At 67.0% G+C, this 49,831-nt stretch carries 46 protein-coding genes and 1 pseudogene; 26 read left to right on the top strand and 21 right to left on the bottom strand.

Translation table 11 applies throughout. The annotated features are described in order from the left end of the window. The 8 genes and pseudogenes from QAR72_RS10000 to QAR72_RS09965 all read right to left on the bottom strand — a co-directional run. Positions 1 to 485: pseudogene (locus tag QAR72_RS10000) on the bottom strand (mannitol dehydrogenase family protein); the annotation flags it as partial. Positions 486 to 556: 71 nt separating this feature from the next. Continuing rightward, on the bottom strand, positions 557 to 1,561 hold the full coding sequence (locus QAR72_RS09995; protein ID WP_304617230.1) for an ABC transporter ATP-binding protein: 1,005 nt from the start codon (positions 1,559 to 1,561) through the stop codon (positions 557 to 559). Positions 1,562 to 1,570: 9 nt separating this feature from the next. Then, positions 1,571 to 2,401, bottom strand: a complete 831-nt coding sequence (locus QAR72_RS09990; RefSeq protein ID WP_304617229.1) for a carbohydrate ABC transporter permease — start codon at positions 2,399 to 2,401, stop codon at positions 1,571 to 1,573. A gap of 12 nt (positions 2,402 to 2,413) precedes the next feature. Then, on the bottom strand, positions 2,414 to 3,286 hold the full coding sequence (locus QAR72_RS09985; protein WP_304617228.1) for a carbohydrate ABC transporter permease: 873 nt from the start codon (positions 3,284 to 3,286) through the stop codon (positions 2,414 to 2,416). Positions 3,287 to 3,415: 129 nt separating this feature from the next. Next, a complete protein-coding gene (locus QAR72_RS09980) occupies positions 3,416 to 4,732 on the bottom strand; it encodes an ABC transporter substrate-binding protein (protein ID WP_304617227.1) in 1,317 nt (438 codons plus the stop codon). 108 nt (positions 4,733 to 4,840) lie between these two features. Continuing rightward, positions 4,841 to 5,812 carry a sugar-binding transcriptional regulator gene (locus QAR72_RS09975; protein ID WP_304617226.1) on the bottom strand — a complete coding sequence of 324 codons (972 nt, stop codon included), beginning with the start codon at positions 5,810 to 5,812 and terminating at the stop codon, positions 4,841 to 4,843. Then, positions 5,809 to 6,462: an HAD family hydrolase gene (locus QAR72_RS09970; RefSeq protein WP_304617225.1), complete on the bottom strand. Its 654-nt coding sequence runs from the start codon at positions 6,460 to 6,462 to the stop codon at positions 5,809 to 5,811. The genes QAR72_RS09975 and QAR72_RS09970 overlap by 4 nt, the downstream gene beginning before the upstream one ends. Positions 6,463 to 6,502: 40 nt before the next feature. Next, entirely contained in the window at positions 6,503 to 7,195 is a 693-nt protein-coding gene (locus tag QAR72_RS09965) for a hypothetical protein (protein WP_304617224.1), read from the bottom strand. A gap of 447 nt (positions 7,196 to 7,642) precedes the next feature. On the opposite strand from QAR72_RS09965, the gene QAR72_RS09960 reads away from it, so the two are divergent. Both QAR72_RS09960 and QAR72_RS09955 read left to right on the top strand, forming a co-directional pair. Further along, positions 7,643 to 8,947 (top strand): AAA family ATPase, encoded by a 1,305-nt coding sequence (locus tag QAR72_RS09960; protein ID WP_304617223.1) that lies wholly within the window; start codon positions 7,643 to 7,645, stop codon positions 8,945 to 8,947. Then, positions 8,944 to 10,053, top strand: a complete 1,110-nt coding sequence (locus QAR72_RS09955) for a ParB/RepB/Spo0J family partition protein (RefSeq protein WP_304617222.1) — start codon at positions 8,944 to 8,946, stop codon at positions 10,051 to 10,053. Before QAR72_RS09960 ends, QAR72_RS09955 begins: the two co-directional genes overlap by 4 nt. Positions 10,054 to 10,179: 126 nt before the next feature. Here the strand turns inward: QAR72_RS09955 and QAR72_RS09950 are convergent, their stop codons facing one another. Then, the gene (locus QAR72_RS09950; protein ID WP_304617221.1) at positions 10,180 to 10,791 is read right to left on the bottom strand and encodes a LysE/ArgO family amino acid transporter; all 612 of its coding nucleotides are present in this window, start codon (positions 10,789 to 10,791) and stop codon (positions 10,180 to 10,182) included. A 90-nt stretch (positions 10,792 to 10,881) separates the two neighbouring features. Between QAR72_RS09950 and QAR72_RS09945 the strand changes: the two genes are divergently transcribed. The 11 genes from QAR72_RS09945 (at position 10,882) to QAR72_RS09895 (ending at position 21,307) form a co-directional block, all read left to right on the top strand. Beyond that, a complete protein-coding gene (locus QAR72_RS09945) occupies positions 10,882 to 11,796 on the top strand; it encodes a LysR family transcriptional regulator ArgP (protein ID WP_304617220.1) in 915 nt (304 codons plus the stop codon). Positions 11,797 to 11,869: 73 nt separating this feature from the next. Then, positions 11,870 to 12,715: a PaaX family transcriptional regulator C-terminal domain-containing protein gene (locus tag QAR72_RS09940; protein ID WP_304617219.1), complete on the top strand. Its 846-nt coding sequence runs from the start codon at positions 11,870 to 11,872 to the stop codon at positions 12,713 to 12,715. A 146-nt stretch (positions 12,716 to 12,861) separates the two neighbouring features. Beyond that, positions 12,862 to 14,067, top strand: a complete 1,206-nt coding sequence (gene pcaF, locus QAR72_RS09935; protein ID WP_304617218.1) for a 3-oxoadipyl-CoA thiolase — start codon at positions 12,862 to 12,864, stop codon at positions 14,065 to 14,067. Positions 14,068 to 14,081: 14 nt separating this feature from the next. Further along, on the top strand, positions 14,082 to 15,068 hold the full coding sequence (gene paaA / locus QAR72_RS09930; protein ID WP_304617217.1) for a 1,2-phenylacetyl-CoA epoxidase subunit PaaA: 987 nt from the start codon (positions 14,082 to 14,084) through the stop codon (positions 15,066 to 15,068). A 49-nt stretch (positions 15,069 to 15,117) separates the two neighbouring features. Beyond that, a complete protein-coding gene (gene paaB / locus QAR72_RS09925; protein WP_304617216.1) occupies positions 15,118 to 15,402 on the top strand; it encodes a 1,2-phenylacetyl-CoA epoxidase subunit PaaB in 285 nt (94 codons plus the stop codon). Then, positions 15,402 to 16,259 carry a 1,2-phenylacetyl-CoA epoxidase subunit PaaC gene (gene paaC / locus QAR72_RS09920; RefSeq protein WP_304617215.1) on the top strand — a complete coding sequence of 286 codons (858 nt, stop codon included), beginning with the start codon at positions 15,402 to 15,404 and terminating at the stop codon, positions 16,257 to 16,259. The genes paaB and paaC overlap by 1 nt, the downstream gene beginning before the upstream one ends. A gap of 4 nt (positions 16,260 to 16,263) precedes the next feature. Next, entirely contained in the window at positions 16,264 to 16,782 is a 519-nt protein-coding gene (gene paaD, locus QAR72_RS09915) for a 1,2-phenylacetyl-CoA epoxidase subunit PaaD (protein ID WP_304617214.1), read from the top strand. A 12-nt stretch (positions 16,783 to 16,794) separates the two neighbouring features. Further along, complete coding sequence (paaE, locus tag QAR72_RS09910) at positions 16,795 to 17,871, top strand: 1,2-phenylacetyl-CoA epoxidase subunit PaaE (protein ID WP_304617213.1); 1,077 nt, start codon at positions 16,795 to 16,797, stop codon at positions 17,869 to 17,871. Further along, positions 17,861 to 18,610, top strand: coding sequence for a Phenylacetic acid catabolic protein (locus tag QAR72_RS09905; RefSeq protein WP_304617212.1), 750 nt, complete (start codon positions 17,861 to 17,863; stop codon positions 18,608 to 18,610). The genes paaE and QAR72_RS09905 overlap by 11 nt, the downstream gene beginning before the upstream one ends. Positions 18,611 to 18,641: 31 nt before the next feature. After that, positions 18,642 to 20,696, top strand: coding sequence for a phenylacetic acid degradation bifunctional protein PaaZ (gene paaZ / locus QAR72_RS09900; RefSeq protein WP_304617231.1), 2,055 nt, complete (start codon positions 18,642 to 18,644; stop codon positions 20,694 to 20,696). Then, positions 20,693 to 21,307, top strand: a complete 615-nt coding sequence (locus QAR72_RS09895) for an acyltransferase (protein WP_304617211.1) — start codon at positions 20,693 to 20,695, stop codon at positions 21,305 to 21,307. The genes paaZ and QAR72_RS09895 overlap by 4 nt, the downstream gene beginning before the upstream one ends. On the opposite strand, the gene QAR72_RS09890 is transcribed toward QAR72_RS09895, so the two are convergent. The 4 genes from QAR72_RS09890 to paaG all read right to left on the bottom strand — a co-directional run bounded on the left by QAR72_RS09890 (position 21,291) and on the right by paaG (position 24,558). Further along, the gene (locus QAR72_RS09890) at positions 21,291 to 21,890 is read right to left on the bottom strand and encodes a TetR/AcrR family transcriptional regulator (RefSeq protein ID WP_304617210.1); all 600 of its coding nucleotides are present in this window, start codon (positions 21,888 to 21,890) and stop codon (positions 21,291 to 21,293) included. The genes QAR72_RS09895 and QAR72_RS09890 overlap by 17 nt on opposite strands. Before the next feature lie 108 nt (positions 21,891 to 21,998). Next, positions 21,999 to 23,309, bottom strand: coding sequence for a phenylacetate--CoA ligase PaaK (gene paaK, locus QAR72_RS09885; protein ID WP_304617209.1), 1,311 nt, complete (start codon positions 23,307 to 23,309; stop codon positions 21,999 to 22,001). Between the two features lie 33 nt (positions 23,310 to 23,342). After that, positions 23,343 to 23,768 carry a hydroxyphenylacetyl-CoA thioesterase PaaI gene (gene paaI, locus QAR72_RS09880; RefSeq protein WP_304617208.1) on the bottom strand — a complete coding sequence of 142 codons (426 nt, stop codon included), beginning with the start codon at positions 23,766 to 23,768 and terminating at the stop codon, positions 23,343 to 23,345. A 1-nt stretch (position 23,769) separates the two neighbouring features. Next, on the bottom strand, positions 23,770 to 24,558 hold the full coding sequence (gene paaG / locus QAR72_RS09875; protein ID WP_304617207.1) for a 2-(1,2-epoxy-1,2-dihydrophenyl)acetyl-CoA isomerase PaaG: 789 nt from the start codon (positions 24,556 to 24,558) through the stop codon (positions 23,770 to 23,772). Between the two features lie 150 nt (positions 24,559 to 24,708). On the opposite strand from paaG, the gene paaN reads away from it, so the two are divergent. Genes paaN through QAR72_RS09840 form a run of 7 tightly spaced genes read left to right on the top strand, consistent with a single transcriptional unit; the run spans position 24,709 to position 32,773 of the window. Next, positions 24,709 to 26,322, top strand: a complete 1,614-nt coding sequence (gene paaN, locus QAR72_RS09870; protein WP_304617206.1) for a phenylacetic acid degradation protein PaaN — start codon at positions 24,709 to 24,711, stop codon at positions 26,320 to 26,322. Between the two features lie 24 nt (positions 26,323 to 26,346). Further along, the gene (locus QAR72_RS09865) at positions 26,347 to 27,483 is read left to right on the top strand and encodes an ABC transporter substrate-binding protein (protein ID WP_304617205.1); all 1,137 of its coding nucleotides are present in this window, start codon (positions 26,347 to 26,349) and stop codon (positions 27,481 to 27,483) included. Between the two features lie 52 nt (positions 27,484 to 27,535). Continuing rightward, positions 27,536 to 28,408, top strand: a complete 873-nt coding sequence (locus QAR72_RS09860) for a branched-chain amino acid ABC transporter permease (RefSeq protein ID WP_304617204.1) — start codon at positions 27,536 to 27,538, stop codon at positions 28,406 to 28,408. 2 nt (positions 28,409 to 28,410) lie between these two features. Next, positions 28,411 to 29,367, top strand: coding sequence for a branched-chain amino acid ABC transporter permease (locus QAR72_RS09855; protein ID WP_304617203.1), 957 nt, complete (start codon positions 28,411 to 28,413; stop codon positions 29,365 to 29,367). After that, the gene (locus QAR72_RS09850) at positions 29,364 to 30,146 is read left to right on the top strand and encodes an ABC transporter ATP-binding protein (protein ID WP_304617202.1); all 783 of its coding nucleotides are present in this window, start codon (positions 29,364 to 29,366) and stop codon (positions 30,144 to 30,146) included. Before QAR72_RS09855 ends, QAR72_RS09850 begins: the two co-directional genes overlap by 4 nt. Continuing rightward, on the top strand, positions 30,133 to 30,834 hold the full coding sequence (locus QAR72_RS09845) for an ABC transporter ATP-binding protein (RefSeq protein ID WP_304617201.1): 702 nt from the start codon (positions 30,133 to 30,135) through the stop codon (positions 30,832 to 30,834). The genes QAR72_RS09850 and QAR72_RS09845 overlap by 14 nt, the downstream gene beginning before the upstream one ends. A 1-nt stretch (position 30,835) precedes the next feature. After that, a complete protein-coding gene (locus tag QAR72_RS09840) occupies positions 30,836 to 32,773 on the top strand; it encodes a 3-hydroxyacyl-CoA dehydrogenase NAD-binding domain-containing protein (RefSeq protein WP_304617200.1) in 1,938 nt (645 codons plus the stop codon). Here the strand turns inward: QAR72_RS09840 and QAR72_RS09835 are convergent. Then, on the bottom strand, positions 32,770 to 33,207 hold the full coding sequence (locus tag QAR72_RS09835; RefSeq protein ID WP_304617199.1) for an Lrp/AsnC family transcriptional regulator: 438 nt from the start codon (positions 33,205 to 33,207) through the stop codon (positions 32,770 to 32,772). The two genes, QAR72_RS09840 and QAR72_RS09835, sit on opposite strands and share 4 nt — an antisense overlap. 125 nt (positions 33,208 to 33,332) lie before the next feature. Here QAR72_RS09835 and QAR72_RS09830 point away from each other — a divergent pair, with 125 nt between their 5' ends. The 4 genes from QAR72_RS09830 to QAR72_RS09815 all read left to right on the top strand — a co-directional run bounded on the left by QAR72_RS09830 (position 33,333) and on the right by QAR72_RS09815 (position 40,906). Beyond that, entirely contained in the window at positions 33,333 to 36,752 is a 3,420-nt protein-coding gene (locus QAR72_RS09830) for an indolepyruvate ferredoxin oxidoreductase family protein (protein ID WP_304617198.1), read from the top strand. Positions 36,753 to 37,057: 305 nt separating this feature from the next. Further along, positions 37,058 to 37,972 carry a sodium:calcium antiporter gene (locus QAR72_RS09825; RefSeq protein WP_304617197.1) on the top strand — a complete coding sequence of 305 codons (915 nt, stop codon included), beginning with the start codon at positions 37,058 to 37,060 and terminating at the stop codon, positions 37,970 to 37,972. 117 nt (positions 37,973 to 38,089) lie between these two features. Beyond that, complete coding sequence (locus tag QAR72_RS09820) at positions 38,090 to 38,692, top strand: TetR/AcrR family transcriptional regulator (protein ID WP_304617196.1); 603 nt, start codon at positions 38,090 to 38,092, stop codon at positions 38,690 to 38,692. Positions 38,693 to 39,202: 510 nt separating this feature from the next. Continuing rightward, entirely contained in the window at positions 39,203 to 40,906 is a 1,704-nt protein-coding gene (locus tag QAR72_RS09815; RefSeq protein ID WP_304617195.1) for a cation:proton antiporter, read from the top strand. A 225-nt stretch (positions 40,907 to 41,131) separates the two neighbouring features. Here QAR72_RS09815 and maiA read toward each other — a convergent pair whose 3' ends face one another. From maiA to hppD, 4 genes are all read right to left on the bottom strand, one after another. Then, complete coding sequence (maiA, locus tag QAR72_RS09810) at positions 41,132 to 41,779, bottom strand: maleylacetoacetate isomerase (protein ID WP_304617194.1); 648 nt, start codon at positions 41,777 to 41,779, stop codon at positions 41,132 to 41,134. Between the two features lie 5 nt (positions 41,780 to 41,784). After that, complete coding sequence (gene fahA, locus QAR72_RS09805) at positions 41,785 to 43,005, bottom strand: fumarylacetoacetase (protein ID WP_304617193.1); 1,221 nt, start codon at positions 43,003 to 43,005, stop codon at positions 41,785 to 41,787. A 13-nt stretch (positions 43,006 to 43,018) separates the two neighbouring features. Beyond that, a complete protein-coding gene (hmgA, locus tag QAR72_RS09800) occupies positions 43,019 to 44,380 on the bottom strand; it encodes a homogentisate 1,2-dioxygenase (protein ID WP_304617192.1) in 1,362 nt (453 codons plus the stop codon). A gap of 91 nt (positions 44,381 to 44,471) precedes the next feature. Then, positions 44,472 to 45,569 carry a 4-hydroxyphenylpyruvate dioxygenase gene (gene hppD / locus QAR72_RS09795; protein WP_304617191.1) on the bottom strand — a complete coding sequence of 366 codons (1,098 nt, stop codon included), beginning with the start codon at positions 45,567 to 45,569 and terminating at the stop codon, positions 44,472 to 44,474. 136 nt (positions 45,570 to 45,705) lie between these two features. Between hppD and QAR72_RS09790 the strand changes: the two genes are divergently transcribed. After that, entirely contained in the window at positions 45,706 to 46,167 is a 462-nt protein-coding gene (locus QAR72_RS09790) for an Lrp/AsnC family transcriptional regulator (RefSeq protein WP_304617190.1), read from the top strand. 28 nt (positions 46,168 to 46,195) lie between these two features. Here the strand turns inward: QAR72_RS09790 and QAR72_RS09785 are convergent, their stop codons facing one another. Beyond that, positions 46,196 to 47,470 (bottom strand): phospholipase D-like domain-containing protein, encoded by a 1,275-nt coding sequence (locus QAR72_RS09785; protein ID WP_304617189.1) that lies wholly within the window; start codon positions 47,468 to 47,470, stop codon positions 46,196 to 46,198. 194 nt (positions 47,471 to 47,664) lie between these two features. On the opposite strand from QAR72_RS09785, the gene QAR72_RS09780 reads away from it, so the two are divergent. Beyond that, on the top strand, positions 47,665 to 48,351 hold the full coding sequence (locus tag QAR72_RS09780; protein WP_304617188.1) for a superoxide dismutase: 687 nt from the start codon (positions 47,665 to 47,667) through the stop codon (positions 48,349 to 48,351). Between the two features lie 269 nt (positions 48,352 to 48,620). Here QAR72_RS09780 and QAR72_RS09775 read toward each other — a convergent pair whose 3' ends face one another. Both QAR72_RS09775 and QAR72_RS09770 read right to left on the bottom strand, forming a co-directional pair. Next, a complete protein-coding gene (locus QAR72_RS09775; protein WP_304617187.1) occupies positions 48,621 to 49,649 on the bottom strand; it encodes a trans-3-hydroxy-L-proline dehydratase in 1,029 nt (342 codons plus the stop codon). After that, a partial coding sequence (locus QAR72_RS09770) for an aconitase X (RefSeq protein ID WP_304617186.1) occupies positions 49,650 to 49,831 on the bottom strand: 182 nt, incomplete at its 5' end.

The raw sequence follows: 49,831 nt of genomic DNA, 5'->3' as shown, positions 1-49,831 counted from the left end.
CGCGGCGCATCGGGATGGGCCGCGTCATGGCGGATCTCGGGATGCGCGGCGTCGAAGCCGTCGGTCAGTGCATCGACGAAATAGCCGCCCTCGGTGATGGTCAGCGAGACGATGCGGATTCGCGGGTCCGACATGGCCGCGATCACGGCCTCCGGTTCGACAGCAGCGAAGTCGATCATCGGCCCCAGGATGCGCGCAGACAGACCCGCCGGGTCCAGATCGACCAGCGTGCTCAGCCAGTCCTGCCGCGCCAGCCGATCCCGCATCGCCTGATCGCCCGCGCGAACGCCCGCGCCGACCAGCGCCCAATCATGCCCCTCGCCCAGGGCGAAAAGGCGGTCCAGATACCAGGCCAGATGGGCGCGGTGGAAGTTGCCGACACCCAGATGCAGGATGCCGGGCGACAGGCGGGCGCGGTCATAGCCGGGGCGCGCGACTTCGGGGGGCAATTGGGCCAGAGCGGCCTCGGTCAGAGAGATGGCCATGGTCGGACCTTTCGTCATGCGGCACCGGGCCGCCGCGGCGGCCGGGCCAAGGTTTGCGGGAAGCGGCGCGGTCAGGGCAGCCGCAGGCCCCCGTCATCAAAGCGGTGCAGTTTCGAGACATCGGGCGTCAGCCAAACCGTGTCGCCGTGATGCAGGTCGATCTCGCCGCCTGCGCGCACGGTAATCGTCTCGGCCAGACCGGTATCCTCGACATAGAAGAACGTGTCGCTGCCCAGATGCTCGCTGACGCCGATCCGGCCCTTCCACGCGCCTTCGGTGGCCGAGACGCCGATATGTTCGGGGCGGATGCCGATCGTGGCGGCGCCGTGTTCGGCGGCGACCGGCCCGGTCAGAAGGTTCATCCGGGGGCTGCCGATGAAGCCCGCGACGAACAGGTTCCTGGGCGCGCGATACAGCTCCATCGGGCTGCCGACCTGTTCGATCCGACCCGCATTCAGCACCACGATCTTGTCGGCCATGGTCATCGCCTCGACCTGATCATGGGTGACATAGACCATCGTGGTCTTCAGCCGGTTGTGCAATTCGCTGATCTCAAGCCGCATCCCCACCCGCAAGGCGGCATCGAGGTTCGACAGCGGCTCGTCGAACAGAAAGGCCGAGGGCTCGCGCACGATGGCGCGGCCGATGGCGACGCGCTGGCGCTGGCCGCCCGACAGCTGGCCGGGGCGGCGGTCCAGATAGGCGGTCAGGTTCAGCGCCTTGGCGGCGGCCTCGATCCGGCGGTTCTGCTCGTCCTGCGGGATGCCGGCCATGCGCATCGGAAAGGCGATGTTCTTCCTGACCGACATATGCGGATAAAGCGCGTAGGACTGGAACACCATCGCCAGCCCGCGCCGCGCGGGCGGCAGGGCGGTCGCGTCCTTCCCGTCGATCAGGATGCGCCCGCCGGACGTATCCTCCAGCCCCGCGATCAGGCGCAAGAGGGTCGATTTCCCGCAGCCCGAGGGGCCGACGAAGACCACGAATTCACCGTCATTGATGTCCAGATCAAGCGGCGGGATCACCTCGACCTCGCCGAATTTCTTGGTCACGTTCTCAAGGGTGATGCGTCCCATGATGGCCCCTCATTTCACCGCGCCGAAGGTCAGGCCGCGGACAAGTTGTTTCTGGCTGAACCAGCCCAGGATCAGGATCGGCGCGATCGCCATGGTCGAGGCCGCCGAGAGTTTCGCGTAGAACAGCCCCTCGGGCGACGAATAGCTGGCGATGAAGGCCGTCAGCGGCGCCGAACGCGCGGCGGTCAGGTTCAGCGTCCAGAAGGCCTCGTTCCAGGCGAGGATCACGTTCAGAAGCAGCGTCGAGGCGATGCCGGGGATCGCCATCGGCGTCAGCACATACAGGATCTCGGACCGCAGCGTCGCGCCGTCCATCCGCGCGGCCTCGAGGATCTCGGCCGGGATCTCGCGGAAATAGGTATAGAGCATCCAGACGATGATCGGCAGGTTGATCAGCGTCAGCACGCCCACCAGCAGGATGCGCGTGTCCAGCAGCCCGGTATTGCGGGCCAGCAGGTAGATCGGCACCAGAACGCCGACCGCGGGCAGCATCTTGGTGGACAGCATCCACATCAGGATGTCGCGCGTCCGCCGCCCCGGCACGAAGGCCATCGACCAGGCGGCGGGGATCGCGATCAGCAGGCCGATCAGCGTCGAGCCGAACGAGATCACGACCGAGTTCCAGAAGTGCCGGAAATAGTTCGACCGCTCCTGCACGGTGACGTAATTGGCCAGCGTCCAGTCGAAGTTCAGGAATTTCGGCGGGATGGCGATGGCGTCGGCCTCGGACTTGAAGCTGGTCAGCACGGTCCAGAGGATCGGAAAGAAGATCAGCAGGCCGATGGTCCAGGCGATCAGCGTGGTGACGGCCTTGCGGCGGGTGGTGACGGCGCGGGGCATGGGTCTTCCTCCTTACGCGTCGAGATTCTTGCCGATCATCCGCATCAGGAAGATCGCCACAATATTGGCCAGGATGATCGCCACGACCCCGCCTGCCGAACCAAGGCCCACATCGAATTGCAGCAGCGACTGCATGTAGACGAGGAAGGTCAGGTTGGTGCTGGCCGTGCCGGGACCGCCATTCGTCGTCACCAGAATCTCGGCGAAGATCGACAGCAGAAAGATCGTCTGGATCAGGATCACCACCGTGATGGCGCGCGCCAGATGCGGCAGGGTGATGAACCAGAACCGCGCCAGGGGCCCTGCCCCGTCCATCTCGGCGGCCTCCATCTGCTCGCTGTTCAGCGATTGCAGAGCCGTCAGCAGGATCAGCGCGGCAAAGGGCAGCCATTGCCAGGCCACGATCCCGATGATCGAGGCCAGCGGCGCATGGGTGAGAAAATCGTAGGGTTGCAGCCCGACGCTGCGCGCCAGCCAGGCGAAGACCCCGTTCACGGGGTTCATGAACATGTTCTTCCAGACCAGCGCCGACACGGTGGGCATCACGAAGAAGGGCGCCAGCACCAGCAGCCGCACGATCCCCTGCCCCCAGAACGGCTGGTCCAGAAGCAGCGCGATCAGGATGCCGCCGATCACCGTGATGGTCAGCACCCCCCCGACCAGCACCAGCGTGTTGCGCAGCGCGGCCATGAAGGCGGGATCGGTGAAGAAGTAATGGTAATTCTCGAAACCCGCCCAGCTTTCCATGCCGGGCATCAACAGGTTGTAGCGCAGGAACGAGAAATACAGCGTCATCGACAGCGGCACGATCATCCAGCCGAGCAGCAGGATCACCGCGGGCGAGATCATCAGCCTTGCGGCCGTGCGTGAAGCCTTGGTTGACATGCGCTTGCACCTTTGCCGGGGCGGCCGCCTGCGGGCGGGCCGGTCGTTTGCGTAGGGATCGTCTGCGTCAGGGGTGGGGGCGCGCTTGTAGAGATGAGGGCGCGCGCCCCCTCAGGCGTCTTGGTGCGCCTATTTCGGATAGCCCGCGCGGGTCATCTCGCGCGTGGTCAGTGCCTGGGCATTGGCCAGCGCCTGCTCTGCCGTGGCCTGTCCGGCCAGAGCCGCCGCGAATTGCTGGCCGACCGCCGTGCCGATCCCCTGGAATTCGGGAATGGCGACGAACTGCACGCCGGTATAGGGCACCGGATCAACCGTCGGGTTGGTCGGATCGGCGGCGTTGATGCTGTCCAGCGTCATCTGGGCGAACGGAACCGAGGCATATTCGGGATTGTCGTAAAGCGACTGGCGGGTGCCCGGCGGCACGTTTGCCCAGCCCTCGCGCTCGGCGACCAGCGCGGTATATTCCTTCGAGGTCGCCCAGGCCACGAATTGCTTGGCGGCATCGACCTTCTGGCTGCCCGCCGGAATGCCAAGCGACCAGGCCCACAGCCAGTTGCCGCGCTTGCCCAGCCCGTTATCGGGCGCCAGGGCGAAGCCGACGCTGTCGGCGACGGTCGAATCGGCGGGGTTCGTCACGAAGCTGGCCGCGACCGTGGCGTCGATCCACATGCCGCACTTGCCCTGCTGGAACAGCGCGAGGTTCTCGTTGAAGCCGTTGTTTGCCGCGCCCGGAGGACCGTATTCCGTCAGCAGCATCAGGTAATCGTCCAGCGTCGCGCGCCATTCGGGGCTGTCGAACTGGGGGGTCCATTCCTCGTCGAACCAGCGCGCGCCATAGCTGTTGGCCATGGCGGTGATAAAGGCCATGTTCTCGCCCCAGCCCGCCTTGCCGCGCAGGCAGATGCCGTAGATTTCGGCATCGCGGTCGGTCATCGCGGCGGCGGCTTCCTTGATGAAGTCCCAGCTGGGCGCGTCCGGCATCTCAAGCCCCGCAGCCTCCATCAGGTCGCGGCGATACATGACCATCGAGCTTTCGCCGTAGAAGGGCGCGGCGTAAAGCTCGCCATCCACCGTCAGACCGTCCCGGATCGCGGGCAGCAGGTCGTCGGCATCCCATTCCTCGGGCAGGTCGTTCAACGAGACCAGCCAGCCCTGCGCGCCCCAGATCGGAACCTCGTAGGTGCCGATGGTCATCACATCGTACTGGCCGCCGCGCGTGGCGATGTCGGTGGTGACGCGCTGGCGCAGGACGTTTTCCTCCAGCGTGACCCATTCGACGGTAATGCCGGGGTGCTTTTCGGTGAAATCCGAGGTCAGCGCCTGCATCCGGATCATGTCGCCGTTGTTCACCGTGGCGACGGTCAGCGTCACATTCTCCTGCGCGGCGACGCTGCCGGCGGCGCACAGCGCCGTTGCGCCCAAAAGGGCGCGGAATGTCGTCTTCATGCTATCCTCCCTTGCCGGTTGGGCATTTGCCCCGCCGATGGGCAAATATTCACCCGATGCGCGTGACTTGTCAACGCCCTCTTTCGGCGCCGTGCCGCAGATGCCGTTTCAGGCTGGGTCGGACAGAAGCCGCTCTGCCGTGGCCTCTGAGGTGATGAGGCCGTTGACCAGCCTTCCCCTCAGGGCTGCGCGAATCGCGGCCAGCTTGGCCTGGCCGGAGGCCATCGCCCAGACGGGGCGTTCCGGCGCCGCCGGCAGCGGGGCCGAGGCGACGCGGCGATTATAGGCGCAATCCAGCACCTGCCCCTCGCCGTCATAGATCCAGGACGTGATCTCGCCCACCGCGCCGGCGCGGGTCAGCTCGTCAAGCTCGGCAGATGAGAGAAAGCCGTCCACATGCAGCGGCGCGCTCGGATCCATCTGGCCGACGCCGACCAGCGACAGATCGGCCTTTTCGCACAGCATGATCGTGTTGCGCGCGCCGGGCTGCGCCTGCATCGCGGCCAGCGTCTGCGGATCGGGGGCCAGAACCGGCAGCGGATAGGGATAATGCGGCGCCCCGATCCGGTCGGCCAGCCGGATCGTCGCGTTATAGGCGGTCGCCGATCCGTCCTCCATCATGTTGCCCAGCCGCGAGACGACGACATGCTGCGGGCAGGACATGCGCGGCACCTGCTCGACCATGGCGCGCAGGTTGCGCCCGGTGCCAAGACTGATCACGCGCCGCTCGGGCGATTTCAGCACGCGTTCCAGCAGGGCGGCGGCGGCGATGGCAAGGCCGGTCAGCAGGTCCGGCGCCTCGGGGTCCGAGGGCACGACCTCGCATCCCTGCAGCCCGAAGCGGTCGGTCAGCCGCGCCGCAAGGTCCATGCAGCGCCCGATCGGATGGTCCAGCCGAACCTTGATCAGCCGCTCGGCCATCGCCATGGCGACCAGCCGCTGCGCGCTCTGGCGACTGACGCCCAGCTTGCGCGCAATCTCGTCCTGGGTGTTGCCCGCGACGTAATAGAGCCAGCCCGCGCGCGCTGCATCGTCCAGACGCGCGGCTTCGGGGGTGAACCTCGTCGGCGGCTGGGTCATGACGCCTCCAGCTGCGCGAGAATGGCGCCAAGGCACGTCCAGTCGTCAAAGCTCTGGGCCCCGGCGGGCGGTGCGATCCCGGCCAGATGGGCGCCGCCGCCGTAATGCAGGACCGCCATGCCGGCGGCGCGCGCGGCTTCCAGACCGGGGGGACTGTCCTCGATCACCAGCACGCGGTCGGGACTTGCCTGCATGCGCACGGCCGCATGAAGGAACAGGTCCGGGGCCGGCTTGCCCCGCGCCACTTCCGAGGCCGTGAAGACATGCGCGCCAAAGGCCTCCTGCAGCCCCAGAACCGCAAGAGTGCGCGCAACGCGGGGCGGGCTGGACGAGGTCGCCACGCAGCAGCGTCGCCCCAGCCCGGCCAGCATGGCCGAAAAGCCCGGCGTTTCCTTCAGGTCGGCCTCGAACCGCTCCATTAAACGGGCGCGGTAGCTGGCCTCGAAATCGTCGGGCAGCGGACGTCCCGACCGGGCGCGGATGCCGGCAGCCACTGTCGGGAAACTGCGCCCCAGAAAGTCGCGGCGGACATCGTCGGGCGTCACGACGATGCCGAGGTCTGCAAGCTGCGCGATCAGCACCTCGGCCGACAGGATCTCGCTGTCGGCGATGACGCCGTCGCAATCGAAGATGATCAGGTCGAACCGCATGTCGAAGCTTTAGGTCCGCCCCCCTGCCCTGTCCAGCATGTCACGGTGCCTCGATCCGCAATCCCCGGAAGGTCGGATCCAGCCTGCGCCCGGCCGTTTCCAGCCGCGCCAGCAGATGCGTGCGCAGATATGTGGCGTGAAAGCGCGAGGGCGCGGCAAGGGTCAGCACGCCTTCGGCCTCGTCGATCTCGACCAGGGGCGCGAACCAGGCGCCGTAGATCACCGCATCCTCGGCATGAAGGACCGAGCGCATCCGACCCCACAGCCCCGGCTCGACCTGCGAAGGCGTCTTGCGGAACGGAACGACATTGGCGTCGGGCTGCGGATTTGCGTTCTCCTCGCCCCCGCGTGCTGCCATCCGGGCCACGTAATCCTCGCCGATATTGGGCCAGGCGGGTCGCGTATCCAGCAGGATGCGCTCGAGGTCCAGACCTAGGACCGACACCCTGCCCCGCGCCCCCTGACGCTTGACCCGCAGCCAGCCTATCGCGCGAAGCTGCGCCATGTCGCGCTTGACCGTGCGCTCGTCCACGCACCAGAGCCGCGCGATCTCGCGCTGGCCCATGCAAAGCTCGTCCCGCTGCCAATTGTATCGGGTGGTGATCAGCGCCATCAGTCTCAGGACCAGCCTCTGGGCGACCGGCCCGCCGGCCAGTGCATGCGCCATCAGCGCCGACAGGATGTCGTATTTCTTCGCCGCGGCGTCACGCCCGACGGGTTTGATGACCTGCATCGCTGCTCCTGCCCGGTGGCCGGGTTATCCCTTGGCCGGTTACTGCTCTGGCGGTGTTTCAGGCGCTTCGCAACGTCTTTCACCGCTCTCTGGCCATTAGCGTCCTGAAACACGATTCTGTCAAGCAGATTGGCCGGACAGGTCCGGCGTTAGCCCCGATCAAGAAAAGAATCCGGTATCAATGGTATAGGGTGACATTCAAAACGTCCCCTATTCCGCGCGTCATGTCACCCAATCCGTGGCGGAGACGCGGAGTTTGTCCCCCATATCCAGCGTCTGGCGTCCTTGGGGCCCGGCTTGGCCAAGCCGGGTTGCGGCGCCGATTCGCCTAGCAGGTGCTGGAAAACGCGCGGACCGCGATTTATTCAACAACGCTTTTGCCAAAAGCGCAAATAAGTCGTAAAAGGAAGACCGGCAGTAATTTGCGTCCTTCAATACAGGCAGATCATGTTTACCCATCAGGACCTCTCGCGGCTGCAGGCGCAGTCGCTGAAGATGCAGGGCTGGATCAGGCGCCAGACCTTCAGCCCCTCGAACGAGAAGACGCTGCGGCGGTTCTCCAGCTGGGAGGTGGCCGAGCTCATCTTCCGCATGAACCAGTCGACCTTCCGCGGCAAGCTGGCGGCGGATCCGAACCTTCCCCTCGGGGAAGTCGAGGAGGATGGCCGCCAGCGCTGGTTCAGCCTGGAGGAGGTGAACGAGTTGCGGCGCCGCATCCGGGTGAACAAGAAGTCGCTGATGCCGCCCCGCCCCGAAGGGAAGCGCGCATTCCGCGCGGCCATCGCCAATTTCAAGGGCGGCGCGGGCAAGAGCACCGTGGCGCTGCATTTCGCCCACGCGGCCGCGCTTGACGGCTATCGGGTGCTGGTCGTCGATTTCGATCCGCAGGCGACGCTGTCCCATTCGATGGGTCTGACCGATGTGGGCGAGGATCACACCGTCTGGGGCATCATGGCACGCGATCTCGAGCGCGAGACCGACCGCATGAACGCCGCCAGTGCCGGAGCCGAGTCGGGTACCGCCCTGCCCCATCGCAAGCTACCCGCCTCGATCCGCGACATGGGTCTGGGCTCGCTGCGTGTGGCGGACTTCATCAAGCCGACGGCCTGGCCGACGATCGACATCGTGCCCAGCTGCGCCAATGCGGCCTTTGTCGAGTTCGCCAGCGCCCAGTATCGGCACCTGAACCCGGAATGGACCTTCTTCGGTGCGGTGTCGCGCTTCCTCGACAGCCTGGCCGACGACGCCTATGACCTGATCCTCTTCGACTGCCCGCCGGCCATCGGCTATCAGTCGATGAACGCTGTCTTCGCGGCCGACATGCTCTATATTCCTTCTGGGCCCGGCTACTGGGAATACGATTCGACCACGAGCTTCATCGGTCAGCTGGCCGAGGCGCTGGAGGATCTGTCCCACGGCTTCGAGAACTTCCCCACGGGGAAGATCGCGCTGCCCAAGGCCTTTGCCGATATCCGCTTCCTGATGACGCGCTACGAGCCGTCGAACGAGCTGCATCAGGCCATGTTCGGCGCCTTCCGTCAGGTCTTCGGCGATCGCGTCGCGCAGCACCCGATCGAGTTGACGCGCGCGGTCGAACAATCCGGGCGCTTCCTCAGCTCGATCTACGAGATCGACTACCGCGAGATGACGCGCGGAACCTGGCGCCGGGCACGGGCGACCTTCGATCAGGCCTATGAGGAATTCCGGGGGCACGTCCTGACCGCCTGGACCCAGCAGGAGGGCGAGGCATGAGTCGCAAGCGCCGGATGTTCGACATCGACCTGCCGACGGACGACGCGCCTGACTTCCCCGCGGGGAAGGAAGAGGTGCCCGCGCGCGGCGAGCAGCGTCGCGGCCCGATGGCCGCCGCCATTTCCGAGACCGCGGAATCGGCCCGTGACCGCGCCGCGATCGAGGCGCGCATCAGGGCCGAGAATGATGCCCTGGCGCAAGAGCATGTGCGGCTGAAGCGGGCAGGGCTGATCACCGACATGATCCCGCTTGATGCCATCGACACGCAGAAGCTCATCCGCGACCGTCGCCCCGTCGCGGATTTCGAACTGGCCGAACTGGTCGCGTCGATCCGCGAGATCGGGCTGTCGAACCCGATCCGGGTCGAGCCCGCCGGCGAGGGGCGCTACGAGCTGATCCAGGGCTGGCGGCGGCTGTCGGCCTATCGCCAGCTTCTTGACGAGACCGGCGATGCCGATGCCTGGGGCCGGATCCCGGCAGGGATCGCGGCGCGGGGCGATGCGCTGGAAAGCCTCTATCGGCGGATGGTGGACGAGAACATGGTCCGCAAGGACATCTCGTTCGCCGAGATGGCGCAGCTTGCGCTGCATTACGCGATGGATCCGCTGACCGAAGAGAACGATCCCGAAAAGGCCGTCGCGATCCTGTTCAAGTCGGCGGGCTACCAGAAGCGCAGCTATATCCGCAACTTCATCCCTCTGGTCGAACGGCTGGGCGAGACGCTGATGTATCCGCAGGAAATCCCGCGCGCCCTGGGGCTGGCTCTGGCGCAGCGGCTGGCCGATGTGCCGGGCCTCGCCGCGGCCATCAAGTCCGAGCTGCGCGATTGGGACACCCGGTCTATCACGGATGAACTGGCGGTGCTGCGCCGCTATGCAGGGCAGGGCGGCGAGATGCCCGAGGGCGTCGCCCCGCCGAAGACCGGCCCCGAGCCGCGCGAAGCTGCCAAAGCCAAGACCAGCTTCCAGCTTCAGCGGGCGCAGGGCACTGCCAAATGCATCGCGGCCGACGGCCGGCTCGAGATCCGGCTGGCGCGCGACTTCTCGACCATCGACCGGCGCAAGCTGGAAGCGGCCGTCGCGGCCATGCTAGATCAGATCGAGTGACCTTCCCCGCGGGGAAGCCCCGGCGGCAGCGCCGCCGGGGGTCGAACCTGCGAAAGCGCCGAAGTGATCATCACAAACTCTTTCAAGTGATGTTATGAGAGGTAAGCGATGGCTCTATTAATGCCTTCACCCTCCCAGAACCAGACCGGCCGCGATCCCCCACATCACCAGCGCGATGACGAATTCCAGCAGCCGCCACGCCGAGGGGCGGGCAAAGACTGGGCGCAGCAGGGCGGCGCCGTAGCCCAAGGCGAAGAAGAACAGGAACGATCCTGAAACCGCCCCGGCCGCAAATTCCAGCTGCGAGCCCTCGAACCGCGTCGAGATCGCTCCCAGCAGAACCACCGTGTCGAGCCAGACATGCGGGTTCAGCCAGGTGATCGCCAGGCAGGCCAGCAGGGTGCGCGCCAGTCCGTCCGAGCTGCGCCGCGTCTCGACCACCAGCGCCGCGTTCGAGGACAGGGCCGAGCGCAGGCTGCGCGCACCATACCAGATCAGGAAGGCTGCACCCGCGTAGCGCATCGTCTCGGCAAGCCACGGCATCAGCGCGGTGATGCGACCGAAGCCCGCCACGCCCAGCACGATGAGGATCGCGTCGGACAGCGCGCAGGTCAGGCAGACGGCCAGCACATGCTCGCCCCTGAGGCCCTGCCGCAGGACAAAGGCGTTCTGCGCCCCGATCGCGACAATCAGGCTGAGGCCGGTCATCATGCCGACGAGATAGGTGGACAGGCTCATGCGTGGCTCCCTGGATGTCATCCTTGCCCTAGCGCGCCATTGGGCATTAGACAAACTCAAGATGCTGACCCTGAAACAGGATTGCTAAAGATGCTGGATTACAGCGCCGCCCGCGCCGTCGCCGCGATCATCCGCACCGGCAGCTTCGAGGCGGCCGCGCGCGAACTGGCGGTCACGCCGTCCGCGATCTCGCAGCGGGTCCGCAATCTGGAAGAGCGACTCGGCACCGTGCTGATCCGTCGAGGGCAGCCCTGCACCGCCACGCAGGCCGGCGACTGGCTCTGCCGCCATATCGAGCATGTGGGCATGCTGGAAAACGCGCTGATGCAGCATCTGCCCGGTCTGGCGGGCGAGGGGGTGCAACCGGTCACGCTGAACATCGCGGCCAATGCGGATTCCCTGGGGGCGTGGTTTCTGCCTGCACTGACCCGGTTCGCGGGCGAGACCGGCTATCTGTTCGACATCGCCATCGATGACGAGGCCCATACCGCCGACTGGCTGCGGCAGGGACGGGTGCTGGCCGCCGTCACAGCGCTGGCGCAGCCGGTGCCGGGCTGCGTGGTGACGCCGCTTGGACGGCTACCCTATCTAGCGACCGCCAGCCCCGATTTCATGCGCCGCCATTTCCCCGCAGGCGTGACGCCCGAGGCGCTGGCGCAGGCGCCCGCTCTGGTCTTCAACCAGAAGGACAGGCTTCAGGCGCGATGGGCGCGCCGGGTGACGGGTCTGGACCCCGTGTTGCGCTGCCATGCGCTGCCCTCGACCCAGGGCTTCGTCGATGCCTGCCTGGGCGGGCTGGGCTGGGGATTGAACCCGGCCATGCTGGTTCGCGACCATCTCGCCGCCGGGCGTCTGGTCGAGCTGTGTCCCGGTGCGGGGGTCGAGGTGGCTCTGTTCTGGCAGGTCAGCCGGCTGGCCGCGGTGCCGCTGCGCGGTCTGACGCGCGCGGTGCAGGCGGCGGCGCAGGTGCTGCGCGCCGAAGGGCAGGGGGCTGCGGGGTCCTGACCGGACGCGGCTTGCGGTTGTCGCGCGCGCCGCGATAGGCCAGAAGCGGGCCAGACCAGCAGGGAGAGCGCCGATGGAGATGCCGGAAAGGTTCTGCGGGGCCGCCCTTGCCCAGGCGCTGGAGGTTGCCGCACCGGGTTTCATCGTGACGGTTTACGGCGATGTGGTCGTCCCGCGCGGCGAGGTGCTGTGGATGGGCAGCCTGATCGAGACCTGCGCCCGGTCGGGCATCAGCGAGAACCTTGTCCGCACGGCGGTGTCGCGTCTGGTCGCATCGGGTCGGCTTCAGGGCGAAAGGCAGGGGCGGCGCAGCTTCTACCGGCTGGCCCCTGCCGCCCGGGCCGAATTCGCGGCGGCCACCCGGCGGCTCTACGACCGGGCGGCACGGCCGCAGGGCTGGATGCTTCTGGCGCTGGACGAGGTTCCCGACCAGTTGCGCCGCCGCTTTCACATGGCGGCGGCGGGCGGTTCCTGCTGGCTGGCGCCGGATTGGGGCGCCTTGCCGCCGGGCGCAAGGGTAATCATGCGCGTGCCCGATGACGCGCCCGAGGCGATGCCGGGGCTTGCCGATTTCTGGGATCTGGCGGCTCTTGCGGCGCGTTATGACGGCTTTCTGGCCCAGTTCGCCCCGGTCGGCGATGCGCTGGCGCAGGGCCATGTTCCGTCCGCCCCCGACGCGCTGACGTTGCGGCTGCTTCTGGTCCATGCCTATCGCGGCGCAGTGCTGCGCGATCCCTTCCTGCCCGAGGCGCTGCTGCCCGGGAACTGGTCGGGCAGTGCGGCGCGGGTCCTGTTCCGCGACCTCTATCTGCGGCTGACGCCCTTGGCCGCCCCCGCCATCGCGTCGCTGGAGGACATGGCGGGCCATCTTGCCGCAGAGACCGACGAAAGCCGCAGCCGGATCAACATGTTGCGCTGATCCGCCCCCCGGACCGGAGGCAACCGCGTCTTGAAACATTACGCAGCAATAGCGAAATTGCTTTGACGTGTAATGTTTCTGGTGTATCACTGACCGAGCGGTCGATGAATAATCGCCGCCGGGGGACGAATCGGAGGAATTCTGGAATGCAAGACGCCTTCATCTGCGACGCCGTGCGCACGCCCATCGGGCGCTATGGCGGGGCACTGGCCTCGGTCCGGGCGGACGATCTGGCCGCGCTGCCCCTGCGCGCGCTGATGGAGCGCAATCCCGGCGTCGACTGGTCGGCCGTGGACGACCTGATCTATGGCTGCGCCAACCAGGCGGGTGAGGATAACCGCAATGTCGGCCGCATGGCCGTGCTGCTGGCCGGGATGCCGGTCGGCGTGCCGGGGACGACCGTGAACCGACTTTGCGGGTCGGGGATGGATGCGATCGGCATGGCCGCGCGCGCGATCAGGGCGGGCGATTGCGACTTCGTCATCGCGGGCGGGGTCGAAAGCATGACCCGTGCGCCCTTCGTGATGCCCAAGGCCGAAAGCGCCTTTTCCCGCGCCAATGCGGTCTATGACACGACGATCGGCTGGCGCTTTCCGAACCCCGCGCTGAAGAAGATCTACGGCACCCATTCCATGCCGGAAACCGCCGACAACGTGGCCGCCGATTACGGCATCAGCCGCGCCGATCAGGACGCCTTTGCCGCCCGCAGCCAGGCGCGTTGGGCGGCCGCGCAAGAGGCCGGGATCTTCGCGCAGGAGATCGTGCCCGTCCATGTGCCGCAGAAGAAGGGCGATCCGGTCGTCTTCGACACGGACGAACATCCGCGCCCCGGCACCACGGTGGAACAGCTTGCGCGTCTCAGGGGTGTGAACGGTCCCGATCTGACGGTGACGGCGGGCAATGCCTCGGGGGTGAACGACGGCGCGGCGGCGCTGGCGATCCTGTCCGACCAGGCCGCCCGCGGGCAGGGCCTGACGCCCAAGGCGCGGATCGTCGCCATGGCCGCCGCCGGGGTCGAGCCGCGCGTGATGGGCGTCGGCCCCGCGCCCGCCGTGCGCAAGGTTCTGGCGCGCGCGGGCCTTACGCTGGACCAGATGGATGTGGTAGAATTGAACGAAGCCTTTGCCGCGCAGGCGCTGGCCGTTCTGCGCGATCTGGGTCTGCCGGACGATGCGCCGCATGTGAACCCTCATGGCGGCGCCATCGCTCTGGGTCATCCGCTTGGCATGTCGGGCGCCCGGCTTGTCACCACCGCCATGTATCACCTGCACCGCACCGGCGGACGCTATGCGCTTTGCACCATGTGCATCGGCGTCGGTCAGGGCATCGCCATCATCATCGAACGGGTCTGAAGGGAACGCACGCCATGTATGCTCAGCTTGTCAAATCCGAAGGCGCCAAATCGCGCGACGAGATGTCCCCCGGGGAGATCGCCTTTCAGGAGCGGATCGACCGGGGCGAGAAGATCGAGCCCAAGGAATGGATGCCCGAGGGCTATCGCAAGACGCTGATCCGCCAGATCGGCCAGCACGCGCATAGCGAAATCGTGGGCCAGCTGCCCGAGGGCAACTGGATCACCCGCGCCCCCACGCTGGAGCGCAAGGCGATCCTGCTGGCCAAGGTGCAGGACGAGGCGGGGCATGGCCTCTATCTCTATTCCGCCGCCGAGACGCTTGGCGTCAGCCGCGACGAGCTGCTGGAAAAGCTGCATTCCGGCAACATGAAATATTCGTCGATCTTCAACTATCCGACCCTGACCTGGGCCGATATGGGCGCGGTGGGCTGGCTGGTCGATGGCGCCGCCATCATGAACCAGGTACCGTTGCAGCGCACCAGCTATGGCCCCTACAGCCGCGCGATGATCCGCATCTGCAAGGAGGAATCCTTCCACCAGCGGCAGGGCTACGACATCATGATGAAGATGTGCGCGGGCACGCCCGAACAGAAGGCGATGGCGCAGGATGCGCTGAACCGGTTCTGGTATCCGTCGCTGATGATGTTCGGCCCGTCCGATAAGGATTCGGTCCATTCCGCGCAATCGATGGCGTGGAAGATCAAGATGAACACCAATGACGAGCTGCGTCAGAAATTCGTCGATCAGACCGTCCCGCAGGCCGAATATCTGGGCCTGACCATCCCCGACGAGAACCTGAAATGGAACGAGGAGAAGGGCGGCTACGATTTCAGCGAGCCCGACTGGTCCGAGTTCTTCGCCGTCATCGCCGGCAACGGCCCCTGCAATGCCGAACGGCTTGGCGCCCGCGTCAAGGCCTGGGAGGATGGCGCATGGTTCCGCGACGGGCTGATGGCGCATGCCGAAAAGGCCCGCAGCCAGCGCATCGCCGCCGAATAGACACGGGGGCGCGCGCCGCCCCCCTTTGCCAGATCACCGGGAGGAACCCATGTCCAGCGAATGGCCCCTTTGGGAAGTTTTCATCCGCGGCCAGCACGGCCTGAACCATCGCCATGTCGGCAGCCTGCACGCGCCTGACGCCGAGATCGCGATCCGTCATGCCCGCGACGTCTATACGCGCCGGAACGAGGGCGTATCGATCTGGGTCGTGCCGTCGAACGCGATCACGGCCTCGAGCCCGTCCGAAAAGGGCCCGCTGTTCGAGCCGTCGAATGCCAAGGTCTATCGCCACCCGACCTTTTTCGACATCCCCGAAGAAGTGGGGCATATGTGATGCCCTCGCTGCCTGACGTGATGACCCCCGAGGTCGAGAAGCTCGCCGCCGCGCAGGCGGGGCAGGGGGCGCCCGCGCCGCAGGACCAGACCCGCGACGCGCTGTTCGAATGGCTGCTGCGGACGGGCGACAATGCCCTGATCCTGGGCCATCGCGTGTCGGAATGGTGCGGCCACGCCCCCGCGCTGGAGGAAGACATCGCCCTGGCCAACCAGGCGCTGGACCTGATCGGGCAATGCCAGCTGTGGCTGGGCCTGGCCGGAGAGGTCGAGGGCCGTGGCCGCTCCGCCGACACTCTGGCCTATCTGCGCGATGCCGGCGCCTTCCGGAACCTGCTGCTGGTCGAGCGTCCGAACGGCGATTTCGGCCATACGCTGATGCGGCAGTTCCTGTTCGACGCTTTCCATATCGAATTGCTGGATGCCGCCGCCGCCTCGCCTGACGCGCGCATTGCCGAGATCGCCGCCAAGGCGAAAAAGGAAGTGGCCTATCATCTGGAACGCTCGGCCGATCTGGTGATCCGGCTTGGCGACGGCACCGCCGAAAGCCATGACCGGATGCAAAAGGCGCTGGACGCGCTCTGGTCCTATACGGGCGAGATGTTCCATGACGACGCCCATGACCGGGCGCTGGCCGAGGCGGGCGTGATTGCCGCTCCGTCCACCCTGCGCGCCGCGTGGGATCGGACCGTGGGGCAGGTCATGGCCGAGGCGACGCTGCGCCTGCCCGGCGATGTCTGGCAGCACGGTCTGACCGGCGCGGGCGGTGGCAAGCGCGGCGTTCACAGCGAACATCTGGGCTATATCCTGGCCGAGATGCAGTTCCTCCAGCGCGCCTATCCGGGCGCAACCTGGTAACGCCATGCAGGTGTTGCCCGATACCGCACAGGTCTGGGACTGGCTGGCCCAGGTGCCGGACCCCGAGATCCCGGTCATCTCGCTGACCGATCTGGGCATCATCCGCGATGTGGCCTGGCAGGGGGACACGCTGGTCGTCACGGTCACGCCCACCTATTCGGGTTGTCCGGCCACCACGGTCATCAATCTCGATATCGAGGCCGCCCTGCGCGCCCACGGCATCGAGAAGCTGGAGCTGAAGCGCCAGCTTTCGCCGCCCTGGACGACCGACTGGATCACGCCCGAGGGCCGCGAGAAGCTGCGCGCCTACGGCATCGCGCCCCCCGTTGACGGGACGGCGGCGGATGGACGGCTGGCGGGGCGCATCTCGCGTCTGGCGGGCAGGTCCAATCTGGTGATCGCCTGCCCGCGCTGCGGATCGAACGCGACGGAAAAGGTGAGCCAGTTCGGCTCGACCCCCTGCAAGGCCAGCTATCGCTGCACCGACTGCCTGGAACCCTTCGACTATTTCAAATGCATCTGAGGAACGCACCCAATGGCACGCTTCCATCCCCTGACAGTGACCGAGGTGCGGCGCGAGACGCGTGACGCGGTGGTCGTGACGCTGGCGCCCCGCCCCGAGGACCGCGCGCTGTTCGACTTCACCCAAGGCCAGTATCTGACCTTCCGCCGCGATTTCGACGGCGAGGAATTGCGCCGCAGCTATTCGATCTGCGCGGGCCTCGACGAGGGCTGCCTGCGGGTGGGCATCAAGCGCGTCGAGGGCGGCGCGTTTTCGACCTGGGCCAACGAGAACCTCGCGCCCGGCGACCTGATCGAGGCGATGCCGCCGATGGGCCGGTTCTTCACCGCGCTGGATGCCGACACCGCGCGGCATTATCTGGGCTTTGCGGGCGGGTCGGGCATCACGCCGCTTCTGTCGATCATCAAGACGGTCCTGGCGCGCGAGCCCGGGTCGCGGTTCACGCTGGTCTATGCCAATCGCCAGATCAACACGATCATGTTCCGCGAAGAGCTTGAGGATCTGAAGAACCTCTATCTGGGCCGCTTGTCGGTGATCCATGTGCTGGAGCAGGAGGGGCAGGAGATCGACCTGTTCACGGGCCGCATCGACGCTGAGAAGATGGCGCAGCTGTTCCGCATCTGGATCGACCCGAAATCCGTGGATACGGCCTTCATCTGCGGCCCCGAGCCGATGATGCTGGCCATCGCCGCATCCCTGCGCGAGCACGGGCTGAGCGACGAGCAGATCAAGTTTGAATTGTTCGCCAGCAGCCAGCCGGGCCGCGCCAAGGCCCGCGCGGTGTCCGCCAGCGCGATCCCCGAAGGCGAAGGCGTGCAGGCCACGATCACGCTGGACGGCACGACGCGCGCGCTGAGCCTGCCGCGTTCGGGGCAGACGATCCTCGATGCCGCATTGGCCGCCGACATGGACGCGCCCTATTCCTGCAAGGCCGGTGTCTGCTCGACCTGCCGCTGCAAGGTGCTGGAGGGCGAGGTCGAGATGGCCGTGAACCACGCGCTGGAGGATTACGAGGTCCGGGCGGGCTATGTGCTGTCCTGCCAGGCCTTCCCGCTCAGCCCGAAAGTGGTGGTCAGCTATGACGAGTGACGTGATGCAGGTCGAGGATTACCTGGCCCAAGGCGGCGTCCTGACCGCGCCCGGCAATGTGCCCGCGCGCTATCGGGGCGAATTGCTGCGCCTGATGGGGTCCTTCGTGGACAGCCAGCTTGCGGCCTCGGCCGGGTTCGCGGGCGCGATCAACTGGGCGCCCGGCATCAAGGAACGCATCGCAGCCAGCCGGATCACGCTGGAAAAGGCCGATCACGCGGAACGCGTGCTGGCCGTGATGGGCGATTTCGGCACCGACACCGCCCGTTATCAGCGCCAGCATGACTGGGCCGCGCGCGTCGCCCGCGATGCCGATCTGGGGCCCGCGCGCCAGTCGGGCGACATGCGGCTGTCGGTCTTTCACTATCCGCTGTCCGGCTGGACCGATGCGGTGGTGATGAACGTCCTGCAAGGTCTGGCGACGGGCGTGCAGATGACCGAACTGACGCGCCTCTCCTACGCCCCGCTGGCCGAGACCTTCCGCGAGATCGCCCCGCGCGAGGCGCGTCATGCCGCGCTTGGCCTTGAAGGTCTGGCGCGTCTGGCCGGGACGGATGCCGCTGGTGCGCGCGCCAGCATCGCCTATTGGACGCCGCGCGTGGCGGCGGGCTTTGGCCTGTCGGACTCGGCGCGGTTCGCGATGCTGGCGCAGATGGGCTTGCGGCGGCGCGACAATGACGCGCTGCGCGCCGAATGGCAGGCGCTGCTGGCCGAAAAGCTGGCCGAATGCGGCCTGTGAGACGACACGGAATAAGGACAAGACCATGAGCATGACAGCCCTCCGCCGCCTGGAAAGCCTGATCGGCGGCCGCTGGATCCGGGGCGACCGCGAGGGTCAGCCCCTTCTGGACGCGGCGACCGGCGAATTGGTGGCCCATATCGATGCGACGGGTCTGGACATGGCCCATGCACTGGATTGGGGCCGCCGCACGGGCGGGCCGGCCCTGCGGGCGATGTCGTTTCACGACCGCGCCGCGATGCTCAAGGCGCTTGGCCTTGCGCTGATGGCGCGCAAGGAAGAGTTCTACGCCGAAAGCTACCGCACCGGGGCGACCCGCGCCGATGGCTGGGTGGATATCGAGGGCGGCATCGGCACGATGCTGACGTTCGCCTCGAAGGGGCGGCGCGAATTGCCCAATACGCGGGTGCTGACCGATGGCGATGTCGAGCCTCTGTCCAAGGATCACAGCTTTTCCGCCCAGCACATCCTGTCGCCGCTGCATGGCGTGGCAATCCATATCAACGCTTACAACTTCCCCGTCTGGGGGATGCTGGAAAAGATCGCGCCCGCGCTGCTGGCGGGCATGCCCTGCATCGTCAAGCCCGCCTCGCAGACCGCCTATCTGACCGAAACAGTCGTCCGCGCGATCCATGCGACCGGCATCCTGCCCGAGGGCGCGCTGCAGCTGATCTGCGGCTCGGTCGGGGATCTGCTGGATCATGTCACCGGGCAGGATGTCGTGACCTTCACGGGTTCGGCCTGGACGGGGCGCAAGCTGCGGACGCACAAGGCCATCGTCGAGCACTCGACCCGGTTCACGATGGAGGCCGACAGCCTGAACGCCTCGATCCTGGGGCCGGATGCGGGACCGGGGACGCCCGAATTCGACCTGTTCGTGCGCGAGGTCGCGCGCGAGATGACGACGAAAGCCGGGCAGAAATGCACCGCGATCCGCCGCGTGATGGTGCCCGCCGCCCATATCGACGCCGTGCAGGACGCGCTTGCCGCGCGTCTGGCCGGCGCGACGCTTGGCCTGCCCGCCGCCGAGGGCACGCGGATGGGGCCGCTGGCCAGCCGCGATCAGCGCGACGAGGTCCGCGCCCGCATCCGCGAATTGCAGGCCGTGGCGCGTATCGTGGCGGGCGATCCCGAGGCGGTGCCCGCAGGGCTGGAGGAGGGGGCCTATCTGGCGCCCGTCCTGCTGCGCGCCGACGATCCGTCGAACGCCGCGGCGGTCCATGATTGCGAGGCTTTCGGCCCCGTCGCCACGCTGCTGCCCTATGAGGGCACGGAACAGGCCGTGGTGCTGGCGGCGTTGGGCAAGGGGTCGCTGGTCTCGTCGCTGTTCACCAATGATCCGGCAGTGGCGCAGGAGGTCGTGCTGGGCCTTGCCCCCTTCCACGGGCGGGTGCTGATCGGGAACCGGGCCTCGGCCAAATCCTCGACCGGGCATGGCTCGCCGCTGGCGGCGCTGGTCCATGGCGGTCCGGGCCGTGCAGGCGGCGGCGAGGAGCTGGGCGGCATGCGCGCAGTCAAGCACTACATGCAGCGCACCGCCGTTCAGGGCGCGCCGACGCTGCTGTCGGCCGTGACCGGACGCTGGTCCGAAGGGGCTGAGGCGCGGTCGGGCGTCCATCCCTTCCGCAAGTCGCTGGCCGAGCTGCGTATCGGCGACCAGCTTGTCACCGCCGCCCGCGAGGTCACGCAGGAAGATGTCGAACATTTTGCCCATTTCACCGGCGACACGTTCTACGCCCATATGGACAGCGAGGCCGCCCGCGCGAACCCGTTCTTTGACGACCGCGTGGCGCATGGCTATCTGATCGCCAGTTTCGCGGCGGGGCTGTTCGTCGATCCGGCGCCGGGTCCGGTTCTGGCGAATTACGGCGTGGACAACATGCGCTTCCTCGCGCCCGTCTATTTCGGCGACACGCTGCAGGTCCGCCTGACCTGCAAGGAGATCAACCCCCGCGCCAATGCCGAACATGGCGAGGTGCGTTGGGATTGCCAGGTGACGAAACAGGACGGGACGGTGGCTGCGCAGTATGACGTGCTAACCATGGTGGCCAAGAGCTGGGGCCAGCAGGCGCAGGCGGCGGAATGAGCCTCTGGTCCTGGGACGGCATCCGGCCCGCGATCGACCCGGCGGCCTTCGTGCATCCGGATGCGACGGTGATCGGCGACGTGATCGTGGGGGCGGGGGTTTATGTCGGCCCCGGCGCCGTCCTTCGCGGCGATTTCGGGCGGATCGTGCTTGAGGCGGGCTGCAACGTGCAGGAAACCTGCGTGGTCCATTCCTTCCCCGGCAAGGATGTTGTGGTGGAGGCGGGCGGCCATGTGGGCCACGGCGCGGTCCTGCATGGCTGCCGGGTGGGGCGCAACGCGATGATCGGCATGAATGCCGTGGTGATGGACGAGGCCGAGATCGGCGCCAATGCCATCGTCGCGGCGATGGCCTTCGTCAAGGCGGGTGCTCAGATCCCGGCGGACGCGCTGGCGGTCGGATCGCCAGCCAAGGTCGTGCGGATGCTGACCGAGGCCGAGATCGACTGGAAGACGCGCGGCACCGCGATCTATCAGCGCCTTGCGCTGGAGGCGCGGGACCGCATGGCGCCCACCACCGCGCTGGACGCGCCCGAGCCTGACCGCAGGCGCGCCGAGGCGCCGGAATACGACCCGCTGCTGGTGGAGCGGCGCCTCAGCGCACCGACTTGATGCCTTCAAGGATCAGGGTGGTGGCCACGTCGGCATAATCCTCGCGCGAGATGCGGCCGCCATCCTTGAACCACATGTAGACCCAGTTCATCATGCCGAAGAGCGACATGGTGACCGGCATCAGAAGCGGCCTTTCGCGGTTGTTCAGGCCGGGATTGATCTGGTCCAGCACCAGCGAGAAGCGCCGCACGATGGCGCGTTCCAGCGCCGTGATCGCGGCCTTCTGATCGTCCGACAGCGCGGCCGTGGCGTTCAGCTGGACCTTGTGCTGGTTGTCCGCGCCCCGGTAATTTTCCAGCACGGCGCCCACAAGCCGCCGCAACCGCTGATCGGGCGGCAGGGCCGGATCGTCGGCCTCGTCGATCGAGGCGTCCAGCTCTTCCAGATGGGTGGTGATGATCGCGAAGATCAGCGCGTCCTTGCTGGGATAATAGTGGTAGAGCAGTGCCTTCGAGACCTGCGCGCGGGCCGCGACCTGCGCCATCGAGGCCTTTTCCATGCCCTGCTCGGCGAAGACCTCGGCGGCTTTGTCGAGGATGACGCGTTGTTTCTCTTCGAAATCTTGTGCGCGTGTTCGGGCCATGATGGTCAGCGTCCTCAAGGATCGTCGCAGAAGAAAGGGGGCGGTCGGCCCCCTTTGCGGATTTAGCCTGTGGTCGGGGCGGTGTCATCCGCCCCGGTTGCCTGCGGTTCAGGCCTTCGGTCGGTTGTCCAGAACGCGCTTGGCCTTGCCTTCGGAACGGGCAATCGCGTTCGGGTCGCGGATCTCGATCCGGGTCGAAACGCCGACCACCGACTTGATGTGATGGGCCAGTTCCTTGGCGGACTTGGCGCGGGCATCCTCGGTCGCCATGTCCGGTGTGCATTCGACATGGACAATCATGTTGTCCATGCGGCCGGCGCGCGTCAGCTCGATCTGGAAATGCGGGGCAAGCCCTTGGCATTTCAGGATCTGCTCCTCGATCTGGGTCGGGAAGACGTTCACGCCGCGCAGGATGATCATGTCGTCGCTGCGGCCGGTGATCTTCTCGATCCGGCGCATCGACCGCGCGGTGCCGGGCAGAAGTCGCGTCAGGTCGCGTGTGCGGTAGCGCACCATCGGCAGACCTTCCTTGGTCAGCGTGGTGAAGACCAGCTCGCCCATCTGGCCGTCGGGCAGCACCTCGCCCGTCACCGGGTCGATGATCTCGGGGTAGAAGTGATCCTCCCAGATGTGCAGCCCGTCCTTGGTCTCGACGCATTCCTGCGCGACGCCCGGTCCCATCACCTCGGACAGGCCGTAGATGTCCACGGCCTGCATGTTGAAGGCCTGCTCGATTTCCTCGCGCATGGCGTTGGTCCACGGCTCGGCGCCGAAGATGCCGACCTCGAGGCTGCTTTCGCGCGGATCGAGGCCCTGGCGGCGGAACTCGTCCAGGATCGACAGCATGTAGCTGGGCGTGACCATGATGATGCGGGGCTTGAAGTCGTCGATCAGCGTGACCTGCCGTTCGGTCATCCCGCCCGAGATCGGCACGACCGTGCAGCCCAGCCGCTCGGCCCCGTAATGCGCGCCAAGCCCGCCGGTGAACAGGCCGTAGCCATAGGCGTTGTGCAGGATGTCGCCGGGCCGCCCGCCCGCCGCGCGGATCGAGCGCGCGATCAGGTTCGCCCAATTGTCGATGTCGCTGGCGGTGTAGCCCACCACGGTCGGCTTTCCGGTCGTACCGGACGAGCCGTGGATGCGGACCAGCTTCTCGCGCGGGACGGCGAACATCCCGAAGGGGTAGGTGTCGCGCAGGTCCTGCTTCACCGTAAAGGGAAACTTGGCGATGTCGGCCAGCGTCTTCAGGTCTTCGGGATGCACGCCATGCGCGTCAAAGCGCGCGCGGTAGAAATCCGAATTGTCGTAGCAATGCTTCAGCGACCGCTTCATGCGGTGGAATTGCAGCGCCTCGATCTCGTCGCGCGAGGCGATCTCGATCGGGTCGAGGCTGTCTTTCGGCGGGGTCAGATGTTCCAAGATGTCCTCCCTCGGAGAGAATGGCGGCGGGCGTCAATTGCCCAGCAGGCGGCCCTTGACGGTGCGGGAATGCCCGCGGAATTCGGCGATATGGGTGCCGTTCTGGTTGGTCACGGTCACGTCGTAGAGACCGCTGCGCGTCTGGCGTGCGCGTTCGGTCGCGGTGGCGGTCAGCCGGTCACCGGCGAAGGCCGGGGCCAGATAGGTGATCGAGGCCTGCTGCCCCACAGTGCGCTGGTCATGCGTGTTGCAGGCAAAGGCAAAGGCGCTGTCGGCCAGCGCGAAGATGTAGCCGCCATGGGCCGTGCCGTGGCCGTTCACCATCGCGGGCGTGATCTCCATGCTCAGGACCGCCGCGCCGGGGCCGACGCTGTCCAGCACCATGCCAAGGCGCTGCGTGGCCAGATCCTCGGCCCACATCGCATCGGCGCAGGCGCGGGCCATGTGTTGATCGTTCATCTCATTCCCCCCGGAACACGGCCGGACGCTTTTCGAGGAAGGCGGTCACGCCCTCGGCGTAATCGCGGCTGCGGCCGGCCTCGCGCTGGCAATCGCGCTCCATGTCGAGCTGTTCGTCAAGGCTGTTCGTGGCCGCGGCCTGGATCAGGCGCTTGGTGAGGCCCAGGCCGCGCGTGGGGCCCGAGGCCAGCGACAGGGCCAGTGCGCGGGCCTGATCCATCAGCGCGTCATCGGCAACGGCCTGCCAGATCAGCCCCCAATCGGCGGCCTGCTGGGCGCTGACGGGTTGGGCGGTCAAGGCGAGGGCCTTGGCGCGCGGCTCGCCCAGAATGCGGGTCAGGGACCAGCTGCCGCCCGCATCGGGGACCAGCCCGATCTTGGCGAAGGCCTGGATGAAACGCGCGGATTGCGCCGCCAGCACGATATCGCAGGCCAGCGCGATATTCGCGCCCGCGCCCGCCGCGACCCCGTTCACCGCGCAGATCACCGGCTTTTCGAGGCTGCGAATCAGCCGCAGCGTGGGGTTGTAGAACGTCTCCAGCGTGGCGCCCAGATCGGGGGCCGGACCGCCCTTGCGCGGATCGCGGTCGCCCAGATCTTGACCGGCCGAAAAGCCGCGCCCCGTGCCAGTCAGCAGCACGGCGCGCACCTCCGCGTCGTCATGCGCGCGCTGGAAACCCGCGCGCAGGGCCAGATGCATCGCCTCGTTGAACGAGTTCAGCTTGTCGGGCCGGTTCAAGGTCAGCGTCAGAACGCCATCGGCCAGATCGACCAGAACGGTGTCGGTCATTGTGATTCCCCCCTTCGACCGGGGTTTCGGCGCAATATCCGAAAAGGTTCCCGGCTGTCTGAAAAAACTTGTTGCATAGACCGACCGGTCGGTCAATGATAATCGCCATGTCGAGAGGACGGCCGGTTCGGGCCGCGACAGGAGGGGATGATGACCGGTTTCTTTGATCGCCACGAGGCGCTTCTGACCGATGCACAGGCTGCCCTGGCCACGCGTGGGTATTGGGCGCCGTTCCAGGAAATCCCCAGTGAAAAACACTATGGCGAAGGGTCTCGCGCAGCCGGAGAGGCTGCGTTCGATGCGCTGAAGGGTCGGCCCTTCGACCTGCCGGGCCACCCCGAATCGCACCGCCTGGGGGACGAGGAATCGCCCTTTGGCGGGGCGCTTGGCGTGACCTATCCGGCCGCCGCGCCTGCGGCGCTGATCGAGGCTTCGCGTGCGGCCGCCCTGTCTCTGGCTGCTGCCAGCCCCAAGGCACGGGTTGGCGCCCTGATCGAGGCGCTGGTGCGGCTGAACGCGCAATCCTTCCTGATCGCCCATGCGACCCAGCACACGACCGGGCAGGCCTTTGCGATGGCCTTTCAGGCAGGCGGCCCCCATGCGCAGGACCGCGCGCTGGAGGCCGTGACCCTGGCTTGGCAGGAAATGACCCGCTTTCCTGACCGCGCGGTCTGGGAAAAGCCGCAGGGCAAGGCCGCGCCGGTGCGGCTGGAAAAGCACTGGACGCTGGTGCCTCTGGGCGTGGCGCTGACCATCGGCTGCAACACGTTCCCGACGTGGAACGGCTATCCGGGCCTGTTCGCCAGCCTTGCCACCGGCAACCCGGTCATCGTCAAGCCGCATCCGCGTGCGATCTTGCCCTTGGCGGTCTCGGTCCGCATTCTCCGCGAGGTCTTTGCCGAGGCCGGCCTGCCCGCCGACGCGATCCTGCTGGCCGTGGACACGCCCGACGCGCCGATCACGCAGGCGTTGGCGACCGATCCCGCAGTGAGGATCATCGATTACACGGGCGGGCAGGAATTCGGTCGCTGGCTGCGCGAGAATGCGCGTCAGGCCCGGCTGTTCACCGAAGAGGCAGGCGTAAACACAGTCACCATTCTGGGTGCGACCGATTTCGCGGGGATGTGCGACAACCTCGCCTTTTCGCTGGCGCTCTATTCGGGGCAGATGTGCACCTCGCCTCAGACGATCCTGATCCCCGAGGGCGGGATCGACACCGATCAGGGTGCCATGACGCCCGATCAGGTCGCGCAAGGCATCTCGGACGCGATGGATCGGCTGCTGGCCGATCCGGCCCGCGCGGGGGGCGTGCTGGGCGCCATCGCCAACCCCGCCACCCGCGCCCGGCTGGAGGATGCCCGCGCGAAGGGCCGCGCCATCCGCGACGGCCTGCCCCTGCTGCTGGCCGATGCGGGCGCGCTGGCCGAAAGCGAATGTTTCGGACCCGTGGCCTTTGTCGTCCGGACCGCCGACGCCGATGCCGCCATCGCGCAGGCGACCCGGCTGGCGCGCGAGAAGGGCGCGATCACCGCCGCGCTTTACGACAATGACGAGGACCGCATCGCGCGGGCCCTTCCGCCCTATGCGGCGGCGGGCGTGAACCTGTCGATCAACCTGACGGGCAACATCTTCGTCAACCAATCCGCCGCCTTCAGTGACTTTCACGTCACCGGCGTGAACCCCGCGGGCAATGCCTGCCTGACCGACCCTGCCTTTGTCTCACCGCGCTTTGCCCGCGCGATGTGGCGCCGCCAGATCACCTGACACCATCTTCGGGAGGAGACCCAGATGAAGACCACCACCGCCCTGGCCACGCTGATGGCGCTTGGCCTGACCACCCCTGCCTTGGCCGAGATCCGCATCGGCGCCAGCATCTCGGCCACCGGCCCGGCCGCCTTTCTGGGCGACCCGCAGGTCAAGACGCTGGAAATGCTGGTCGAAGAGCTGAACGCCAATGGCGGCATCGACGGCGAGACCGTGCGCCTGATCCATTACGATGACGGTGGCGACCCGAACAAGGCGCGCACCTTCGCCACCCGCCTGATCGAGGATGACGAGGTCGTGGCGATCATCGGCGGCACCACCACCGGCGCCACGATGTCGATCCTGTCGGTCGCCGAGGATGCGGAAATCCCCTTCATCTCGCTGGCGGGCGCCATCGAGATCATCGACCCGGTGCGTCCCTTCACCTTCAAGACGCCGCATACCGACCGCATGGCCTGCCAGAAGATCTTCGAGGACATCCAAGCGCGGGGCTTCACCAATGTCGCCATGATCTCGGGGACGGACGGGTTCGGCGCCTCTATGCAGGCCCAATGCAAGGAGGTGATCGGCGATTACGGCCTGACGCTGGTGGCGGACGAAAGCTACAACCCCACCGATGCGGACATGACCGCGCAGCTGACCAAGATCCGCAACACGGCAGGCGTCGAGGCGCTGGTGAACCCCGGCTTCGGCCAGGGCCCGTCCATCGTGACGCGCAACTACGCGCAGCTTGGCCTGGAGATCCCGTTCTACCAGTCGCATGGCGTGGCCTCGAACGGGTTCATCGATCTCGCGGGCGCGGATGCGGCCGAGGGCGTGCGCCTGCCCGGCACTGCGCTGCTTGTGGCCGACATCCTGCCCGACGATGACGCGCAGAAAGAGATCGCGCTGGCCTACAAGACCGCCTTTGAGGACAAGACCGGCACCCCGGTCAGCACCTTCGGCGGCTATGCCCATGACGCCTTCCTGATCCTGACCGACGCGATCGGCCGCGCGGGTTCCGCCGAGCCGCAGGCGATCCGCGACGCGATCGAGGCGACCGAGGGTCTGGTCGGCACGACCGGCACCTACACGTTCAGCCCCGAGGATCACCTTGGTCTGGACCTGAGCGCGTTCCGGATGCTGGAAATCCAGAACGGCACCTGGACGCTGGTCGAGTGATGCCCCGGCCCCGGCCACGCGCCGGGGCCGCCCCTCAAGCCCCGAGGTTCACATGTCGGAACTGCTGCAATTCCTGTTTTCAGGGGTGACGGTCGGCGCGGTCTATGCGCTGGTCGCCCTTGGCTTCACCATCATCTACAACGCCTCTGACGTCGTGAACTTCGCTCAGGGCGAATTCGTCATGCTGGGCGGCATGATCACCTTCGCTGCCCATGCCGCTGGCCTGCCGCTGCCGCTGGCCGCCATTTCGGCCATCGTGCTGACCGCGGCGCTTGGCGTCGGAATGAACAAGCTGGCCATCGAGCCCGCCCGCGGCGCGCCGGTCGTGTCGCTGATCATCATCACCATCGGGGCCTCGATCTTCATCCAGGGCGCGGCGCAGATCATCTTCGGCAAGCAGATCCATTCCTACCCGGCCTTTTCCGGCGACACGCCGATCGGGGTCGCGGGCGCGACGATCCTGCCGCAAAGCCTGTGGGTCATCGGCGGCGCGGTCGCGGTCTTCATCGCGCTGTGGCTGTTCTTCACGCGCACGCTTCTGGGGCGCGCGGTGCTGGCCACGTCGAACAACCGGCTGGCCGCCCAGCTTGTCGGCATCAACACCAATTTCGTGATGACCCTGTCCTTTGCCCTGTCGGCAGGGATCGGCGCGCTGGCCGGGGTGCTGGCCACGCCCATCACGCTGACGGCCTACAATGTCGGCATCGCCTTCGCCCTGAAGGGTTTCGCGGGCGCGATGCTGGGGGGCATGGGCAATCCCAAGGGCGCGCTGGTCGGCGGCTTCGCCATCGGCCTGATCGAGGCGCTGACGGCGGGCTACCTGTCCTCGACCTACAAGGACGCGGCGGCCTTCGTCGTGATCCTGGCGGTTCTGTTCTTCATGCCGCAGGGCCTTTTCGGCCGCAAATCCACGGATCGGGTGTGACCATGAGGCTCTCCGCAAAATCCGCGACGCTGATCGTCCTTCTGGCGCTGGTCGCGCTGTCGCCGCTGCTGTTTCCGTCGAACTTCTACTATCGCGTGGGCGCGCTGATCTTCGTGAACGCCATTGCCGTCACGGGCATTGTGATCCTGACGGGCTATGCCGGTCAGGTCAGCCTGGGCCATGCGGGCTTTGCCGGGATCGGCGCCTATGCCTGCGCGCTGGCGCCGGTGCATTGGGGCATCCATCCCGGTCTGGCGCTGTTTCTGGGCGCAGGCATCTCGGGCGTCTTGGCCTATCTGGTGGGCCGCCCGATCCTGCGGCTGCACGGCTATTATCTGGGCGTCGCCACGCTTGGCTTCGGCATTCTCGTCGCGATGATCCTGACGAACGAACGCGCGCTGACGCGCGGTCCCGACGGGATCGACGTGCCCGATCTGGGCCTGCGCGGCCTTCTGGGCGATCTGGGCCTGTCGCTGTCGAACGGCCAGTTCTGGTATTTCTTCACCGGGCTCTGCATGATCGTCGGCGCCTGGATCGCGCTGAACCTGCATGACAGCCCCACCGGCCGGGCGCTGCGCGCGCTGCACGGATCAGAGGTCGCGGCGCGCACCGTCGGCATCGACGTGGCGCAGCTGAAGCTGCGGGCCTTCGTCATCTCGGCCGTCTATGCCTCGGTCTCGGGTTCGCTGCTGGCCTTGCAGAACCGGTTCGTGACGCCCGACGTCGCGGGCTTCATGCACTCGATCGAGATGGTGACGATGGCGGTTCTGGGCGGCGTCGGGTCCGTCCTCGGCGCGATCTTCGGCGCGGCGATCCTGACGCTGCTGCCGCAGGTGCTGACGGTATTCGCCGAATACGAACACATGGTTCTGGGTCTGGTGATGATCCTCGTGATGATCTTCCTGCGCGAGGGGCTTCTGCCCTCGATCCTCAAGAAACTGCGGGGCAAGGACGAATGAGCGCGCTTCTTTCCATCGAGGGACTGGGCATCGGCTTCGGCGGCATCCGTGCCGTCAACGATGTCAGCTTTTCGGTCCGCCCGGGCGAGATCCTGTCGGTGATCGGCCCCAACGGGGCGGGCAAGACCACGTTGTTCAACATGATCTCGGGCGTCTATCGTCCGGATGCGGGCCGGGTCGTGCTGGACGGCGAGGACGTGACCGCGATCGAGCCGCATCTGCTGGCCCGCCGCGGCCTGTCGCGCACCTTCCAGAACCTGCAGATCTTCCAGTCGATGACGGTTCTGGACAATGCCGTCGCAGGCTATCACCTGCGCGAAAGCGGCTCGGTCCTGGCGGATCTGTTCTCGCTGCCTGCCTCGCGGCGCCGGGCGCGCGAGGCACGAGAGGGCGCGCGCGCGCTTCTGGCGCGCGTCGGTCTGGAACGCGCCGCCGAACGCGAGGCCGGGAACCTGTCCTATGGCGCGCTGAAGCGGCTGGAGATCGCGCGGGCCCTGGCGCTGAACCCCAAGGTGCTGCTGCTGGACGAACCCGCCGCGGGCTGCAACGCCGTCGAGACCGAGGAGATCGACCACCTGATCGCCGAGGTCGCCAAATCGGGCGTCGCGATCCTGCTGGTCGAGCATGACATGAAGATGGTCATGCGCATCTCGAACCACATCGTCGTGCTGGATCATGGCGAAAAGATCGCCGAGGGCGATCCCGCCACGGTCAGCCAAAACCCGGCGGTGATCGCCGCCTATCTGGGGACCGAGGAGGCTGCCCATGCTGACGGTTGAGGGGCTGCGGTCGCGCTATGGCCGCATCGAGGTGCTGCACGGCATCGACCTGCAGGTGAACAGCGGCGAGATCGTCACCGTGGTCGGCGCGAACGGCGCGGGCAAGACGACGCTTCTGCGCTGCCTGTCGGGGGTCCAGCCGGTCTCGGGCGGGACGGTCACGTTCCGGGGCGACCAGATCACGACGCTGGCGGCGTGGAGACGCCCTGCGCGGGGGCTGACCCAATCGCCCGAGGGGCGGCAGATCTTCACCAACCTGTCGGTCGAGGAGAACCTGCGCCTTGGCGCCTACGGCTTCGCCGATGACCGCGTGGACCGCGACATGGAGGATGCCTTCCAGATGTTCCCGATCCTGCGCGAGAAACGGAACCTTTCGGCCGGGGGGCTGTCTGGCGGTCAGCAGCAGATGCTGGCCATGGCGCGGGCGCTGATGGGCCGGCCGTCCTGCCTGCTTCTGGACGAGCCGTCGATGGGTCTGGCGCCGATCATCGTGTCGCAGATCTTCGACACGGTGCGCGGGTTGAAGGATCTGGGCGTCACCGTGCTGCTGGTCGAACAGAACGCCTTTGGCGCGCTGAAGATCGCCGACCGGGGCTATGTGATGGAAACCGGGCGCATCATCATGGAGGGTGCGGCCGAGACGCTGATCGCCGATCCGCGCATCCGCGAAGCCTATCTGGGGATCTGACATGGCACTGACCCGCATCGACCGCGATGGCGAGATCGCCGTCATCACCATCGACAACCCCCCCGTGAACGCCCTGTCGCAGGCGCTGCGGCAGGAATTGTGGGACGCGGTCGCCACGCTGGACGCCGATCCTTCGGTGGCTGCCGTCGTGCTGGCCTGCGCGGGGCGCACCTTCGTCGCGGGCGCGGATGTGACCGAATTCGGCAAGCCCCCTCAGCCGCCGCATCTGCCCGATCTGGTGGACCGAATCGAGGGCGCGGCCAAGCCATGGATCGCCGCGACCCATGGCAGCGCCTTGGGCGGCGGGTTCGAGATCGCGATGGGCTGCCGCTTTCGCGTGGCGGCGCGCGCGGCCTCGGTCGGGCTGCCCGAGGTGACGCTTGGCGTCGTGCCGGGCGCCTCGGGAACCGTGCGGACCCCGCGTCTGGCCGGGCTTCAGGCGGCCGTGGCGATGGTCACGACCGGCAAGCCCGTGCGCGCCCCCGCCGCTTTGTCGATGGGCCTGGTCGACGCGCTGGCCGATGATCTGTTGTCCGAGGCCGTGGCCTTTGCCCGCGACGCGCTGTCCCGCCCATTGCCCGCGCCCGTCTCGGCCCGAGCCATCGCGCCGGTCGAGGACGGGTTCTGGACCGAAGCCGAGGCCGCGACCCGCAAGGCCGCCAAGGGCGCCGAGGCCCCCTTGCGTGCGCTGGCCTGCCTGCGTCGCGCCGCCGAGGCGCCCTTTGCCGAGGCGATGGCCTTTGAGCGGCAGACCTTTCTCGACCTGCGCGGATCGGATCAGGCGGCGGCCCTGCGCCACGTCTTCTTCGCCGAACGCGCAGCCCCCCGTCCAGCGCGGTTGCGCGACGTGACCCCCCGCAAGCTGGCGCATGTCGGCGTGATCGGCGGCGGCACGATGGGGGCGGGGATCCTGGCCGCCTGTCAGGATGCGGGCCTGGCCGTCACTTTGATCGAACGCGACGACGAGACGCTGGCGCGCGGTCTCGGCAATCTGCGCGCGATCCTTGATGGGTCGGTCTCGCGCGGGCGGCTGACGGCCGAAGCCGCCTCGGCCCGGTTGGAGGCGCTGACTGCCAGCACCGACTACGCCGCCGTCGGCGCCTGCGATCTGGTCATCGAGGCCGTGTTCGAGCAGATCGACGTCAAGCGCGCGGTCTTCGACGCGCTTGGCCGCCATGCGCGCCCGGACGCGGTGCTGGCGACAAACACTTCCTATCTGGACCCGCGCGACATCGCCCGTGGCCTGCCGCGCCCGGAACGCTTCATTGGCCTGCATTTCTTCAGTCCGGCCAATGTGATGCGCCTGCTCGAGATCGTGCCGATCCCTGATACCGCGCCCGATGTGCTGGCGACCGGCTTTGATCTGGCGCGCCGTCTGGGCAAGATCCCGGTCCAGTCGGGCATCTGCGACGGCTTCATCGGCAACCGCATCCTGAAGCGCTACCGCGCCGAGGCCGAGGCCCTGCTGCGCGAGGGGGTGCCCATCGCCGCCGTCGATGCGGCGATGCGCGCGCATGGCATGGCGATGGGCCCGTTCGAGGCGCAGGATCTGGGCGGTCTGGACATCGCCTTCCTGCAGCGCGAGGGCGCGCGCGCGGCCGGGCAGCACATCCCCGAGACGCTTGGCGACATTCTCGTTCGCGCGGGCCGCAAGGGGCAGAAGACCGGCGGCGGCTGGTATGATTACGCGCCCGGTCAGCGCAAGCCGCAGCCATCCGAGGCCGTGGCCGCCCTGCTGTCGCCGCATCTGGCGCCCGATCCGGGCCTTGGCCCCGACGTCATCGCCGGGCGGCTGGTGGGGGCCATGGCCGCCGAAGGACAGGCGATCCTTGATGAAGGCATCGCCGCCAGCGCCTCCGATATCGACCTGGTCAAGATCCACGGCTACGGCTATCCGCGCTGGCGCGGCGGGCCGATGTTCCAGCAGTCGCGCGGCTAATCCTTGATGGTCTTGAGGATCAGATAGGTCTGCGCGCCCTTTACCGCCGGAAGCGACAGCAGGTGGTCGTCCAGAAAGCGGTTATAGGCGTGCAGGTCGCGGCAGGTGACGTGCAGGTGGTAATCGGCGTTGCCGGTCGTCGCATAGCAGGCGCGCACGGCGGGGGTCGTGCGCGTCATGCGGATGAAATCGCTGACCAGATCCTGATCGTGGCGGACAAGGTTCACATGGACGATGGCCTTGAAGCTGTCGCCCAGAGCCTCGTCATCCAGATCGATCGTATAGCGGCGGATCGCGCCGGATTCCTCCAGCGCGCGGACGCGGCGCCAGCAGCTTGACGGCGACAGCCCGACCTTTTCGGCCAGCGCCGCGTTCGGGATGCGGCTGTCGCGGCGCAGCTCGGCCAGGATTCGGGCGGTGATCTCGTCTGACATGGCATTCCGTCGGATGGCGTGATCCTGACAGGATAATTCGTTTCCGGCACGAAGCGCCAGTGATCTGGTCAGTTTCATCGGTGCTGATGGGCTAGACTGTTCCCATGGCAGGGGAGGGCCACGACATGACGCAGCATCAATCCCGTTTCGACAGCTACCGGCTGGAGGATCGCTACGACCGTCAGACGGGCCGCGTCTTTCTGACCGGCACGCAGGCCCTGGTGCGGATCATGCTGGATCAGGCGCGGCGCGACCGGGCGCGGGGCTGGAACACGGCAGGCCTTGTCTCGGGCTATCGCGGATCCCCGCTTGGCGGGCTGGATCTCGAGATGTGGCGCCAGAAGGCCCGTGTCGCCGAGGCCGGGATCGAGTTCCTGCCCGCCGTGAACGAGGATCTGGGCGCGACCGCGATCCTGGGGGCGCAGCAGGCGGTTCTGGACCCGGCTTGCCGGGTCGAGGGCGTGTTCTCGATGTGGTATGGCAAGGGGCCGGGCGTGGACCGCTCGGGCGACGCGCTGAAGCACGGCAACGCCTATGGATCGTCGCCCAAGGGCGGCGTCCTGGTCGTGGCGGGCGACGATCACGGCTGCGTCTCGTCCTCGATGCCGCATCAATCCGATGTGGCCTTCATGGCGTGGTTCATGCCGGTCCTGAACCCGGCCTCGGTCGGGGAATATCTGTCATTCGGGGAATACGGGATCGCGCTGTCGCGGTTCTCGGGAACCTGGGTCGGATTCAAGGCGATCTCGGAGACGGTCGAATCGGGGCAATCGGTGGACCTGCCCGAGGATCGCGCCTTCGTGCAGCCCGATTTCACCGGCCCGCAGGGTGGCATCCATGTGCGCCTGTCGGACCTGCCCAGCCCCGAGATCGAAACCCGCATCGGCCACAAGCTGCGCGCCGTCGAGGCCTTTGTCGAGGCGAACCCCATCGACCGCCGCATCTATGACATCCCGGATGCGCGCTTCGGCATCGTGACCACCGGCAAGGGCCATCTGGACACGATGGAGGCGCTGCGCCTTCTGGGTCTGGACGAGGCCGCCTGCCGCCGCCTTGGCATCGACATCTACAAGGTCGGCATGGTCTGGCCGCTGGCGCGCCGTGATGCGCTGGCCTTCGTGACCGGCAAGGACGAGGTGCTGGTCATCGAGGAGAAGCGCGGCATCATCGAAAGCCAGTTCAAGGAATATTTTTACGACTGGCCCGGCGCCAAGCCCCGCAAGATGGTCGGCAAGCACCGCGCGGCGGGCGATCCGCTGCTGCCCTGGACCGGGGAACTCAGCCCCCTGATGCTGGTGCCGGTGCTGGCCGAGCGCCTGTCGCGGTTCTTCCCCGACGAGGGGCTTGAGGCCAGCGCCCGCGCGCTGACCGAGACGCCCGCGCCGGTCCTGTCGGTGCCGGGCGCGACGCGCACGCCCTATTTCTGTTCGGGCTGCCCGCATAACACATCGACCAAGGTCCCTGAAGGCAGCCAGGCTGCCAGCGGCATCGGCTGCCATGTCATGGCCGGCTGGATGGACCGCCAGACTCTGGGCTATGCCCAGATGGGCGGCGAGGGTGTGCCCATCGCGGTGGCGCAGCGCTGGAACGGCGGGCGGCACATGTTCCAGAATCTGGGAGAGGGGACGTGGTATCATTCGGGCTCGCTGGCGATCCGGCAGGCCATCGCGGCGGGCGCGAACATCACCTACAAGATCCTCTACAACGACGCGGTGGCGATGACCGGCGGCCAGCCGGTGGACGGGCCGGTCAGCGTGCAGGCCATCGCGCAGGCCTGTCGGGCCGAAGGCGTGACGCGCATCGCGCTGGTCAGCGACAACCCGCAGGCCTTCGATCTGCGGGACTTCCCGAAGGGCACCACGCTGGACCATCGCGACCGGCTGGACGCGATCCAGCGCGAATTGCGCGATATTCCCGGCGTTACGGTGCTGATCTACGAACAGACCTGCGCGACCGAAAAGCGCCGCCGCCGCAAGCGCGGCAAGGCCGAGGACCCCGCGCGCTTTGCCTTCATCAACGAGGCCGTCTGCGAGGGATGCGGCGATTGCTCGGTCGCCTCGAACTGCCTGTCGGTCGAGCCGGTCGAGACGCCGCTTGGCCGCAAGCGGCGGATCAACCTGTCGTCGTGCAACAAGGATTTCTCCTGCCTCGACGGGTTCTGCCCCAGCTTCGTCACGATCGAGGGCGGACGCCGCCGCAAGGCCGCGCCGGTGGGGCTGGACATCGCTTCCCTGCGCGCGGATCTGCCCGCGCCGCAGGTCCCGGCGCTGGACCGGCCCTATGACCTGCTGGTTGCGGGCGTCGGCGGGACCGGCGTCGTGACCGTCGGCGCGCTGATCACCATGGCCGCCCATCTGGAGGGGCGGGGTGCCAGCGTCCTGGACTTCACCGGTTTTGCGCAGAAATTCGGCACCGTCCTGGGCTATGTGCGGCTGGCCCCCCGCCCCGGAGACATCCATCAGGTGCGCATCGAACGCGGCCATGCTGATGCGGTGATCGGCTGCGATGCGGTGGTCTGTTCATCGCCCAAGGCCAGCATTCATTACCGTCGCGGCACGCGCGTTGTGCTGAACCGCGCGCCCATGCCGACCGGAGATCTGGTGCTGAACCGCGATGCCGACCTGAAGATCCCCGAACGCGAGGACCTGATCGCCCGCACCGTGGGCGAGGGCAATGTCACCGCCGAGGATTTCAACCGCGCCGCCGAGCGGCTGATGGGCGATGCCGTCTATGCCAACATCATGGCCTTGGGCGCGGCCTGGCAGCTTGGCCTTGTCCCGGTCAGCGAGGTCGCGCTGAAACAGGCGATCCTGCTGAACGGCGTCGCGGTCGAGAAGAATGCGACCGCCTTTGATCTGGGCCGGGTTCTGGCGGCCACGCCCTCGGCACTGGCGGGCGCCTTGGCCGATCCGGCCCCGCAGGCGCCGCGCGCTGCGGACGAGATCATCGCCCACCGCATGTCGCTTCTGACCGATTATCAGGATGCCGCCTATGCGCGCCGCTATGCGGACCGGCTGGCCGCCCTGCGCTCCGCGCTGCCCCCGGACAGCGAGGAGCTGATGCGCGCCGCTGCCACACAGCTTTACCGCCTGATGGCATGGAAGGACGAATACGAGGTTGCGCGCTTGCATTCCGACCCGGCCTTTGCCGCCCGCATCGCCGCCGAGTTCGAGGGCGACTACACGATCCGTCATCATCTGGCGCCGCCCCTGCTGCCCTCGGGGCGCGACGGGCGGGGCCGCAAGCGCAAGACGTCGTTCGGCCCGTGGCTGCGTCCTGTCCTGCGCGGTCTTGCGCGGATCAAGGGTCTGCGCGGCACGCTGCTGGACCCTTTCGCGCATAGCGAGGACCGCAAGCTGGACCGCGACCTGCTGGCCTGGTTCGAGGGCCTGATCGAGCGCGTCGCCCGTGACCATGCCCGGATCGGGACCGGCAAGGCGCTGGCGATCCTGTCGGCCCCGGACGGGATCCGGGGCTACGGGCCGGTTCGGCACGAGGCGGCCCTGCGCGTCATGGCCGAGGTCGAGGCGCTTCTGGCCGAGTGATCAGGCAACCGGGTCGCGGGCGGCATGGTGGCCACGCCTGCAGTGAATTTGCGCGCCCCCCTTGCGCGGGCGCGGCGCTGTCGCCATCTTGCGGCGCAGCGGACCGGGCCCCTCTGGCAACATGTCGTTGCGATGTCGGACCGCATCGAGCGTGCTCGGTGCCGGACGCTTCTGGCGCGGGCATGGCTCGTCCAGAACCGGACACTCATCATGAGACTGACTGATCGACACATCCCTCTGGCCGCCCGGCGCGGCAGAGGGACCGTTTCCCCTGATGCGCCTTTCTGCAACGGGGGGCATGCCTGATGGAATGGATCCTTCTGATCGCCGGGCTTGCGGCCCTGTTCGTCGGCGGCGAGGCGCTGGTGCGCGGCGCCGTCGGCATCGCGCGGCGACTGGCGATCCCGCCGCTGCTGATCGGGCTGACGGTCGTGGGCTTCGGCACCTCGACCCCTGAACTGCTGGTCTCGGTCGATGCGGCGCTGCGGGGCGTTCCCGATATCGCCATCGGCAACATCATCGGCTCGAATATCGGGAACATCCTTCTGATCCTGGGCCTCGCGGCGCTGATCTGGCCGATCCGGATCATGGGCGACACGCTGCGCCGTGACACGGCGGTGATGATGGGCGCGGCCCTGGTGCTGCTGCCCGCCTTCTGGCCCGGAGAGCTTGGCCGCCCTGCCGGGCTGGCGCTGGTGGCAGGGCTCGTGGGCTTTCTGCTGCTGTCCTTCCTGCGTCCCGGCAGCGACCAGCCCGCCGAGGATGACGCCCCCCCGCCGCGTCTGTGGCTGTCGCTGATCTGGGTTGCGGCGGGCCTGGCGGCGCTGATGCTGGGCGCGCGCTGGCTGGTTGACGGCGCCACGACCATCGCCCGCGATCTGGGCCTGTCCGAGGCCTTCATCGGTCTCAGCATCGTCGCCATCGGGACGTCGCTGCCGGAACTGGCGACCTCTCTGGTCGCGGCGCTGCGCCGGCAGTCGGAAATCGCCATCGGCAACATCGTCGGCTCGAACATCTTCAACGTGCTGGGCATTCTGGGCATCACGGCGGTGATCCAGCCGATACCGGTCGCCGACCGGTTCCTGACGCTGGACCTGCCGGTGATGATCGCGGTCTCGGCGCTGCTGACGGTGCTGCTGATGCGGCCCCGGATCGGGCGCCTGACAGGGCTGGGCCTGCTGGCGGGCTATGCGGCCTATGTCTGGGTGGCGATGGCCTGATCCGGGCCGTTTCCCCCTTGCCGCGGCGCGACGGGCGCGGCACTTCTTCAGCGACCCCCGCGCGATGCCGCGCGCGGGCAGGTTCGGATCGAGTGACGTTTTCGAGGGGGAAACACCATGACCAGCCCGCGAGAGAGGCGGCGCCGCGAGACCGCGCGGGACATCCAGCGCGCGGCCTTGCGGCTCTGCCTTGCCCATGGCTCGGCCGCCGTCACCGCCGAGGCGATCGCCGTCGAGGCAGGGATCAGCACGCGGACCTTCTTCAACTATTACCAGAACAAGCAGGCCGCGATCCTGGGCATCCAGCCGCGGCTGGACCTCGAATCCGCAGGCTGGTTCGTCACCTCGGCCGCGCCGCTTCTGGACGACGTGGTCAGGGTGATGGCCGGCATGATCGACGAGGTTGAGGTGTCCCGCGACCTGCTCTGCCAGGTCAGGAGCCTGATCGAGGCCGAGCCGCCGCTGCTGCCGCTGTTCAAGGCCTCGCTGGACGCGGCGACGCAGACGCTTGTCGTGCTGCTGGAGCGGCGGCTGGGGCCCGATCATCGGGCGCAGGCTGAATTGATCGCCGCGCTGGCCCGTCAGGCGCTGTCGATTGCCGTATGGGCCTGGGCGGCGGATGAGGCGATGGGGCGGTCCTGCATCAGCGCGATGATGCGATCGCACATCGAAAAGAGCTGCGCATGTCTGGTGCCGCAGCCTTGCGCCGCAAGTGGCTGATTGGGCAAGAGGATTTCAGGCTTCCCCGGTTTCATCCCCGAAACGGTCCACGGAAATTGTGGATAAGTGGCGTGGATTTTCATGCTCGTTTCTGGGTCCCAAGATCCTTGCGGTGGGACGCAATGACAGGAACCTTAGGTGCTGATGAAACGTCCGCGTCCGGGCCGTCAGCGCCGGCGGGAAACCGAGGGTTCAGCGGCAATGCGGCTATGGCTGCACGACAACTCGCTGCACCACTAACAGGCGGACTCAGCGGTCTAGAGGGCGGATGACTGATTAGCCTTCGGGTAGGCATGATCCATCTGATCGTCCTGAGATCAAATCCGCGATGCGTCGATTCTATAGACTTACGGGACCGCTGCCTCAGGACTTCCATCCCGCAAGGGTTGATCTATCGCAAGGCTGCATCCGCTGACGCCGCTATGGTGTTGGTCCAAGCGCGCGGAGGTGTGCATCGGCGGGCTCTGTCCCGTCCTGCACCGTTCCGCGAGGGGATCACCGACCGGAGAAATGCCCGTGAATGCCGACTATGCCTCTGTCTTCTACGAAATCGCGCTGCTGGTCCTGCTGGCGGCGGGGGTCGGCTTCGTCGGGCTGATGCTGCGCCAGCCGCTGGTCGTGGCCTTCATCGCGGTGGGGGTTCTGGCGGGGCCTGACGCGCTTGGGCTGGTCTCGTCGGTCGATTTCATCGAGACGCTCAGCCAGATCTCGATCGCCGTGCTGCTGTTTCTGGTGGGGCTGAAGCTGGATATCGGCCTCGTGCGAAACCTCGGGCGGGTGGCGGTGGCCACGGGGCTGGGGCAGGTCACCTTCACGGCGCTGTTCGGCTATCTGATCTGCCTCGCCATGGGGCTGGATCACGTTACATCGCTCTATATCGCGGTGGCGCTGACGTTTTCCTCGACCATCATCATCGTCAAGCTCCTGTCCGACAAGCAGGAGATCGGCGCGCTGCACGGCAAGATCGCGCTTGGCTTCCTGATCGTGCAGGACATTTTCGTGGTGCTGGCCATGGTCACGCTGTCGGCCATCGGCGTGGGGCTGGGAGAGCAGAGCGGCGGATTCTGGCAGGTCCTGCAGGTGTTTCTGGGCGGTCTGCTGATGGTGGGCGCGGTCGTGCTGTTCATCCGGCATCTGGCCGATCCGCTGCTGCGCCAGATCGCCCGCTCGCCCGAGCTGATGGTGATCTTCGCCGTGGGCTGGGCCGCAAGCCTTGCAGCACTGGGCGACGCGCTCGGCTTCGGCAAGGAACTGGGCGGGCTGTTGGCCGGGGTCTCGCTGGCCTCCACCGAGTTCCGCGATTCCATCGGATCGCGCCTCGCCGCGCTGCGCGATTTCCTGCTGCTGTTCTTCTTCATCAATCTGGGCGCGTCGCTGCAGCTGACGACCCTGGGCGACCAGATCGGACCCGCCATCGTGCTGTCGCTGTTCGTCCTGATCGGCAACCCGCTGATCGTCCTGGCGATCATGGGCTACATGGGCTACCGCCGGCGCACAGGTTTTCTGGCCGGGCTGACGGTCGCGCAGATCTCGGAATTCTCGCTGATCTTCATGGCGATGGGGATCACCCTGGGCCATATCGGCAATGAAGCGATGGGGCTTGTCACGCTGGTCGGGCTGGTGACGATCGCCCTGTCGGTCTACATGATCACCTGGTCGCACAAGCTCTTTGCCCTGTGCGAGCCGTATCTGGGCTTGTTCGAGCGCCGTCACGCCCATCGCGAGGCGGACGATACCGACGGGGCGGCCCGGATGCGTGGCCACGATTACGTCGTGTTCGGGCTGGGCCGATATGGCTGCCGGATCGGAGCCAAGCTGCAAGAGCGGGGATTCCGCGTCCTGGGCGTGGATTTCGACCCTGACGCCATCGCGCATTGGCGGCGGATGGGTCTGGACGCGATCTATGGCGACGCGACCGATCCCGAATTCGTGGCACATCTGGACATGGCCGATGTGCGCGCCGTGGTGTCGGCCGTCCCGCGCGAGCGGGGCGCGCTGACCGAAGCGGACCCGCAGCTTGCCCTGCTGCATGGCCTGCAGGCCGCCAATTACAGCGGTCAGGTCTTCCTGTCGGCTCAGAAGCTGGCCGATGTGGATGATCTGCTGCGACAGGGCGCCAGCGTGGTCCTGAAGCCCTTTGACGATGCCGCCGATTATGCGGTGCGGCGATTGACGCAAGATGAAGAAAGCGCTGCAGCTGCCCGCACCCAATAGCTGCGTCCGCGCGCTAAGGTCGCAGGCTCGATGCGGGGCACTGGCATCAAGTTACTCTGAGAGTCGTTCAGTGGATCGAGGCTGTGCAAATCAGCACGGAGTTAAACGCTCGCACTCCGGGCGCGCGGGGCAACCCCGGCCACAGCTTGTCCGAGCGCTTGAATGTTTTAGAGTTTCTTGGCCATTTTCTCCAAGTGAAAACCGGCGTGGCCGCAGGCTTCTTATCTATCTTGCCGCTATCAGCGCGAGCCGCTCTGGATGCGCCATGACAAAGGCCGGCAGTGCGGCGCAGGACCGCTCCACCGCCGAGATGCGGGGCAGATGCGCGAAGCCGACGCTCCATCGCCTTGCATTGAAGAGCTGCGGCACCAGCACGCAATCGGCAAGGCCGGGGCCGCTGCCGTGGCAGAAGCGGCCTGCAAAGCCGGAATGATCCAGCATCGCCTCGACGGCCGCGAGGCCCTTGGCGATGTTATCACGGTTCCAAGCCGCACGGGCTGCGGGGCCGGCCAAGTCCTCGACACGGTCCAGCACGGACAGGTTAGACACGGGATGGATGTCGCAGGCGATGGCCAGTGCCAAGGCCCGCTGGCGGGCGCGATCGGCCGGGTCGGAAGGCAGCAGCGGCGGGTCGGGACGCGTCTCGTCGAGATAGCCGATGATCGCCAGCGATTGGGCCAGCACCAGCCCGTCGATCAGCAGCACCGGAACCAGCCCCTGCGGGTTCAGGCCCAGATGCGCGGCATAACGCTGCGCCCCCGTCGTCAGATCGACGGAAACGCGATCATGGGCGATCCCCTTGAGGTTCAGCGCGATCCGCACCCGGTAGGATGCCGACGAACGCGTGTGGTCGTGAAGAACGGGCCGCGCCAACCGGCTTATTCCTCGGCGGGCAGGATCGTGCCGGTGCAGGGGCCGAAGCCGATGCGGTAGCCGTCGCCCGCGGCATGGGCGAAAAGGCCGATCTCGTCGCCATCCTCGATGAATGTGCGGACCTCGCCGTTCACCTCGACCGGGTTGCGCCCGCCCTGCGTCATCTCGAGCAGCGCGCCCGTCTGATCCCGCGTCGGACCCGAGATCGTGCCCGAGCCCAGCAGATCGCCCACCCGCATCGGGCAGCCCGAGACCGCGTGATGCGCCAGCTGCTGCGCGGACGAATAATACATGACGTTGTAATTCGTCTGTGCCATCCGCTGCCCGTTCATCGTCCAGCCAAGCGTCAGGTCGTAAAGCCCCGGCCGCGTTTCCCGAAGATAGGGCAGCAGCGGGTTGGTGCGTTCCGGCCCTGCGCAGCGGAACGGCTCCAGCGCGGCCCGCGTGACGATCCACGGGCTGATCGTCGTGCCAAGCGCCTTGGACTGGAACGGCCCCAGAGGCTGGTATTCCCAGGCCTGGATGTCGCGTGCGGACCAGTCGTTCAGAAGCACGTAGCCGAAGATCATCTCCTCGGCCTGATCGACGCCCAGCCGCTGGCCCATGCGGCTGTCGGAGCCGACGATGGCGCCCAGTTCCAGCTCCAGATCCAGCCTGCGGCAGGGGCCCCAGACAGGCCCGTCCTCGCCCCGCACCTGGCCCATCGGGCGGCGGATCGGCGTGCCTGAAACCACCACCGACGAGGCGCGGCCATTATAGCCGATGGGCATATGCGTCCATTGCGGCGGCAGGGCATTCTCCGGCCCGCGAAACAGGCAGCCCACATTGAAGGCGTGATGGCGCGAGGCGTAGAAATCCGTGAACTCGCTGACCCGGATCGGGAGATGCAGCCGCGCCGCCGCCATGGGCACCAGCGGCAGCGCCGGCCCCTCGCCCTCGGCCAGCAGCGCCGTCAGCGCCGCCCGCATCCGCGCCCACTCCGCCGGCCGCCGCGCCATGAACCCGTTCAGCTCCGGCGCGGCGAAGGTGCCGCCGGCCTCCACCAGCCCCCCCGCCTCGCAGGCCGCGAGGTCCAGGATCATGTCGCCGATCGCCACCCCGCAGCGCGGCGCGTCCCCGACCGAAAAGACCCCATAGGGCAGGTTGTTCAGCGGAAACTCGCAGCCCGGCGCGTTGGCGCTGGCGATGCGGGACCGGATCAGGCCCCCGGCTTCTTCGTTGCCCAAATACCCAGATCCCTCACTTGATGCCCGGTGTTCCGTCGAATTTCTTCTCGAGCCGGTCCCAGACCTCGACATATTCCTGCTGCATCGGCGCCGCGCGGGCGGCGTATTCGGTCAGATGCTGAGGAAAGCGGGTCTCGAACATGAAGGACATGGTGTTGTCCAGCTTGTGCGGCTTCAACTCGGCGTTGCTGGCGCGCTCGAAGGCGTCGCGGTCGGGGCCGTGGGGCAGCATGCAATTGTGCAGGCTGATCCCGCCCGGCGCAAAGCCCTGCGGCTTGGCGTCATACTGGCCGTAGATGTTGCCCATCAGCTCGGACATGATGTTCTTGTGATACCAGGGCGGGCGGAAGCTGTGCTCGGCCACCAGCCAGCGTTCGCGGAAGAGGACAAAGTCGATATTCGCCGTCCCCTCCTGCCCCGAAGGCGCAGTCAGCACCGTGAAGATCGACGGGTCGGGGTGATCGAACAGGATGGCGCCCACCGGCGAATAGGTCCGCAGATCGTATTTGTAGGCGCAGTAGTTTCCGTGCCAGGCCACCACGTCCAGCGGGCTGTGGCCGATATGTGTCTCGTGGAACTGCCCGCACCACTTGATGACGACGCGGCTCGGAACCTCGCGATCCTCGAAGGCGGCCACGGGGGATTTGAAGTCGCGCGGGTTCGCCAGGCAATTGGCGCCGATGGGGCCGCGATGGGGCAGATCGAACTTCTGGCCGTAATTCTCGCAGACAAAGCCCCGGCAGGGGCCATCCAGGACCTCGACCCGGTAGACCAAGCCGCGCGGAATGATCGCGATCTCCCTGGGTTCCAGATCGATCACGCCCAGTTCGGTGCAGAAGCGCAGCCGCCCCTCCTGCGGGACGACCAGCAATTCGCTGTCGGCCGAAAAGAAATACTCGTCCTCCATCGAGCGCGTGACCAGATAGACATGGCTCGCCATCCCGACCTGGATGTTCACGTCGCCTGCCGTGGTCATGGTCCGCATCCCGGTGATCCAGGTCAGCGGCTCGTCCGGGACCGGGATCGGGTCCCACCGGTATTGCCCAAGGCTGGTGACGTTCGGCACCACATTGGGCGCGGTCTTCCAATGCGGCACGTCGATCGGGGCAAAGCGCCCTGTGTGGTGGACCGAGGGGCGGATGCGGTAGCACCAGGTCCGTTCGTTCTGCCCGCGCGGCGCGGTGAAGGCGGTGCCGGAAAGCTGTTCGGCATAAAGCCCGTAATTGCATTTCTGCGGGCTGTTCTGGCCCTGCGGCAGGGCGCCCGGCAGGGCCTCGGTCTCGAAATCGTTGCCGAAACCGGGCATGTAGCCCTCGTGCGGCCCGGTCGTCGCGGTTGCGCGGATCATGCCTCGGGGCAGGTCGTGGGAGGTCATCTTGTCTCTCCTTGGGCGGCGTCGGGCCGGGGCGCTGTCCTTCCGCCGCGCCCGGTCGCGGGCGCGGCGGTCCTGTGGGCAGGGCGGGCGGTCAGGTCGCCGTCAGCACGCCGCGGTCGATCTGGTCCTGTTCGATGCTTTCGAACAGCGCCCGGAAATTCCCCTCGCCGAAACCGTCATCGCCCTTGCGCTGGATGAATTCGAAGAAGATCGGGCCGATCACGGTTTTCGAGAAGATCTGAAGCAGGATGCGCGTCTCGCCGCCATCCACCACGCCCTCTCCGTCGATCAGGATACCGTGGCGCGCCATCGCGTCCAGAGGCTCCTCGTGCCCGACCACGCGGTCCTTCGACATCTCGTAATAGGTCATCGGGGGCTTGGGCATGAATTTCAGCCCGCGCTCCGCGATGGCATCGGCGCTGCCGTAGATGTCGTTGCAGCCCACGGCGATATGCTGGATGCCCTCGCCGTTATAGCGCTTGAGATATTCGACGATCTGCCCGGTCTCGCCGCGATCCTCGTTGATCGGGATGCGAATGCGGCCGCAGGGCGAGGTCAGGGCGCGGCTGTAGAGGCCGGTATATTTCCCCTCGATGTCGAAGAACCGGATCTGCCGGAAATTGAACAGCCGGCTGTAAAAATCGAACCAGGTGTCCATGTTGCCCTTGAAGACGTTGTGGGTCAGGTGGTCCAGATAATGGAACCCCACCCCGGCGGGCTTGGGCGCGGCGATGAAGTCGAAATCCCCCTCATAGGGGTTCGCATCCGCGCCGTAGCAATCGGTGAAATAGATCAGCGATCCGCCGATCCCGACGATGGCCGGCCAGTCGAGCGTGCGATCCGCACCTTCATGGGGCGTGGCGCCGTTCTTCACCGCATAGTCGAAGGCGTGCCGGGCATCCGCGACGCGCCAGCCCATGGCGGGGGCGCAGGGGCCGTGCTCTTCGACAAAGCGCATCGCGTGGCTGCCGGGTTCGTTCGTCAGGATGTAAGTGATGTCGCCTTGCTGCCACAATTCCACATCCTTGCTGCGGTGGCGGGCGACAAGGGCAAAGCCCATCCGTTTGAACAGGGCGCGTGCCTCGTCGGGCTTGGGATGGGCGAATTCGACGAATTCGAAGCCATCGGTGCCCGCGGGGTTCGCCTCGCTGATCGAGGCGCGCGGGGCATCATGCGGAAACGGTCCCATCGAAATTCCCTCCTGGAGATATGTCAGCCTCGACGATCCCACGGAATGGATGACAGCAGCGCGCAATCTTGCGGTTCATTCGGAGAATGTATGCGTGTAATCTTCATCTCTGTCTGATTTTGCGCGAAGGGGACGCATGATGGATGCCAGCGATGCGCGGCTGCTGATCGAGGTTCAGCGACGGGCGGACATCACCGCCCAGGATCTGGGGACAATCCTGAACCTGTCGCCCAGCCAGGCGGCCCGTCGCCGGGCGCGGCTGGAATCGGCGGGCGTCATCGCGGGTTACGGCGCGCGCCTCGATCCTGCGCGGCTGGGCCTGACGGTCCAGGCCTTCGTGCAGGTGCAGATGAGCGCGCACAGCGCCGACAATGCCGCCAGCTTCGTGCGGCTGGTCGGCAGCCTGCCCCAGATCGTCGGCTGCTGGACCCTGACCGGCGAGGCCGATTACCTGCTGCGGGTCTGGGTCTCGGACCTGCAGGCGCTAAACGAGCTGATCCATCACCGCCTGCTGCCCCATCCGGCAGTGGCGCGGGTGCAGAGCCAGATCGTCATGGACCAGCCCAAGCCCGATTCCGGCCTGCCCGTCTGGGACTGAACTTCCGGCGCCAGACTTCAGGCGGCCGTCACAGCTGCGGGCGCAGCAGGCTCCACAACCAGTCGCCGGCGCGTGTGGACCATGACCGCGCCTGCCATTCGGCCAGCGTGACCGGGCGCGACCGCGCCAGATCGGCCTCGAACATCGCGATCTGCTCCTCGGCAAAAGCCGTGTCGAACACGTTCAGATTGGCCTCGTCGTTCAGGCGGAACGAACGCTCGTCGAAATTCGTCGAGCCGACCGAGGCCAAAGCGTCATCCACGATCAGCAGCTTCGCGTGCAGGAAGGTCGGCTCGTATTCGTGGATCCGCACTCCGGCCTGAAGCAGTGGCCCCCACAGCGCGCGCGAGGCGCGACGGACGGGCGGCTTGTTGATCTCGGGACCGGGCAGCAGGATGTCCACCTCGACGCCCCGTGCGCGGGCATCGACAAGCTGGCGGATCGCCACGTCGTCGGGAATGAAATAGGGCGTGGCGATGCGGATGTGACGCTCGGCCCCGGCCAGCGCGGTCATCAGCATCATGTGGATGTCGTTGCGGCTGCCCGTGCTGCTCAGCGCCAGCTGGGCGATCATGTCGCCCGTGGGCTCAAGCTCGGGGAAGAAGGCGTCCCCGCGCAGGATCTCGCCGCTATCCTCGACCCAGTTCGACACAAATGCGCCCTGCAGCATGGCAACGACCGGGCCGGTCACGCGGTAATGGTTCTCGCGGAACTCGCCCGGATGACGCGCATCGCCCAGCCATTCATCCGCCACGCCCACCCCGCCCGTAAAGCCGATATGCCCGTCCACGATCAGCAGCTTGCGGTGGGTGCGGTTGTTGATGCGGTCGATCGTATACCAGTGAACCGGGCGAAAGCGCGTGACGCTGACGCCCGCCTCCTCCATCCGGCGCAGCAGGTCGGCCTCCATGGGCTTCGAGCCGAACCAGTCCAGCAGCACGCGCACCTCGACCCCCGCGCGTGCGCGTTCGGCCAGGGCATCGGCGAAGGTCTCGGCGATCTCGCCGGACCAGTAGACGTAGGTTTCGAAATTGATGCTGGTCTCGGCCCCCCGGATCGCTTCCAGCATGGCGGAAAAGATCTGGTCGCCGTTCACCAGCGTCTCGACATGGTTGCCCGGCAGCAGGTTCGAGCCGTAAAGCCCGTTCATGCTGCGCAGGAAGGCCGGGTCGGAACTGCCCATCACCGACGGCAGGCGGTCGCGCAATTCGCGCCGGTCGGGCATCAGGTTCAGCGCTGCGATCACCAGCGCGCCGATCGTCAGGCCAGTGGCAAGGACCGTGCCGACGCTCGGCCGCCTCATGCCGGGCCATCCATGCGGGGCGGGTTCGGTCGGCGGGGCAGCAAAACGGGCAAGTCAGGTCCTTTCCGGGGCCGCGACTGGCCCCACGCGGTCAAAACGCCGCGCAAATTCCGCAGGTTCCGGGGGCTTCGCCCGACGGGGGAACATTGCGGCGAGGGTGGGGTTGGTATGGCTGGTTCAAAAGGAGATCCCCGATGAAACAGGCCCTTGCGATCGCGACGCTGAGCGCCCTTCCCTTCGCCGCCCTCGCGCAATCCGAGGGGGAGTTCACCTTGCCCGAGCTTCCCTATGCCGCCGACGCGCTGGAGCCGGTGATCGACGCCGAGACGATGGAACTGCATCACGGGCGCCACCACCAATCCTATGTGGACAACCTCAACGAGGCCATCGGCGACGGCGAGGCGCCCGAAAACCTGTCGCTTGACGAACTGGTCGCCGCGGCCGGGACCTTCACCGACAAGGTGCGCAACAATGCAGGCGGGCACTGGAATCACAGCTTCTTCTGGGAGACGATGGCCGCGCCGGATGAAACGGGCGAGATGTCGGCCGAACTGGCCGAGGCGATCGACACGGTCTTCGGCTCGGAGGACGAGTTCAAGGCCGCCTTCGAAGAGGCCGGGGCGGATCGCTTCGGCTCGGGCTGGGTCTGGCTGATCGTGAACGATCAGGACCAGCTGCAGATCACGACGACCCCGAACCAGGACAATCCGCTGATGGATGTGGCCGAGACCGCCGGGACGCCGCTTCTGGGCAATGACGTGTGGGAGCACGCCTATTACCTGAACTACAACAACCGCCGCGCCGATTACCTCGACGCATGGTGGGACGTGGTCAACTGGGACATCGTCTCCGAACGCTACGCCGCCGCGCTGGCGGACTAGCGAAGGTATGCTCGCCACGCGGACGAGGCACTGCGTGGCGAGCCGCCCGTCTTCCAGACCACTATCGTCATTGTGATGCTCAGGAAGCACCGCCGTCGCGACGGCCTCTTGCACCGCCAAGATGAATGGAAGCACCCGATCCTGATCGGCGTGCATCCACTTTCGACGTCCAAGTTGCAGATGGCGCAGGTCGTCGGGTAGATCTTGGTCCTTCATGGTAAGCGCTCTTAAAAGCCAAGAAGGCGCTTCCTGTGACATGGTGGACGATACTAGCGCGCGCCCCATGTATCGCTGAGGCGGTAGCCTTCGGGCCAGGGATCGTCCGGGTCCAGCATGTGCTGATGGGTCCCGGTGATCCAGGCCCGGCCCGATAGCTCGGGCAGGATGGCGGGCAGGGTGCCGACGCGGGTCCGGCCAAGGATGCGGCCGGTGAATTCCGATCCGATCAGCGACCGTGCGGTCAGGCTGTCGCCCTCGGCCATCTGGCCGCGCGCGTGCAGGACCGCCATCCGCGCCGACAAGGCCGTCCCCGTGGGCGAGCGGTCGATCTTGCCCGGACGGATCGCGACGGCGGCGCCCGTGTGCAGGGCGCTGCCCTCGCGCCGGACCGGACCCGCGAAGAGGCAGAACGAGATGTGGCGCCAATCCGAGTTTTCGGGGTGGTCGAAGGCAAGCTGCCGGGTGGCGGCCTCGGTGATCCGCACGCCCAGACGGGCCAGATCATGCGCCTCGTCCGGGGTCAGCGCAAAGCCGAGCGAAGCGGCATCGACCATCACGAAGCTGTCGCCGCCATAGGCGGTGTCGACGTTCAGGACGCCCAGCCCCTCGACTTCCAGCGGAGCGTCCAGGCGGGCGGCGAAGCTGGGCAGGTTCTGCACAAAGATGCGCCGCGCCTTGCCGCGGCTGCATTCCGCGCGCACCCGGACCAGCCCGCCCGGAGCCTCCAGCACCAGATGCGTCTCGGGTTCCTGCATGGGCAGGATGCCCGCATCCAGCAGGACGGTCGCCACGCAGATCGAGTTCGATCCCGACATCGGCGGCGTGTCCTCGGGCTCCATGATGATGAAGGCGGCGTCGGCCTCGGGATGCCTGGGCGGCACCAGCAGGTTCACATGGCGAAAGACCCCGCCGCGCGGCTCGTTCAGGACGAAGTTCCGCAGGCTTTCGTCGCGTGCGATCCAGCGAGATTGTTCCCACAGCGTGTCGCCCGGCGGCGGCGCGACTCCGCCGACGATCACGTCGCCCACCTCGCCCTCGGCATGGGCCGAGATGACGTGAACCAGCTTCGTTGTCCGCATCTAGTCCTCCAGCCAGCGGGGCGGGGTCAGGGGCGCACGCCCCGTCCGCGCGGCCTGCGCGCAGGCGGCGATGCTGCCGAACCGGACCTGCCGCCCCGACAGGCCCGGCCCGTAATGCGCGTATTTGCCGGAATTCGTCATCAGCGCCCGCGTTGCGGACGGAAAGACCGGCTCGGATATCG

Source organism: Paracoccus sp. (in: a-proteobacteria), from assembly GCF_030604785.1.
In the GTDB taxonomy this organism is placed as follows: Bacteria; Pseudomonadota; Alphaproteobacteria; order Rhodobacterales; family Rhodobacteraceae; genus Paracoccus.
The sequence above is the reverse complement of the archived record's forward strand: the minus strand, read 5'-3'. Positions and strand labels throughout refer to the sequence as shown.

What these genes read in the sequence shown, in the direction of transcription:
- QAR72_RS09995 (WP_304617230.1), bottom strand. Translation starts at nt 1,561, where the DNA reads ATGGGACGCATCACCCTTGAGAACGTGACCAAGAAATTCGGCGAGGTC.
- QAR72_RS09990 (WP_304617229.1), bottom strand. Translation starts at nt 2,401, where the DNA reads ATGCCCCGCGCCGTCACCACCCGCCGCAAGGCCGTCACCACGCTGATC.
- QAR72_RS09985 (WP_304617228.1), bottom strand. Translation starts at nt 3,286, where the DNA reads ATGTCAACCAAGGCTTCACGCACGGCCGCAAGGCTGATGATCTCGCCC.
- QAR72_RS09980 (WP_304617227.1), bottom strand. Translation starts at nt 4,732, where the DNA reads ATGAAGACGACATTCCGCGCCCTTTTGGGCGCAACGGCGCTGTGCGCC.
- QAR72_RS09975 (WP_304617226.1), bottom strand. Translation starts at nt 5,812, where the DNA reads ATGACCCAGCCGCCGACGAGGTTCACCCCCGAAGCCGCGCGTCTGGAC.
- QAR72_RS09970 (WP_304617225.1), bottom strand. Translation starts at nt 6,462, where the DNA reads ATGCGGTTCGACCTGATCATCTTCGATTGCGACGGCGTCATCGCCGAC.
- QAR72_RS09965 (WP_304617224.1), bottom strand. Translation starts at nt 7,195, where the DNA reads ATGCAGGTCATCAAACCCGTCGGGCGTGACGCCGCGGCGAAGAAATAC.
- QAR72_RS09960 (WP_304617223.1), top strand. Translation starts at nt 7,643, where the DNA reads ATGTTTACCCATCAGGACCTCTCGCGGCTGCAGGCGCAGTCGCTGAAG.
- QAR72_RS09955 (WP_304617222.1), top strand. Translation starts at nt 8,944, where the DNA reads ATGAGTCGCAAGCGCCGGATGTTCGACATCGACCTGCCGACGGACGAC.
- QAR72_RS09950 (WP_304617221.1), bottom strand. Translation starts at nt 10,791, where the DNA reads ATGAGCCTGTCCACCTATCTCGTCGGCATGATGACCGGCCTCAGCCTG.
- QAR72_RS09945 (WP_304617220.1), top strand. Translation starts at nt 10,882, where the DNA reads ATGCTGGATTACAGCGCCGCCCGCGCCGTCGCCGCGATCATCCGCACC.
- QAR72_RS09940 (WP_304617219.1), top strand. Translation starts at nt 11,870, where the DNA reads ATGGAGATGCCGGAAAGGTTCTGCGGGGCCGCCCTTGCCCAGGCGCTG.
- pcaF (WP_304617218.1), top strand. Translation starts at nt 12,862, where the DNA reads ATGCAAGACGCCTTCATCTGCGACGCCGTGCGCACGCCCATCGGGCGC.
- paaA (WP_304617217.1), top strand. Translation starts at nt 14,082, where the DNA reads ATGTATGCTCAGCTTGTCAAATCCGAAGGCGCCAAATCGCGCGACGAG.
- paaB (WP_304617216.1), top strand. Translation starts at nt 15,118, where the DNA reads ATGTCCAGCGAATGGCCCCTTTGGGAAGTTTTCATCCGCGGCCAGCAC.
- paaC (WP_304617215.1), top strand. Translation starts at nt 15,402, where the DNA reads ATGCCCTCGCTGCCTGACGTGATGACCCCCGAGGTCGAGAAGCTCGCC.
- paaD (WP_304617214.1), top strand. Translation starts at nt 16,264, where the DNA reads ATGCAGGTGTTGCCCGATACCGCACAGGTCTGGGACTGGCTGGCCCAG.
- paaE (WP_304617213.1), top strand. Translation starts at nt 16,795, where the DNA reads ATGGCACGCTTCCATCCCCTGACAGTGACCGAGGTGCGGCGCGAGACG.
- QAR72_RS09905 (WP_304617212.1), top strand. Translation starts at nt 17,861, where the DNA reads ATGACGAGTGACGTGATGCAGGTCGAGGATTACCTGGCCCAAGGCGGC.
- paaZ (WP_304617231.1), top strand. Translation starts at nt 18,642, where the DNA reads ATGACAGCCCTCCGCCGCCTGGAAAGCCTGATCGGCGGCCGCTGGATC.
- QAR72_RS09895 (WP_304617211.1), top strand. Translation starts at nt 20,693, where the DNA reads ATGAGCCTCTGGTCCTGGGACGGCATCCGGCCCGCGATCGACCCGGCG.
- QAR72_RS09890 (WP_304617210.1), bottom strand. Translation starts at nt 21,890, where the DNA reads ATGGCCCGAACACGCGCACAAGATTTCGAAGAGAAACAACGCGTCATC.
- paaI (WP_304617208.1), bottom strand. Translation starts at nt 23,768, where the DNA reads ATGAACGATCAACACATGGCCCGCGCCTGCGCCGATGCGATGTGGGCC.
- paaG (WP_304617207.1), bottom strand. Translation starts at nt 24,558, where the DNA reads ATGACCGACACCGTTCTGGTCGATCTGGCCGATGGCGTTCTGACGCTG.
- paaN (WP_304617206.1), top strand. Translation starts at nt 24,709, where the DNA reads ATGACCGGTTTCTTTGATCGCCACGAGGCGCTTCTGACCGATGCACAG.
- QAR72_RS09865 (WP_304617205.1), top strand. Translation starts at nt 26,347, where the DNA reads ATGAAGACCACCACCGCCCTGGCCACGCTGATGGCGCTTGGCCTGACC.
- QAR72_RS09860 (WP_304617204.1), top strand. Translation starts at nt 27,536, where the DNA reads ATGTCGGAACTGCTGCAATTCCTGTTTTCAGGGGTGACGGTCGGCGCG.
- QAR72_RS09855 (WP_304617203.1), top strand. Translation starts at nt 28,411, where the DNA reads ATGAGGCTCTCCGCAAAATCCGCGACGCTGATCGTCCTTCTGGCGCTG.
- QAR72_RS09850 (WP_304617202.1), top strand. Translation starts at nt 29,364, where the DNA reads ATGAGCGCGCTTCTTTCCATCGAGGGACTGGGCATCGGCTTCGGCGGC.
- QAR72_RS09845 (WP_304617201.1), top strand. Translation starts at nt 30,133, where the DNA reads ATGCTGACGGTTGAGGGGCTGCGGTCGCGCTATGGCCGCATCGAGGTG.
- QAR72_RS09840 (WP_304617200.1), top strand. Translation starts at nt 30,836, where the DNA reads ATGGCACTGACCCGCATCGACCGCGATGGCGAGATCGCCGTCATCACC.
- QAR72_RS09835 (WP_304617199.1), bottom strand. Translation starts at nt 33,207, where the DNA reads ATGTCAGACGAGATCACCGCCCGAATCCTGGCCGAGCTGCGCCGCGAC.
- QAR72_RS09830 (WP_304617198.1), top strand. Translation starts at nt 33,333, where the DNA reads ATGACGCAGCATCAATCCCGTTTCGACAGCTACCGGCTGGAGGATCGC.
- QAR72_RS09825 (WP_304617197.1), top strand. Translation starts at nt 37,058, where the DNA reads ATGGAATGGATCCTTCTGATCGCCGGGCTTGCGGCCCTGTTCGTCGGC.
- QAR72_RS09820 (WP_304617196.1), top strand. Translation starts at nt 38,090, where the DNA reads ATGACCAGCCCGCGAGAGAGGCGGCGCCGCGAGACCGCGCGGGACATC.
- QAR72_RS09815 (WP_304617195.1), top strand. Translation starts at nt 39,203, where the DNA reads ATGCCCGTGAATGCCGACTATGCCTCTGTCTTCTACGAAATCGCGCTG.
- hmgA (WP_304617192.1), bottom strand. Translation starts at nt 44,380, where the DNA reads ATGACCTCCCACGACCTGCCCCGAGGCATGATCCGCGCAACCGCGACG.
- hppD (WP_304617191.1), bottom strand. Translation starts at nt 45,569, where the DNA reads ATGGGACCGTTTCCGCATGATGCCCCGCGCGCCTCGATCAGCGAGGCG.
- QAR72_RS09790 (WP_304617190.1), top strand. Translation starts at nt 45,706, where the DNA reads ATGATGGATGCCAGCGATGCGCGGCTGCTGATCGAGGTTCAGCGACGG.
- QAR72_RS09785 (WP_304617189.1), bottom strand. Translation starts at nt 47,470, where the DNA reads ATGAGGCGGCCGAGCGTCGGCACGGTCCTTGCCACTGGCCTGACGATC.
- QAR72_RS09780 (WP_304617188.1), top strand. Translation starts at nt 47,665, where the DNA reads ATGAAACAGGCCCTTGCGATCGCGACGCTGAGCGCCCTTCCCTTCGCC.
- QAR72_RS09775 (WP_304617187.1), bottom strand. Translation starts at nt 49,649, where the DNA reads ATGCGGACAACGAAGCTGGTTCACGTCATCTCGGCCCATGCCGAGGGC.